At 67.5% G+C, this 48,340-nt stretch carries 42 protein-coding genes (1 of these 42 running past the window's edge); 19 read left to right on the forward strand and 23 right to left on the reverse strand.

Annotated features, from left to right (window positions below; translation table 11 throughout):
* The 5 genes from NS4_RS21950 to NS4_RS21970 all read right to left on the reverse strand — a co-directional run.
* Nucleotides 1-60: the 5' portion of an acyl-CoA dehydrogenase family protein gene (locus NS4_RS21950; RefSeq protein ID WP_063061438.1), read on the reverse strand. 1,110 nt of this gene lie to the left of the window's left edge; the window shows 60 of its 1,170 coding nt (coding positions 1-60); it begins with the start codon at nucleotides 58-60; its stop codon lies off the left edge, out of view.
* 67 nt (nucleotides 61-127) lie between these two features.
* Nucleotides 128-1,750, reverse strand: a complete 1,623-nt coding sequence (gene mbtM, locus NS4_RS21955) for a long-chain-fatty acid--ACP ligase MbtM (RefSeq protein WP_439955802.1) — start codon at nucleotides 1,748-1,750, stop codon at nucleotides 128-130.
* Nucleotide 1,751: 1 nt separating this feature from the next.
* On the reverse strand, nucleotides 1,752-2,999 hold the full coding sequence (locus tag NS4_RS21960) for a wax ester/triacylglycerol synthase domain-containing protein (RefSeq protein ID WP_063061400.1): 1,248 nt from the start codon (nucleotides 2,997-2,999) through the stop codon (nucleotides 1,752-1,754).
* Nucleotides 3,000-3,035: 36 nt separating this feature from the next.
* The gene (locus tag NS4_RS21965) at nucleotides 3,036-3,302 is read right to left on the reverse strand and encodes an acyl carrier protein (RefSeq protein WP_063061401.1); all 267 of its coding nucleotides are present in this window, start codon (nucleotides 3,300-3,302) and stop codon (nucleotides 3,036-3,038) included.
* 75 nt (nucleotides 3,303-3,377) lie between these two features.
* On the reverse strand, nucleotides 3,378-10,043 hold the full coding sequence (locus NS4_RS21970; protein WP_063061402.1) for a type I polyketide synthase: 6,666 nt from the start codon (nucleotides 10,041-10,043) through the stop codon (nucleotides 3,378-3,380).
* Between the two features lie 128 nt (nucleotides 10,044-10,171).
* Between NS4_RS21970 and NS4_RS21975 the strand changes: the two genes are divergently transcribed.
* Genes NS4_RS21975 through NS4_RS21985 form a run of 3 tightly spaced genes read left to right on the forward strand, consistent with a single transcriptional unit; the run spans nucleotide 10,172 to nucleotide 13,660 of the window.
* Nucleotides 10,172-11,272: an AMP-binding protein gene (locus tag NS4_RS21975; protein WP_063061403.1), complete on the forward strand. Its 1,101-nt coding sequence runs from the start codon at nucleotides 10,172-10,174 to the stop codon at nucleotides 11,270-11,272.
* Nucleotides 11,272-12,642, forward strand: a complete 1,371-nt coding sequence (locus NS4_RS21980; RefSeq protein ID WP_063061404.1) for an aldehyde dehydrogenase family protein — start codon at nucleotides 11,272-11,274, stop codon at nucleotides 12,640-12,642. The genes NS4_RS21975 and NS4_RS21980 overlap by 1 nt, the downstream gene beginning before the upstream one ends.
* 4 nt (nucleotides 12,643-12,646) lie before the next feature.
* A complete protein-coding gene (locus NS4_RS21985; RefSeq protein ID WP_439955803.1) occupies nucleotides 12,647-13,660 on the forward strand; it encodes an aldo/keto reductase in 1,014 nt (337 codons plus the stop codon).
* 38 nt (nucleotides 13,661-13,698) lie between these two features.
* On the opposite strand, the gene NS4_RS21990 is transcribed toward NS4_RS21985, so the two are convergent.
* From NS4_RS21990 to NS4_RS22000, 3 genes are all read right to left on the reverse strand, one after another.
* Nucleotides 13,699-14,901, reverse strand: a complete 1,203-nt coding sequence (locus NS4_RS21990) for a cytochrome P450 (RefSeq protein WP_063061406.1) — start codon at nucleotides 14,899-14,901, stop codon at nucleotides 13,699-13,701.
* Entirely contained in the window at nucleotides 14,867-16,177 is a 1,311-nt protein-coding gene (locus tag NS4_RS21995) for an SDR family oxidoreductase (protein ID WP_218020382.1), read from the reverse strand. Before NS4_RS21995 ends, NS4_RS21990 begins: the two co-directional genes overlap by 35 nt.
* A 119-nt stretch (nucleotides 16,178-16,296) precedes the next feature.
* Nucleotides 16,297-17,565 carry a wax ester/triacylglycerol synthase domain-containing protein gene (locus NS4_RS22000; protein ID WP_084487586.1) on the reverse strand — a complete coding sequence of 423 codons (1,269 nt, stop codon included), beginning with the start codon at nucleotides 17,563-17,565 and terminating at the stop codon, nucleotides 16,297-16,299.
* A gap of 689 nt (nucleotides 17,566-18,254) precedes the next feature.
* Here NS4_RS22000 and NS4_RS22005 point away from each other — a divergent pair.
* From NS4_RS22005 to NS4_RS22015, 3 genes are all read left to right on the forward strand, one after another.
* On the forward strand, nucleotides 18,255-18,662 hold the full coding sequence (locus NS4_RS22005; protein WP_063061409.1) for a 3-oxoacyl-[acyl-carrier-protein] synthase III C-terminal domain-containing protein: 408 nt from the start codon (nucleotides 18,255-18,257) through the stop codon (nucleotides 18,660-18,662).
* 71 nt (nucleotides 18,663-18,733) lie between these two features.
* Entirely contained in the window at nucleotides 18,734-19,678 is a 945-nt protein-coding gene (locus tag NS4_RS22010; RefSeq protein WP_245665617.1) for an aminotransferase class I/II-fold pyridoxal phosphate-dependent enzyme, read from the forward strand.
* A gap of 179 nt (nucleotides 19,679-19,857) precedes the next feature.
* Nucleotides 19,858-20,724, forward strand: a complete 867-nt coding sequence (locus NS4_RS22015) for a class II glutamine amidotransferase (protein WP_063061411.1) — start codon at nucleotides 19,858-19,860, stop codon at nucleotides 20,722-20,724.
* A 439-nt stretch (nucleotides 20,725-21,163) separates the two neighbouring features.
* Here the strand turns inward: NS4_RS22015 and NS4_RS22020 are convergent, their stop codons facing one another.
* Both NS4_RS22020 and NS4_RS22025 read right to left on the reverse strand, forming a co-directional pair.
* The gene (locus NS4_RS22020; protein ID WP_063061412.1) at nucleotides 21,164-22,390 is read right to left on the reverse strand and encodes an amidohydrolase family protein; all 1,227 of its coding nucleotides are present in this window, start codon (nucleotides 22,388-22,390) and stop codon (nucleotides 21,164-21,166) included.
* Complete coding sequence (locus NS4_RS22025) at nucleotides 22,387-23,616, reverse strand: CoA transferase (protein ID WP_084487587.1); 1,230 nt, start codon at nucleotides 23,614-23,616, stop codon at nucleotides 22,387-22,389. The genes NS4_RS22020 and NS4_RS22025 overlap by 4 nt, the downstream gene beginning before the upstream one ends.
* Before the next feature lie 204 nt (nucleotides 23,617-23,820).
* Between NS4_RS22025 and NS4_RS22030 the strand changes: the two genes are divergently transcribed.
* A complete protein-coding gene (locus tag NS4_RS22030; RefSeq protein WP_063061441.1) occupies nucleotides 23,821-24,909 on the forward strand; it encodes an enoyl-CoA hydratase/isomerase family protein in 1,089 nt (362 codons plus the stop codon).
* A gap of 81 nt (nucleotides 24,910-24,990) precedes the next feature.
* On the opposite strand, the gene catC is transcribed toward NS4_RS22030, so the two are convergent.
* The 3 genes from catC to catA are packed head-to-tail and all read right to left on the reverse strand — an operon-like array spanning nucleotide 24,991 to nucleotide 27,287.
* On the reverse strand, nucleotides 24,991-25,278 hold the full coding sequence (gene catC, locus NS4_RS22035; RefSeq protein ID WP_063061413.1) for a muconolactone Delta-isomerase: 288 nt from the start codon (nucleotides 25,276-25,278) through the stop codon (nucleotides 24,991-24,993).
* 11 nt (nucleotides 25,279-25,289) lie between these two features.
* Nucleotides 25,290-26,411: a muconate/chloromuconate family cycloisomerase gene (locus NS4_RS22040; protein WP_063061414.1), complete on the reverse strand. Its 1,122-nt coding sequence runs from the start codon at nucleotides 26,409-26,411 to the stop codon at nucleotides 25,290-25,292.
* Between the two features lie 27 nt (nucleotides 26,412-26,438).
* A complete protein-coding gene (catA, locus tag NS4_RS22045) occupies nucleotides 26,439-27,287 on the reverse strand; it encodes a catechol 1,2-dioxygenase (RefSeq protein ID WP_063061415.1) in 849 nt (282 codons plus the stop codon).
* A 127-nt stretch (nucleotides 27,288-27,414) separates the two neighbouring features.
* On the opposite strand from catA, the gene NS4_RS22050 reads away from it, so the two are divergent.
* The gene (locus NS4_RS22050) at nucleotides 27,415-28,185 is read left to right on the forward strand and encodes an IclR family transcriptional regulator domain-containing protein (RefSeq protein ID WP_063061416.1); all 771 of its coding nucleotides are present in this window, start codon (nucleotides 27,415-27,417) and stop codon (nucleotides 28,183-28,185) included.
* Nucleotides 28,186-28,191: 6 nt separating this feature from the next.
* Here the strand turns inward: NS4_RS22050 and NS4_RS22055 are convergent, their stop codons facing one another.
* From NS4_RS22055 to NS4_RS22080, 6 genes are all read right to left on the reverse strand, one after another.
* Entirely contained in the window at nucleotides 28,192-28,803 is a 612-nt protein-coding gene (locus tag NS4_RS22055; protein ID WP_063061442.1) for a response regulator transcription factor, read from the reverse strand.
* A gap of 161 nt (nucleotides 28,804-28,964) precedes the next feature.
* Nucleotides 28,965-29,522 (reverse strand): nuclear transport factor 2 family protein, encoded by a 558-nt coding sequence (locus NS4_RS22060; protein ID WP_063061417.1) that lies wholly within the window; start codon nucleotides 29,520-29,522, stop codon nucleotides 28,965-28,967.
* Between the two features lie 210 nt (nucleotides 29,523-29,732).
* Nucleotides 29,733-31,010, reverse strand: coding sequence for an amidase family protein (locus NS4_RS22065; protein WP_063061418.1), 1,278 nt, complete (start codon nucleotides 31,008-31,010; stop codon nucleotides 29,733-29,735).
* A complete protein-coding gene (locus NS4_RS22070) occupies nucleotides 31,007-31,276 on the reverse strand; it encodes a hypothetical protein (RefSeq protein WP_063061419.1) in 270 nt (89 codons plus the stop codon). The genes NS4_RS22065 and NS4_RS22070 overlap by 4 nt, the downstream gene beginning before the upstream one ends.
* A complete protein-coding gene (locus NS4_RS22075; RefSeq protein WP_063061420.1) occupies nucleotides 31,252-31,809 on the reverse strand; it encodes a flavin reductase in 558 nt (185 codons plus the stop codon). The genes NS4_RS22070 and NS4_RS22075 overlap by 25 nt, the downstream gene beginning before the upstream one ends.
* Before the next feature lie 66 nt (nucleotides 31,810-31,875).
* Nucleotides 31,876-33,369: a PAS domain-containing sensor histidine kinase gene (locus NS4_RS22080; RefSeq protein WP_063061421.1), complete on the reverse strand. Its 1,494-nt coding sequence runs from the start codon at nucleotides 33,367-33,369 to the stop codon at nucleotides 31,876-31,878.
* Between the two features lie 169 nt (nucleotides 33,370-33,538).
* Between NS4_RS22080 and NS4_RS22085 the strand changes: the two genes are divergently transcribed.
* From NS4_RS22085 to NS4_RS22120, 8 genes are all read left to right on the forward strand, one after another.
* On the forward strand, nucleotides 33,539-34,699 hold the full coding sequence (locus NS4_RS22085; protein ID WP_084487588.1) for an acyl-CoA dehydrogenase family protein: 1,161 nt from the start codon (nucleotides 33,539-33,541) through the stop codon (nucleotides 34,697-34,699).
* 31 nt (nucleotides 34,700-34,730) lie between these two features.
* Nucleotides 34,731-35,096 (forward strand): hypothetical protein, encoded by a 366-nt coding sequence (locus tag NS4_RS22090; protein ID WP_063061422.1) that lies wholly within the window; start codon nucleotides 34,731-34,733, stop codon nucleotides 35,094-35,096.
* Between the two features lie 20 nt (nucleotides 35,097-35,116).
* Nucleotides 35,117-36,409, forward strand: a complete 1,293-nt coding sequence (locus tag NS4_RS22095) for an aromatic ring-hydroxylating oxygenase subunit alpha (protein WP_063061423.1) — start codon at nucleotides 35,117-35,119, stop codon at nucleotides 36,407-36,409.
* A complete protein-coding gene (locus NS4_RS22100) occupies nucleotides 36,402-36,914 on the forward strand; it encodes an aromatic-ring-hydroxylating dioxygenase subunit beta (RefSeq protein WP_063061424.1) in 513 nt (170 codons plus the stop codon). The genes NS4_RS22095 and NS4_RS22100 overlap by 8 nt, the downstream gene beginning before the upstream one ends.
* Entirely contained in the window at nucleotides 36,911-37,651 is a 741-nt protein-coding gene (locus NS4_RS22105; protein ID WP_063061425.1) for an SDR family NAD(P)-dependent oxidoreductase, read from the forward strand. The genes NS4_RS22100 and NS4_RS22105 overlap by 4 nt, the downstream gene beginning before the upstream one ends.
* Before the next feature lie 9 nt (nucleotides 37,652-37,660).
* Nucleotides 37,661-38,617, forward strand: coding sequence for a PDR/VanB family oxidoreductase (locus NS4_RS22110; protein ID WP_063061426.1), 957 nt, complete (start codon nucleotides 37,661-37,663; stop codon nucleotides 38,615-38,617).
* Between the two features lie 117 nt (nucleotides 38,618-38,734).
* Nucleotides 38,735-39,034 carry a DUF485 domain-containing protein gene (locus NS4_RS22115; RefSeq protein WP_063061427.1) on the forward strand — a complete coding sequence of 100 codons (300 nt, stop codon included), beginning with the start codon at nucleotides 38,735-38,737 and terminating at the stop codon, nucleotides 39,032-39,034.
* Nucleotides 39,031-40,578 (forward strand): solute symporter family protein, encoded by a 1,548-nt coding sequence (locus tag NS4_RS22120; RefSeq protein WP_063061428.1) that lies wholly within the window; start codon nucleotides 39,031-39,033, stop codon nucleotides 40,576-40,578. The genes NS4_RS22115 and NS4_RS22120 overlap by 4 nt, the downstream gene beginning before the upstream one ends.
* Nucleotides 40,579-40,648: 70 nt before the next feature.
* Here the strand turns inward: NS4_RS22120 and NS4_RS22125 are convergent, their stop codons facing one another.
* The 3 genes from NS4_RS22125 to NS4_RS22135 are packed head-to-tail and all read right to left on the reverse strand — an operon-like array spanning nucleotide 40,649 to nucleotide 44,212.
* Nucleotides 40,649-42,061: an MFS transporter gene (locus tag NS4_RS22125; protein ID WP_063061429.1), complete on the reverse strand. Its 1,413-nt coding sequence runs from the start codon at nucleotides 42,059-42,061 to the stop codon at nucleotides 40,649-40,651.
* A 13-nt stretch (nucleotides 42,062-42,074) separates the two neighbouring features.
* Nucleotides 42,075-43,115, reverse strand: a complete 1,041-nt coding sequence (locus tag NS4_RS22130) for a 3-hydroxybutyryl-CoA dehydrogenase (protein WP_063061430.1) — start codon at nucleotides 43,113-43,115, stop codon at nucleotides 42,075-42,077.
* Complete coding sequence (locus tag NS4_RS22135) at nucleotides 43,112-44,212, reverse strand: NAD/NADP-dependent octopine/nopaline dehydrogenase family protein (RefSeq protein WP_063061431.1); 1,101 nt, start codon at nucleotides 44,210-44,212, stop codon at nucleotides 43,112-43,114. The genes NS4_RS22130 and NS4_RS22135 overlap by 4 nt, the downstream gene beginning before the upstream one ends.
* 134 nt (nucleotides 44,213-44,346) lie before the next feature.
* Here NS4_RS22135 and NS4_RS22140 point away from each other — a divergent pair, with 134 nt between their 5' ends.
* Nucleotides 44,347-45,360, forward strand: coding sequence for an Lrp/AsnC family transcriptional regulator (locus NS4_RS22140; protein ID WP_063061444.1), 1,014 nt, complete (start codon nucleotides 44,347-44,349; stop codon nucleotides 45,358-45,360).
* Nucleotides 45,361-45,599: 239 nt separating this feature from the next.
* Here the strand turns inward: NS4_RS22140 and NS4_RS22145 are convergent, their stop codons facing one another.
* Complete coding sequence (locus NS4_RS22145) at nucleotides 45,600-45,839, reverse strand: alpha/beta hydrolase fold domain-containing protein (protein ID WP_063061432.1); 240 nt, start codon at nucleotides 45,837-45,839, stop codon at nucleotides 45,600-45,602.
* Between the two features lie 2 nt (nucleotides 45,840-45,841).
* Between NS4_RS22145 and NS4_RS22150 the strand changes: the two genes are divergently transcribed.
* Complete coding sequence (locus tag NS4_RS22150) at nucleotides 45,842-46,456, forward strand: carbamoyltransferase C-terminal domain-containing protein (protein ID WP_439955804.1); 615 nt, start codon at nucleotides 45,842-45,844, stop codon at nucleotides 46,454-46,456.
* Between the two features lie 48 nt (nucleotides 46,457-46,504).
* Nucleotides 46,505-48,223, forward strand: a complete 1,719-nt coding sequence (locus NS4_RS22155) for an ABC transporter transmembrane domain-containing protein (RefSeq protein WP_063061434.1) — start codon at nucleotides 46,505-46,507, stop codon at nucleotides 48,221-48,223.
* Nucleotides 48,224-48,340: the final 117 nt, after the last annotated feature.

Raw genomic sequence — 48,340 nt, forward strand, 5'->3', positions numbered from 1 at the left:
GTCGTCGAGCACGGCCTCTACCGCGGCACAGAAATTCTCGGCCGAAGTACCGTTCGTCACCGCATTATTCGCCACGCCGAGGCCTCCTGCGCTTGTCCGACGCAATCCACTGTGTTTCGTGGCGACATCACGAGAACCATGTCGCCACCTCCTGCCTCCGCAACTTCCCGGAGGTCGTGCGAGGTAGTTCACCTGGTTTCACCAGCACCACTCTTCCAGGTACAACACCGCATTCGGCCATTACCGCGGCGATGATCCGATCTTCGGTGCCGGTGACCCGCTTACCACTGAACTCGGCAACCACCAACAGGCGTTCGGTATGTACCTCGGTGCGCTGTGCGGACATTGTCGCGACCACACCCCCGGGTCGGACGCCCGGAATCAGCGCGGCGACCCGCTCGACGTCCTGGGGAAAGACATTGTGCCCCGCGACGGTGATGACTTCTTTGGACCGCCCGCAGACCACCAGCTCCTCGCCCGACAAGTAGCCGATATCCCCGGTCGGGGTCCAGTCCGCGGTGCCGACCGTAGCAACATCATCCGCATACCCGCTGAATACCGAATGGCCACGTATCTCCACCAGACCGATATCGCGACCGGTGACCACGGGCACCTTCATGGGCGACTCGGCAATGCGTACCTCCATGCCCTTGAGAGGCCTACCGAGCAGTGCATGTCGGTGGATCGTCGTGGTGGCGCCGTTCTCGGCTATCGCGGCTTCATCGATGCGGACGCCCAGCCCTGGGTCCGGTGCGGTCACCGCGCACGTTGCTTCGGCCAACCCGTAGGCGGGTGCCGACGCATCCGGTGCCAGACCGAATCGCTGCAGCCGGCCGGCGAAGCGCATCATGCCGTCGCAATCGACCGGCTCACCACCGTTGATCATGTAGCGCAGCGCTCCGAGTTCGACATTTTCCGTTCGCCGGGCATATCTTCCGATCAGGTTGTATGCGAAGTTCGGGGCAGCGGTCACCGTCGCCGAACTCGCACTGAGCCAGTTCAACCACTCGAAGGGCATCCTGGCGAACGCGCTGGTCGGTGCGAGCCACGTCGCGAGGCCTGCGGCCATGCCGGAGACGGTGAGCATCAGCCCCATGTCGTGATACATCGGAAGCCAGGAACACAACACATCGTCGCTGCCGGCGCGGGTCCGGTCATATAGACCCCAGAAGTGGTTGAGCACGGCGTTATGCGAGAGAACCGCCGTTCGAGGAGTCCCCGTGGAGCCGGCCGTACCCTGTAACACCGCCGGACTGTCCGACGGGACCCGAACCAGGGATGCCTCGGAGTCCCACCGCCAGCCGGCGACCTGGGCGAGATCGTGCACCGGCACATGACCGGCGGTACCACGGAGTAATTCGAGCACCGGTCCGTGGGCGAGAACGGTACCGCAATCGAGTGCGCGCAACCGCCGCATCGTCGATTCCGACCATAACCGTCGATCACTGCCCCGCACCGGCATCGGCATGATCGATATCGGTCTGCCCGCTGCCCAGCAACCGAAGACCGCGGCAACAACCTCCACCGTTGTCTCGCCCACGATACCGACCGGTTGTCGCGGACCGGAACCGTCGTCGAGCACTCGAGTGGCGATCCTGAGACCCAAGTCTCGGACATAAGTCCAAGGCCGCTGCTGCCATTGCCGGGATTCGGGGTCCAACACCATCAGTGGACCTCGTCCCGATCGCATGGCCCGATCGATCGTCTCGACCAGATCGAGATCGGGATCTCGGGTCGGCGCCGCGCCCACGTCACACCTGTCCCGTCATGAGTTCGCGCAGATGCTTGGCGAACAGACCGACATCGGGCAACGCGGCGGGGTCCGCCATCATCCCGATCGTGACCCGATCGCGCAGTATCAGGGCGGTCACCGCGAGCTCACGACCCAGCATCGGATGGAAGCCGACGACATTCGTCACCTCTCGACCCAGCAGCCGGTCCTCCGGACTGAAAGCAGGATTGACGCCTACCGCCACATCCCAGCTGTCGGCTGCCATCAGCTGGGTCATCAGCACCTGGGCGGCCCATGGCAGATAGCTCAATCCGTGTGAGGTCTTGGGGGCGTCCATGGCTTGGCGCAACGGATCCGATCCGTGCAGCGCGGCCTGGACATCGTGGACTCGCTTCGGCAATGAGTCCGCCGCGTCGGGTAGTTCGATGATCGCCAGCGACGCGGCATTCCCCGTATGCGCCAGCGTATGATCCAGCGTTACCGGGAACATTATGCGTAGCGGACGATCGGCGTGCTCCGGAAAGGCCCGCGCGAAGGCGAGGCCGGCCACCGCATACACATACTCTTGTGTCGAGGCGCCCAGCTTCAGTCGGTTCTGCCGCACCGTCTCGGTGGAGACCGTGACCTCGGCTACCCGACGCTCGGCCCGATCCCCCACCGGGCGCACGTGTCCCCGGCGCCGGCCCTTACGCCTGAGCAGTCGAGAACTCCGTGTCCCGGCCGCCAGGGCCGTGACCGGACCGACCGGATCGACCTTGAATCGCGGCGTGCCGACAAAACGCCGGTACTCGGCGGTGCTTCCGGAGACGGTATCGATGAGCATGGCGATGAAGCCGGCCGCGCCGAACCCGTCCGACAGCGCGTGATGCACGCGCAACAGCAACGTCTGAGCTTTGGTGTCCTGCTGGTGGACCAGAGTGAAGTCCCACGGCGGAGCATCGCGCCGCATCGGACTGCCCAGGAGTTCTTCCACCTGCCGGAGCATCCCGAATCGGTCCGCGACATGATGCTCTTTCGCATGCTCGGTCGGGTCTATCGACGCTGCGAGGGTGAAACGGGGTTTGCGTCGTGGCCGTGTGGGCAGCACCAACCGGTACAGATCGCTCTCGTCGACCCGCTGTGCGATTCGCGCTCGTACATCGTCGATCCGGATGGGGTCGCCGTCGGGGGACAGTTCAAGCACAAGAACCCAATTCATCGGATGTGCGGGAACATCCAGACGCAAGTGGTGGCTGTCGAGGCTGCTCAATTCGATCTCGACGGGCATGGCAATCGCACTCCTCTCTGGTCCGGGTGGAGACTGCTATGCATCCGCCGACAGGCCCGGATCGCCCGCAAGCGCGACCCGGAACAAAGTATCGACTTCGCCTACCGTGCGGCACTCCATCAGTTGTTGGCCGGACAGCTGCAGTCCCGTATGGTCCTCGATGGCGACCAGCGCGATCGCGAATGCCACCGAGTCCATTCCCAGATCTTCGATCAAGCGATCGTCGGGACCGATGTTCTCCACATCGAGGGCGAGATCTCTCTGGAGGACACTGCGTAGCTTGTCGTTCAACCAGCTCGACATGCTGTTGAACTCCCTTCGACAATCGATGGCGGAGTCTGAAATGTGTTCGTCCGTCGGCTCCCCGCAGCAGACCGGTCACCGGTCGGCCGACTGCGAGGAATCGGCAGCCGGGCTTCGCAGGAGTTCCTTGCTCACTCGGCGTGCGAGGGCGGTGGGATCGGGATTGTCGAAGAGCGCCTCGGTGCGCAGATGCAGCCCGGTCAGCCGATTCAGCCGGTTACGGAGCTCCACGGTGGTGAGTGAGTCGAATCCGAGGTCCCGGAAAGTCTCGTCGGCGGCGATCGAGTGGCCCGCGGGGTAGCCGAGGACGTCGGCTGCCTGCGTGAGAACCAGTTCGAGTACGAGACGGTCCCGCTCTGGTTCGGTGGCTCCGACGAGCTTGTCGGTCCACGAGCCGCTGTCGTGTCGGGGCGGTTCGGTGGTGGCGTCGGCCCTGCTTTCACGCCGGGGAACGAGGTCGCGGAGTATCGGCGGCTGTTCGGCTCGGGAAGCGCGCAGGGCCGGCAGATCCCACCGTGTCGCGATCGTCATCGGTGCGGTGCTGCGGCGGGCCGCATCGAATATCTCGAGGCCATCGGCGGTCGACAGCGGGATCATTCCGCCACGGGTGACGCGTCGGTGGCCGATCGGGTCCAGTCCGCGGCTGATCGGCGACGGTGAAGCCCACAGGCCCCACGCGACCGCGCAGGCGGGCAGCCCCGCGACCCGGCGGTGGTAGGCCAGGGCGTCCAGAAATGTGTTGGCCGCGGCGTAATTCGCCTGGCCGGCATTGCCGAAAACACCTGCGGCCGAGGAGAACAGCACGAACTCGGCCAGATCCAGGTCGCGGGTCAGTTCATGCAGGTGAACAGCGGCGTCCAGTTTCGGACGCAGGACGCGGTCCAGGCGGTCGGTGTCGAGAGATTCGAGGGTACCGTCGGCCACGATGCCTGCCGCGTGCACGACAGACCCCAGGGAGGGAATCGAGGCCAGGAGTGCGGCGACCTCGTCGCGCACCGAGACATCGCAGGACACGATGCGAACATCGGCTCCCCGTGCGGCCAGTTCGGTTGTGAGTTCCGAAGCCGACTCGGCGGTCGGTGCGTTGCGGCCGGCCAGCACCAGGTGCCGCGCACCGTGTCGGGTTACCAGGTGTCGTGCGATCTGGGCGCCCAGAGTGCCGGTGCCCCCGGTGATGAGCACAGTGCGTTCCGGATCCGGCCGGGCCGGCACGGTGAGTACGACTTTGCCGGTGTGTCGCGCGTTGCTGACGTAGCGGAGTGCGTCTGCGGCCTGCCGGATGTCCCAGGCGCGGACCGGTAGTGGGCCGATGGCCCCGTCATCGATCAGCGCCTGCAACGCCCGGAACAGGTCGGCGACTCGGTCGAGCTCGAGATCGGCGAGGTCGAACGGCCGGTAGATGACGCCGGGATGCTCGCCTGTGACGGTGTCGGGGTCACGGAGGTCGGTCTTGCCCATTTCCAGGAATCGCCCGCCCCGTGGCAGCAGGCGCAGCGAGGCATCGGTGAACTCCCTGGACAAGGCGTTGAGCACCACGTCGACTCCGCGTTCGTCCGTGGCCTGCCGGACAAGTTCTTCGAAGTCGAGCGTGCGCGAGGACGCGATATGCCGATCGTCGAGGCCCTGGCGGCGTAGGGCCTCCCATTTGCCTGGGCTCGCGGTGGCGAACGCTTCGGCTCCGAGATGACGGGCCAACCGCACGGCCGCCATGCCGACACCGCCCGCGGCCGAATGGATCAGGATCGACTCGCCCGCTGTGAGATGTGCCAGATCGACCAGGGCGTGATATGCGGTGAGGAACGCGATGGGGAATCCGGCCGCCTGGGCAAACGACCACCCGGTCGGAATGTGTACCAGGCAGCGGTGATCGGCGTCGGCCTCAGCGGCGAATGCGTCGTCGAACACGCCCATCACCCGATCGCCGAGGGCGAAAGCGGTGACGTCCGAGCCCACTTCCGTCACCACTCCGGCGGCCTCCCGCCCCATGCTCGACACGCCTGGATAGATGTCCAGGGCGACCAACACATCGCGGAAGTTGATACCCGCTGCGCGCACGGCGATCCGCACGTGCCCCGGCGGCAGCGGTGCCAGCGGGCGAGATACGAGAGTCAGCCGGTCGAGGTCGCCCGGCTCCTCGAGGTGCAGGTGCCACGATGGGCCGCCGGTGGGCGGCTCTAATTCCGCGGTCCGGGTATTCGCGCGCGCCAGGCGCGGCACGTAGAGGATGCCGGACCGCGACGCCGACTGCGTCTGCCCGGCCGCGAGCGCCGCGCTCAGCGCCGCCGGCAGGCCGGCGCCCCGGTCCACATCCAGCAACAGGATGCGGTCGGGATTCTCGGTCTGTGCGACACGGACCAGCCCCCAGATCGGCGCGCGGGCGAGATCCGCGACGTGATCGCCCGCGGTGACCGCTACCGCTTCGTGGGTTACCACCGCCAGGCGCGAGTCGGCGAAACTCTCGTCGGCGAGCCAGGAACGAAGCAGATCCAGGACGCGGGCGGTCTCGGCGTGTCCCGCCTGGATCACGCCTGTGCCATGCCCGTCCGGTCCGGCGCAGGGGACCAGCACCACCTCTGGAGCCGGCGCTCCGGCGCCCACCGCGAGGGCGAGTGCGTTCCAGTCGGGCACGGCCAGGACCGAGTGCCCGCTCGTTGCGAGAGCGGCGGTCACGCCGATCCGGTCGGTGCCCAGCACAACGACGCTGCGTTTCGCGGCACGTGGTGATGCGTCCGGTACCGGGGCCGGGACCCAGTCGACCCGGAACAGGGCCTCCGTCGTGGATTGCGCGGCCGAGAGCCGGTACTCCACACCGGCGCCGACCTCCGGAGGCGGGCACACCGTGGCCTCGGACACCCGCACGGGCCGCAACATGAGCGAGGCGACGTCGAGGACCGGCCGGCCGGACTCGTCGGACACGGTGAGCGACAACTTCATCGAATCGCTCGCATCGGGACCATCGACCCGGATCCGGGCCCGAAGCGTGCCGGGACGCAGGGCGTACCGAGTGACGCCACTCCACGAGAACGGCAGCCACAATCCGCTCGACACCGTGAATTGCGTGGCGTCCACGAGTGTGTCGAGGGTGGCGTGCAGAAGGGTATCGAGGAGAGCGGGATGGATGCCGAATCCGCCGACGGAAACCCCCTCGGGCAGACTTGCTTCCACGTATACGTCGGAATCCGAGCGCCAGGCGGCTCGCAGGCCACGGAATGCGGGACCGTAGACCATTCCCCGCGCGGCGAGCTGCCGATACAGGTCGTCCACGGGTAGCGGGACCGTGTCGGGTGGGAGCCACCGCACATCGCCGGCCGGTGGCTCGGCGCCGGAACACAGGACTCCGGTCGCATGCCGAGTCCACGGTGGGGGCTCGCCGGCGTCCACTCCTGTTTCCGGCCGGGCGTAGATGGTCAGCGATCGGTCACCGTCGCGACCCGGCGCACCGACCTCGACCTGAAGCCGGATATCGGTGTCGTCGGGCAGCAGCAGCGGTTCCTGCAGGGTCAGCTCGTCGAGCCGATCACAGCCGAGGTGGCTACCGGCGTGCAATGCCAACTCCAGCAGAGCCGTTCCCGGGAGTACCGGATTGCCGCGGATGGTGTGGTCGTCGAGCCAGGAGGCGCTGCGGCGGGAAAGCTTGCCGTCGAAGACGTGTCCGGCGGTGCCGGCGAGCTCCACGGGTGCGGAAAGCCACGGGTGGCCGTCGGAGCCGGTCCGGGTGCCGGCCCGGCCCGCGGGCCAGTAGCGTTGCCGTTGGAAAGCGTAGGTCGGCAGGTCGATCTTTCTCGGCCGGAGTGCGGCGAAGAGAGTCTCCCAGTGCAGTGGTACGCCGTGGACGTGGGCTCTGGCCAGGGTTGTCGCCGCAGTGCGGGCCTCGGGCCGGCCGGGACGCAGGATCGGACCTAGTTGCCGGGCCTCGGGCAGGCAGTCGCGGGCGAGTGCGGTGAGCACTCCGTCCGGGCCGATCTCCAGATACCCGGTGACGCCGCCGGTGTCCATCCGGAGCAGCGCGTCGTAGCAGCGCACGGTGTCCCGCGCCTGCCGGACCCAGTATTCCGGGGAGCAGGCCTGCGCTGCCGTGAGGGGAGCGCCGGTAACGCCCGAGATGATCGGGATCTGCGGTGCGGTGAGTGTGACACTCTCGGCCACTTGTCGAAATCGTTCGAGCATGCCGTCCATATGCGGTGAGTGGAAGGCATGGCCGACCCGCAGCAGCCGGGTTCGGCGCCCCGACGACTCCCAATAGGCGGCCTGGTCGGCTATGGCCGTGGCATCGCCGGAGAGTACGACCGACCGTGGCCCGTTGACCGCCGCGATGGCCAGGTCGAGGTGGTGCACGGCCAGTGACTCGGCGGCTTCGTGTTCACCGGCCGCGACCGCCAGCATCGCTCCGCCCGAAGGCATCTCCTGCATCAGCCGGCCGCGCGCGGCGACCAGGGTGCACGCATCCGTCAACGACAACACGCCCCCGACATGTGCGGCGACGAGTTCGCCGATCGAGTGGCCGAACAGCACGCCCGGTCGTACCCCGGCCACTTCCAGGAGGCGCACGAGTGCCAGTTCACACGCGAACAGTGCCGGTTGGGTGAACTCGGTCCGATCGAGGAGTTCGGCGTCCGGGGATCCCGGTTGGGCGAAGATGATCTCCAGCAGCGGCCGGTCCAGCATCGGGTCCAGATGGGCGCAGGCCGTGTCCAGTGCGTCCGCGAACACGGGGGAGTGGTCGTACAGTTCACGCCCCATGCCCACACGCTGGGCCCCTTGACCGGTGAACATGAACGCGATCTCGGGGTCCGGTGTCGCTGTCCCCCGAACCACGCCCGGCAGCTCCTGGCCCGCCGCGATCGCTTCGAGACCACCGAGGTAACCGTCCCGGTCGTCCGCGAGCACGACGGCGCGGTGTGAGAACCCCGTGCGGGTAGTGGCCAGTGCGTACGCGATATCGACCATCTGGAGATCCGGGTGACAGCGCAGGTGATCGGCGAGCCGGGCTGCCTGCGCGCGCAGTGCGGGACCGCCGCGGCCGGACACCACCCAAGGTATGGTGCCGGGCTCGGGTGACGGGCTCGGTCCGGAGCGGACCGTGCCGTCGGGCGTGGACTCCTCTTCCAGGATCACGTGTGCGTTCGTCCCACTGATTCCGAATGAGGACACCCCGGCGCGGCGAGGACGTGCGACGGGTGGCCACGGCCGTGACTCGGTCAGCAGCGATACCCCACCGGCCGACCAGTCCAACTCCGCCGGCCGGTCGATGTGCAGCGTGCTGGGCAGCACGCCGTGGCGCATGGCCTGCACGGCCTTGATGACGCCGGCGATCCCGGCAGCGGCCAGAGTATGGGTGAGGTTCGATTTCACCGAGCCCAGCCACAGCGGCCGCTCGGGTGGACGCTCGTGACCGTAGGTCGCCATCAGCGCCCGGGCTTCGATCGGGTCGCCCAGTTGGGTACCGGTGCCGTGGGCCTCGACCATGTCGACATCGTGCGGCCCCAGGCCGGCGTCGGCCAGTGCCTGCCGGATCACCCGGCGCTGCGCGGGGCCGTGCGGCGCGGTCAGACCGTTGCTGCGGCCGTCCTGGTTGATCGCCGATCCGCGGATGACCGCGAGCACCCGATGGCCGTTCCTGCGTGCATCGGCCAGTCGTTCCACCAGCAGTACCGCCACCCCTTCGCCCCAGGCGGTTCCGTCGGCCGTCGCGGCGAACGCCTTGCACCGGGCGTCGGGCGCCAAGCCGCGTTGTTTGCTGAACTGCACGAAGGGCTTCGGAGTGCAGATCACCGACACGCCGCCCGCCACGGCCAGCGAACAGTCACCCGCGCGCAGCGCCTGACCCGCCAAGTGCAGTGCCACCAGGGACGACGAGCAGGCGGTGTCCACCGTCAACGCGGGGCCCTCGAATCCGAGGGCATACGCCACCCGCCCCGAGGTGACCGCGAACGAATCGGCGGCGCCCAGATACGCGCCGTCCTGGCCGGGTTCATGGGACAGGTTCTCGTACCCGTGGGTGGTCATACCGAGGTAAACGCCGGTCTGTGTCGTACGCAGGCCGGTCGGGTCGATCCGGGCGTGCTCGATCGCTTCCCATGTCGTTTCCAGCACCAGGCGCTGCTGTGGGTCCATCGCCAGTGCCTCGCGGGGCGAGATGCCGAAGAACGCCGCGTCGAAGCAGTCGGCATCGGCGAGGAACCCGCCGTGGCGCACGTAGGAGGTGCCCGGGTGGTCCGGGTCCGGGTCGAAGAGTCTGTCCAGGTCCCAGCCCCGGTCGCCGGGGAACGGGGACAGGGCCGAGCGTTCTTCGGCGATCAGGCGCCACAGATCGTCGGCGGATGCCACCCCGCCGGGCAGGCGGCAACTCATCCCGACGATGGCGAGTGGCTCGTCGGAGGTGACGCGGTCCGGTGCGGTCGTGGTCGGTCGCGTCGGGCGCGTAGCGGGGGCCAGGACGCTCCGAAGGTAGCCGGCGAGTGCCCGCGGGGTCGGGTACTCGAAGACGACACTCGCTTCGATGGGCACGTCGAGTGCGTCGGACAGGAGGTTGGCCAGCTGGACGCCGGCGATCGACCCGAGGCCCGAGTCCCAGAACGCCCGGTCGATCGCGATGGTGTCGGCCGAGTGGTTTCCGTGCGCCCGGGCGGCTGCTTCGCGAATGAGTTCGGTGAGGCGCCGTTCGTCGTCGGCGACGCCGAACCCACCGTCTCCCCGAGGCCCACGATCCGGAGCAATGATCGACTCTTCGTCAGAGTTCACAGCGCACTTCCTTTGCGGGGCTGTACATTACAGGTGACGGCATTCGCCAGAGAGCAATCGAGTTGAGCGCCGAGGCATCATCGTATCCCGCCTCGAAGCGAAAACAGTTGGTATCGAAAGGAATCCGCATGCCGGCTTTCCCGGACCCGGTTCTGGAACCGCCTATCGGCGAAACGCTCGACGCCGAGGACTTCCTTGCCGCTGCCATCCGCTGGCACTTCTCCCCGGAGACCGGCTCGACCTTCTGGCTCGACCGCGCCGCGACACTCGATTTCGACCCGGTACACGATGTCCGGTCCTTCGCCGATCTCCGGCGGTTTCCCAACGTTGTCGACGAACTACGCACGGTGCCGGTCCAGGACCTGATTCCGCGCGGGTACGGCCGCAACACACCGGTGGCCGGCGTCTACGAAAGCGGCGGTACGACGGGCAGTCCCAAACGCCTTGTCTTCCTGGCCGATTGGTGGGATCGCGTTATCGACTGGGCGATGCGGGATATGGACGCCCGCGGCCACCCGTACGGTGTCAACTGGCTGACCCTGGTCCCGAGCGGGCCGCAACTGTTCGGTGACTGGACCGCCGAGCTGGTCCGGCGCCGGGGAGGTGTCCGTTTCTGTATCAATATGGATCCACGCTGGGTGAAGCGGATGATCGGTGCGGGAGAGTCCGCCGTCACCGATCGCTATGTCGACCATCTCGTGGCGCAGAGCGCGCACATCCTGCGCAGTCAAGACGTCGGAGTGCTGGTGTGCACTCCTCCCTTGCTGGAGCGGCTGTGCCGGGAGGACGAGCTGGTCGAGCTGATCAACGCCAAGGTCCGGCTGATCGTGTGGGGAGGAGCGCGAATGGATCCGGATACCCGCCGGTTCCTGCGCACCGATGTGTTCCCGGGTATCGAGCTGTACGGCTACTACGGCAACGTCACGATGCTGGGCACGACGATCGAGCGTCCCGGTCTGTCCGATGACGACCGATGCGTCTATGACACCTTCTCTCCGCACATCACCCTCGAGGTCGTCGATCCGGAGACCCGGATACCCGTCGCGTACGGCGAGCGCGGTCAGGTGATCGTGCACCACGTCAGCCGATCGATGTTGCTGCCCAACAACTCCGAACGCGATCTCGCCGTCCGGGTCGAGCCGCCGCCGGGGCGGCTCGGTGATTCGGTCGCGGACATCACCTCGATGACCGCCTTCGCCGGGACAACGGTCATCGAAGGCGTGTATTGATGCCCGACCCTGTGCAGCTCGACGTGCTCGGCCCGCGCGGTGCGTTCCGCGCTGTAACCCGCCGACGCGTCGACGACGTCGCCGGGAGCTCGATTGCCGAGCTCAGTCTGGCGCCGCAGGTATTCGTGAGTCGCGCACTGTCCGCCCTGCGACAAGCGTCGGTGCCGCCGGCGGCGGAGCGTATCGCCATGCTGGCGCAGGCGGGCCACCTGTTCGCCACGAGCACGCTGTGCGGGCTGTCGCCTGCCGAGTATCAGTGGCTGACCTGCCGGGCCAGTGGTGTACCGATCACCGCGGTGCGCCGGGCGACGCACTGGATACAGACCTGCGCGGAACAGGTCGAACGCGCGGTAACCGACGCCTGTCCGCGAGGGGCGGCGGACGACGATGTCCGCCCCGGTGCCGAACTCGGCAACCGCCGCGTCACCTGGGTTCGCCGTGGGAATGTGCTCGCCGTCGGCGCGGCGGGTAACCACCCCGCCGTGCAATCGCAGTGGCTGGAGGCGGTGGCCCTCGGCTATCGCGTCGCGGTGCGCCCCTCTCGGCAGGACCCGTTCACCCCGCACCGGCTGGTCGCCGCGCTGCGTACAGCCGGCTTCGGGGCGGATCAGGTGAACTTGCTGCCGACCGACTCGGAGGGCGTCGACGCGCTGATCCGCGGCGCGGACCTGGCGGTGGTGTACGGAGCGGATCTGGCCGGTCGGTACGCGACCGACCGTACCGTTGCCACGCACGGTGCCGGAAGGTCGAAGGTCCTGTTCGCCGGTGCCGATTGGCGTGACCATCTGGACATGGTCGTGCGCTCGGTGGCCCACGACGGTGGTACCACCTGTGTGAATGCGACAACCGTGCTGGTCGACGGGGATCCGGGGCCACTCGCCGAGGCATTGGCCGCGCGGCTGGCCGAGTTACCGAGCCTGCCGCCGCAGGACGACCGTGCGGTACTGCCCGTGCGCTCATCGGAGAGCGCACGGGTGATCGAGCAGTACCTGCTGCGGCACGGGCGGCGGGCGCGGGTCCGGCTGGGTGGCGAGGGAGTCGTGGACGAGCTGGGCGACGGCAGCGCGGTGCTGCGGCCGGCGGTGCTGCAGGTGGACCGGGTGGGAACTGCGGACATAGGTGTCGAGCTGCCCTTCCCCTGCGTATGGGTCGCTCCGTGGTCGCGGGCCGACGGGCCGGAGCCGCTGCGGGATACGCTCGTGCTGACAGTGGTGACCGACGACGAGGAACTGATCGACCGGCTGGTCACCGAGCCGTCGATCGGCAATGTGCACATCGGCAGCCATCCGACCTGCGTTATGGAGGCGGGTAGTCCACCGGACGGATATCTGGCCGATTTCCTGATGCGCGACAAAGTGGTGTTGCGATGACAACGTGGATGGAACGTGGAGGAGGTTTCCGGTGCGAACACGCCGAGTCGGCGATCTGACCGTAGGGGCACAGGGCCTCGGATGCGCCGGGATGAGCGAATTCTACGGTCCTACCGATGATGACGAGTCGATCGCCACCATCCACCGGGCTCTGGATCTGGGTGTCACGCTCTTCGATACGGCCGATATCTACGGCCGGGGCGAGAACGAGAAGCTGCTCGGGCACGCGCTCGCCGAGCGTCGGGCCGAGGCGGTTATCGCCACCAAATTCGGTCTGGTCCGTGCCGCGGACGGATACACCAGAACCGTACGTGGTGATGCTGGCTATGTGCGGCGCGCGTGCGAGGAGTCACTGCGGCGTCTGGGCGTGGACCATATCGACCTGTACTACCAGCATCGCGTCGATCCGACGGTTCCGATCGAGGAAACCGTCACGGCGATGGCTGAGCTGGTCGCCGCGGGCAAGGTCCGGGAGCTGGGGCTTTCCGAAGCGGGTGCCGCGACGATCCGGCGGGCGCACGCCGTGTACCCGCTCGCGGCCGTCCAATGCGAATGGTCGCTGTGGACCCGCGACCTGGAACAGGACGGCGTTCTGAGTACATGCCGGGAACTCGGCGTGACTCCGGTGGCGGCCTCACCGCTGGGCCGTGGCTTCCTGACCGGACGGTTCACCGCGGCAGCCGATTTCGAACCACAGGACTTCCGCAGGGCTACGCAACCGCGGTTCGCCGAAGGGAACCTGGAACGCAATCTCCCCCTCGTCGGCCGGCTACAGGCGCTCGCGCACCGCCGTGGTGTAACAGCAGCACAGCTGGCACTGGCCTGGGTGCATCACCGGGGTGAGGAGGTAGTCGCCATTCCCGGTACCAAGCGCCGGAAGTATCTGGAGGAGAATGTGCTCGCGGCCGACCTCATCCTGTCCGAATCCGAACTCGATGACCTCTCGGCCGCGATTGCGGCGACCGCCGTCGCCGGGGAACGCTGCGATCCCGCGATGGCCCGACAATTGGGCCTGTGACGGTCGCCCATCGGTGATCCGAGGCCGGGCCGCCGCGATCAAACGAAGGCCACCGGTAAGGATTCGAGCGAGCGAACGGACAGGTTCATCCGCCATCGAAGCGGCTCACCGGTGAGCCGGACAGTGGGTGCGAGGCGGCACAACTCGTCGAGCACGATCTCCGCTTCGGCCTGGGCCAGCGTCGAACCAGGGCATGTGTGCACCGAATAACCGAAAGCGAGGTGCCGGTCGCTACCGCGGCGGATATCGAACAGATCCGGGTCCGGGAAGACCGCGGGATCGCGATTGGCCGCGCCCGCATGGAAGTACACGAGGCTGCCCTTTTCGATCCGGATGTCGCGCAGGGTGATATCGGCCGTCGTCAGGCGGGAGATTCGTTGTACGGGGCTTTCGTAACGGAGTGTTTCCTTCACGGCGCCCCGGATCAGCTCGCGATCCCGGCGCACCGCGGCGAGTTGTTCCGGGTGCCGGAGCAGCAGCAGGATCCCGTTGCCGATCAGATTGCTCGTGGTCTCGAAACCGGCGAAGACCATCATCAGACAGACCGCGACGATATCGTCATCGCTCATCGCCGGATCACCCGCCAGGGCGCTCAGCAGATCGTGCCGCGGATGCTCACGCCGGGCGCGCACCATCGGACGTAGCAGGTCGCTTGTCTGGAGAACGGTTTCCATCGCGGTCTCCGCGCGGGGCAGGTAGGCCTGTGGCTCCGCGCCGAAGAAGTCGACGATGTCCACAGCGCAGCGCTTCAGCAAATCCACCGCGTCATCGGGGACACCGAGGAGCCGCGAGGTCACGTATAGCGGGAGCGGCAAGGCCAGCTCCGTTATTATGTCCATGCCACCACGTTCGACTCCCTCGCGCAGCATCGACCGGACCGTATCACGGATCAGTTGCCGGAAACCCGCCACGATCGCCGGGGTCATCGCTCGCGTGATCGGCATCCGCAATCGAGCATGCTCACCATGATCGAGCATCAACGGCCATCGCCTCAATACCTCGTGTAATGGTACGAACCCGGCCCGTTCGCTTTCGGGAAACTGGGCCAGGCGCGGACTGATTCGGTCGGCGGAGATCGCCGGGTCGGCCAGCCCGGAGCGAACGTCCGCGTAGTTGGTGACGATCCAGGCCCGCAACTGTTCGCTGAAGGCTACCGACCGATCCCTGCGCAGCCGGTCCAGGACAGGATAGGGATCGTTTCTCGCTTCAGCGGTGAGCAGATCGTATGCGGCGTGTGCCATATTCAGCTCCTGTTTCCGAGGCGGGGGCCGGCGGAGCTACCGGCACGGCACCGATACCCGCCGACAGATAGTCGAAGTCGACGCGGATCGGTGACGTGGGCGGACCGAGTAGGGACACTGTCCGGGTGTCGTCGTAGCGGCGGCGATGACTCAACATCGCCGCGGTAGGCGACCTGTCGAGGAACGCTTCCAATGCGGTCTGTTCCGCAGGCGCTGCGGACTGCATCGTCATCTGCAAAGGGGCCAGAGTTTCCATGAGGTCCATCAACACTCGCACCGAAACGTCATGTCCCTGCACGACGTGGTAGGTCGACACCCGGCGCGGGTGCTCTGCCTCGGTCAGCCGGGCAAGGACCTGCGCCGCGCGTTCCACCGGAAGGAAGTTCAGGTGCCCTTGCGGATGCCCGACCACGCGTACCGCAGTCCGCGATGTCCCGCACAGGCGGGTGGCGGCATCCCGCATTATCTGTCCGAGGGCCAACAAGGTATGCCTCGGCAGATCCGCATGCGGCGGTCGGTTGGTCACCAAGATACTGGGACGCGCCACGACCACAGTCCGGTCGTATCGACGGGACCAGTCCCGTACCAGCGTCTCCGCCTCGAATTTGGTTTCCTCGTAGGCGTTTTCGAACCCTGCCGAGCGGTCCAGTTCCGACTCGTACACCACTCCTTCGCGACGGGCTCCCGCCACGAAAGCGGTACTGACATGACACAGCAGCGGTCTACGTTGCCCCGCTGATACCAGCTCGAGTATGTGGCGTGTTCCGTCCACGTTGATCGGTCGCAGCGATTCCAGATCGCCGTGAAGTTCGGTGCTGGCGGCACTGTGCCAGACGACGTCCACGTCGGCGGCCAATCGCTGAAAGGCCCTGGGGGACAGTCCGAGCATCGGCATCGACACATCCGATTCGACGATGCGGATCCGCCGGGGCAGCGCGTCCAGCAACCGAGACGACTCGCCCACGAGTTCGAGAAATCTCGCGATCCGATCCAGCGCTCCTGGATCACGGACCAGGGCGATGAGATCGTGATTGCGAACGAGTAACTCACGAACGAGGTGAAGACCGAGAAAACCGGTCGCACCAGTAATTGCAACAGAAGACATACGGACCTTTGCTGACCGCCGGGCGAACCTCAGACTACCGGTTCTTCGCTGCGGCCTCGGCCGGATCGGTGCGAAAGCCACCACCTGATGCCGGCCTGAGGACATCGATGGCTTCGATAGCGGGTGGGAAGGCCACCAGCCCGCGAGCGTCGGCAAACCGCGCACGATCATCGCCGATCTCGGTAAGAACCGAGCGCCGAGTTGTGTGCCAACCCCGTGGATCCGATGGCCGTTCTGGAGTCGGGATGAGCGTGATGGTGGTTCCGATCGCTGCTCCCGGCATCGCACAGTCAGCTTCGGAGCGGGCTCGCGTTCCAGGTTCGGATTGTTTCCCGCCACGTGTGGTGTATCCGGTCGAGGCCGGGAAAGCCCGTATCCGCCCTGAAACATACTGTGGTGTAACCCTCGTAGGTGAACGCGAGTACCGAGAGCGGGGTCCCCGCCGGGGCGCACATCACCGGATATACCGCAGTGACGGGGCTGCCCCGAAAGGTCAGGCGATGACGAAGGGCGATGAATGATGCGCCGACCGGGCCACGTCTACGACCTGCGATCGTGTTCACCGTGGCACGCGCAAGCCACATGGGCACGTGATCGACGCCGGCGCGTAGCGCTGCTCGGACACGCGAAGATTTCAATGGGATGGTCGCGCGGGTCGTGCTGACCATCCGTTGCGCCGGATCGAGAGGCGTTGCGGGCAGTCTGATGTGGGTGAGAGCGGTCCGATTGCCAGGCAGGTTCACCTCCTCCGGCCCACGGATATTGGCAGGCACCGCGAAAGCCAGGTCGGGTCGGGCGGGGATATCGCTCATCGTATCCAGCCACTGTGCCAGGCTCTGGGCGATAGCCGCGATGTATACATCGTTACGGGTTCCGCCGAAAGTCGCGGCGATCGATCCGAGTGCGTCGGTGGGTACACGGCTCCAGTGGAGCGTACGATCGGGCGTCGTTCGGCAGTGCGGCACACTCCACTTTCTCGCCTGCCGAACGTTGCGGACGGACATCATGAGACAACGCCCATAGCCCGAGGCTCTGGGAAGACGCCGGGCGAAGCCGTGATACACCGCTGAGGACGCCTCCGCGGGGATTTCCGGGCCGAACAGCGACTCCACTGTGTGCAGGACGCCTCCGGCGTCCTGCAGGTAGTGGTGGGCCAGATACAGCAGGGCATACTGCCGTGGGGTATGGCCGTGGAGCAGCCACAGTCGCCAAGGCGGGGCATCGTCGGGCAATTCGGTCCTGGTCAGCTCGGCTACGACGCTTTCCAGATTTTCGTGCGAGCCGCGCGCCACACGCTCTGCCACGTGTACCGCGAGATCCGGGTAACAGGAAGTGGTCCAGCGCGTGGCACCGAGGTGCAGATACGAAGACAGGGCAGGCAGTGCGGGTAGCCGGGCCGCGATGTGGTCCCGAAGCATGCCCAGTTCTGGAGGCCGACCGTCCACGTGGAGGACCGCACCGACAAGCATTTGCGTATCGGGGGAGCGAGGCGAAAGCGCCCGGAACGCCCGGTCTACCGCTGCGGCGGACGCCCCACGGGCACTACGAACCGCGACCATCGTTGTCCTGCCGCCCCGTTCATCAGCCCGAGCTACCTCCGCAAAGTATACAGTCGTCGCCCTTCTCTGTGCCTGTGCCGTTTTCGTCGAAGCGATGGTCGTCTGTCCCAGGCTCCTGTAATGCGCCAGGTTGGAAGTCCCGAGAGCTTCCACAACTGGCGACGCCGACACTCCGGCCTCGGCCGGATCACCCGCAGAGCTCGGAAAACGGATCGGCGCCGGCGAACTCGGTATCTGGTCCTCGCGACCAGGCGGACAGATACACAGGACAGCCCAGTCATCGAGTACTACGAAAGCAGCCCGAGCAGTGCTTCGAGTGTGGTCTCGAACCGAACAAGAGAACTACCCGATCACTGCGCACCCTGCTCCGAAGGCGAGTGGACCGCGCAGCGAATCCCGACACGGCCGGACCACACCGAGCGAGCTGCATCGCTTCGCCCAAATTTCAATCCGATCACCCGCTACTGGGTCCGTATCGACCATGTCGACGACGTACCCGACGGACTGGCACGCGAGATCACGGCCCCCGGGTGTGGCGGTCCCGTAGCTCTGTTGTGGCCCGACGCTATCCAGCTCGCGATTCGCCTGCAGCCGCCGACTCGGCCTTTGTACTATGAAATCTGTTGGACTGTTCGCGATTTCAGAAAGACCCAGGCGCTTCTGGTCAACGCCCACCGCACCAGAAAGATATGGAACTCTCCACCTATGGCGACCGCGAGTACTGGGTACCCGGCGACGGGCACTGTGCGTTCACCGAGTTCGTGTTCACCCGTGGCATCCGGTTGGTCCCGGAGGTCACTCAGGTGGTGTGCGAGCGGATCGGCATGAACAACCGCGAGATCGACAACCTTGTCACCAACCGGCCCAACCAGCTGTTCCTCCGCAGCTCGCGCGAGGCGCTGGATCTGCCCGAGCAGCGTCCTCCCGGCCACTCCGACCGATGCGGTGATCTTTTCGCCGCCGTCCTCCCCACCGCGCTCGACGAGGAGAACCGAGCAGGCCGACTCCGCAACGGCTCCGTCGCGCTGCTGTCGGTATTCGCGCACGCGGGCGACTTCGCCGCTGCGGCCGCAATATGTTGGGGAGCCGCCCGGTGAGAAATCCCCTGCCGGAGGAATCCCACCCCACCTCCCGCTCTGCCCACTCTCCTCCGCGCTTCGATCTCAGCTTGAGCGAGAACCCGTTTCCGCCGCTTCCCTCCGTGGTCGGGGCAGTCAACGCCGCACTCACGCGGGCGAACCGTTACCCGGAGTTTCTTCCGCGGCAGCTTCCGGAACTGATCGCCGGGCACCTCGGGATACATCCCGAGCAGGTGGTCGTCGGCTCCGGTGCCACCGGAGTGGCCATGCAGATCTTCCGTGCACTGGCCGCCCCCGGTTCGGAGCTCGTGACCGCCGTCCCGACCTTCGACGGCTATCCGATCATGGCCGACATGGCGAGACTCACCCTTGTACCCGTGTCCCTCGATGAGGGAGGCGGGTGCGACCTACGGGCAACGCGCCGGGCACTCACCGCCCACACGGCACTGGTAGTGCTGTGCAGACCCCACAACCCGACCGGCACCGTGGTCCCGGCAGCCGAGCTGATCGCGTTACTCGACCTCATCCCGAGCCACACGACAGTTGTCCTCGATGAGGCATATGGTGAATTCCTCGACCCGGCGGATCATCTCGATCACATCGCACTCCTGCGACACCACCCGAACCTGCTGTTCCTCCGTACTTTCTCCAAGGCGTACAGCCTGGCCGGACTCCGCATCGGCTACGCTGTCGGCCACCCCGACCGGATCGCTCGTATCCATAGGCTCCAACTCCCCTTCGGCGTCTCGGCGACCGCGACCGCTGCCGTCGCGGCCTCATACGCCGCCACCATCGAATTGGAAGCCAGAATTCGCCATATCGGCGCCGAACGCGATCGCTTGCATACCGCGCTGCGCGCCTTCGGTATCGCGGTACCCCGCAGTCACGCCAACTTCCTCTATCTCCCCGGGGCCGGGATGGCGACAGCACTGCGTCGAGCCGGTATCGCCGCGAAGTGCTATCCCGACGGCAGTGCTCGGATCGCGGTTGGCGACCCCGCGGCCGGGCGAGCTGTTCTCGCGGCCATTATCTGAACGCCGGACCGTGTGACAGATACGCCGGCAGGTGTGGCCGCGGCTGCCGACGAGTGCCGGGACCAAACCGTTGCGCAGGTCTTGCCCGGCGCCGGCGGGTGATCGGCCCGATGCCGTGCCGGCGGCGTAAGCTGACCGGCGACCTGCCACACTCGGACGACGCCCGATCAGGGAGTGCCATGTGTCGTTTGTTCGGATTGTCGGCCGCACCGCGGCGGGTGCGGGCCACATTCTGGTTGCTGGACGCGCCGGACAGCCTGTCGGAGCAGAGTCGGCGCATGCCCGATGGTGTCGGTCTGGGCACCTTCACCGCGCACGGGTCCACGCGGGTGGAGAAGCAAACGATCGCCGCGTATGAGGATGCGCAGTTCGCCCGTGAGGCGCGGGAACGGGAATCGGCGACCTTCGTGGCGCATATCCGCTACGCGTCCACCGGCGGTCTGGAACTACGCAACACCCATCCCTTCGAACAACACGGCCGGCTGTTCGCCCACAACGGTGTGCTGCAGGGCCTCGACGAACTGGATGCCGAACTCGGTGAGTATGGCGGTCTTGTGCACGGCGACACCGACTCCGAACGGCTCTTCGCGCTCATCACACAGCGCACCGATCGGCACGACGGCGACGTTACCGCGGGCATCGCCGATGCCGTCCGCTGGCTCGCGGACCGGGTGCCCGTCTATGCCCTGAATCTGGTGTTGACCACCGACTCCGGTCTGTGGGCGCTGCGCTATCCGGACACCCACGACCTGTTCGTGCTGGAGCGCGCGGCAGGCGGACCGCACGGTGGACGCCATCTCGATCACGCGGGCCGAGCAGGAATCCGTACCCGAAGCGCCGAGCTGGCCGGTTTTCCCGCGGTGGTCGTGGCCAGCGAACGCACGGACGAGGACCCCGGCTGGCGATCGTTGGCGCCCGGGGAGTTACTGCACGTCGACGGCCGCAACCGCATCCAGGTAACGACGATTTCGGACGACCCGCCACGCCATCTGCTGACCCTCGCACAGCTCGATCGAACGGCGGCCGCTTCGCAACGGGGACGGTGAACCGTCCTCGACTGTCTGCCGCCCGCCAGGGGTAGGGACAACGCAGACGGACGACGCGAGGACCGAAGTCCGTGTTCCGACGGCGCTCCTCGGCATCCTCGAACACAGGTAGCAAAGCGGATTGTCGCGGCGGTTCGTCCGCACGTAGCGGTCGCTGAGGCCGCCACCCGATGTCGCGAACCCGGCCATCGGCACCTCCGTACCCGCCGGTTCGCCACGCGGGGTGCCATCCGGGCCGCGGCTCGCGGCGGTAGGGGGCAGCGAGATCGAATTCGCGGCTCACATCGGTAGTTCTTATTGCGGGACGCGACGGTGCCGCCCTCGGCAATGCGCTGCTCGACCACCATCTGGACGCCTTGTCAGGTCTCGGCGAGCCGGCTCCATTTCCGGGGAAGCCCTCGTGGGCTGGATGCACGCCCCCGGCAGGTAGTCGCAGAACTCAGCAAACCCGTTGTCCGCCGATCCAGACGTGTCGGACCAGCGACGGGTCGGGGGCGTCGAGGGCCTCACCCAGCGGTGCCCCGAGCAGAAGGAGATCGGCGGGTGCGCCGGCCGACACGGTGCGGGGCTGCAGGGAGCCGTCGTGCAGGTAGCCCTCGAACACCGTGCGTACGGAAACCCGTTCGTGTGGGCCCAGTTCGCGAGTCGAGGCGGCACGCATGATCGCCCAGGGGTCGAGCGGGCCGTAGGGTGCGTCGCTGCTCGGCAGCGTATGGACACCCGCGGCCAGCAGGCTCGCGTATGGATAGAGGTGCGGCAGGTCCTCGGGATCGACCTCGGTTACGTATCGTTCGCGGTTCACCGCGACGAAGCCGGGTTGGGTCACCACGGTGAGCCCGCGAAGCGCCACCGGGTCGGGGACGACGGCGCCGTGCTCGATTCGGTCGCCGGGCAGCGTGCCGATCTCGTCGAACACCGCCAGGGTGAGGAGTAGGGAAACTCGGGTCACGCAGTGCACGGCGACGGGCAGTCCGCGTCGATGCAGGGCATGAACACGGTGCAGGAGATCATGATAGGAGGGCAGGTCATGGTCGTGGAGCAGTAGTTTCCGCTCACCCAGCAGGGCGACCCGCTGCGGCAGGAGCCGGGGGGTCTCCGTGAGTCCGGGGGTGGCGTCGGTGACGCCGGTGATGCCGTATCCGGTCAACTCCTGCCCGAGCGCGCGCAGGTCGCCGCGGGCAGGCCAGGTTCCGCGCAGCAGTTCGTCCAGCCGCCACAGTCGCCCGGTGGGTGCCCCGTTGCTGTCACGTTCGACCCCCGGCAGGTGGGGAAGGGGTTCGAGTTCGGCGAGTGCGGCGGTGTTGAGCATCCACAGCGCGCCGGAACGGTGCTGTACGCGCACCGGCCGGTCGGGCACGATGTGGTCCAATATGTGACGGTCGACGGAGACCCCGGCTCCCACCGCGCGTATCCGGGCGGCCCGCGAACCACGTAATACCTCCAGGCCGCGCGTGCAGTCGACCGATTCCCGAGCCGCGGCCGCGCCGCGTAGGTGTATGTGGTGGTCGTGCAAACCGGGTACCAGTGCCGCACCGTGGCCGTCCACCTCGGTCTCACCGCGTGCGGGCAGCGCCGAACCCACCTCTGTGATCTTGTCGCCCTCGAGACGGATATCGACAGCCGTGGTGCTGTCGGCGAGCTCGACATCGCGGATCAGCCAGCTCACAGCAACTCTTCCAGTGAATGGGCCCCTAATTCTGGGGCGGGGCCGGTGGCGCACCTGGAAATGGGGTCGAGAACCGGGAAGGCTCCCGCCTCACAGTCGACCCACCAGCGTCCGGACCGCAACGAAACCGTATGCGGTGCGGGAGGGTCGGCGGCGGCCACGACGGCGAGATCGTGCATGGAGATATCGATCAGGCGGGCCCGGGTGTCCAAGAGCGCCTCGGCGGCCTCGGCCGCGGCGACCACCCCGGTGAGCGGGTCGGCGATGGCATCGCCGCAGGGCACCGGGATGCCGTCGCAATCGATGGCACTCAGCCCGGCCGAGGCGGCGATATCATCGCCGAAACCGACCCGGTCCGACTGCCGCCCCCGGGCGGTGATGGACAGCCACGACACTCCTGCGTCGACCAGTGTTTCGGCGTCCAGGCCGAGGCGATGCAGCGCCCGCGGTCGGGAGGCTTCCACCACGAGATCGGCGCTTTCCACCAACTGGGTCAGGCGGGCGCGGTCGGCGGCGTCGTCGAAATCCACAGCGACACTGCGCTGTTCGCTGTGTAGCAGGGAATAAAACGCAGCGGAGCCGTTGCGGGCGCCGTCCGGCCGGGCGGCGCTTTCGACCTTGATCACCTCGGCGCCGGTGCGGGTCAGCAGGTGGGTGCACAACGGACCTGCCCACAGCGCGCTGAAGTCGACGATGCGAGGCCGGGCGCCGACTCGGGCCCTGCGCCCGCCGGACCTGCGAGACACAGGGGCTCGCTGGGTGGAAGTGCCCGGGGCCGGTAGCCCGCCCCCCGGCAGGCTCAGCAAGGCGATGCGTTCGTCGGCCTCACGGACCGTGATCGCGCGGGCCCAGTCCTCCACCATCGCCCACACGTCACCCACCCCGTCGGCTTCCACGAGTGCGGGAACGAGAGCGATATCGACGGTCCGCGCCAGGGACAGGCCCACGAAACCATCCCGCGCGCGCACGGCCCTGAACCGTCCCCCACACGACCATGGCGCGTTACGGGTGAACCCGGCGCAGGCGGCACGCTCGGCCAGCAGGGTGACGTCCGGCAGCTGCGGCACTTCGCCGGTGCGCACCGCCGCGGACGCGGCGACCCGGCCCAGAGCCTCCTCGACAGCAAGGGCCGGCCGGCCGGGCGCGGCCAGAGGCGGTCCGCCGGGCCGTCCGGTCAACGCCATGGCTCCTGAGCGTGCCCAGGCGACCAGTGCCTGCGTGGTCATCATCCTCCCTCTCGGTGCGCGCCCCGGGGGTGCCGCCGGCCCGCGCAGTCCTGGCGGTTGCTTTGCGAGCTCGGCCGCTGTCTCGATGATGCCGGTTGCGGCTCTACGGACCAGGCTCATCCGCCCGGTACCGCGCTTCTGCTCGGAGACCCGGCCTGGACCGATGCGCCGCACGGCCGTCCCGCCCCGTGGCAGGATATGCCGATGGACGAGGCCACGACCAGCTGGGCTCCGGAGATCCTGGAACTCGGGCTCGCCGCAGACGGCTCGCCGGACAACCCCGTCGTGGTCGTTCCGCTCGATCAATGGGAAAAAGAGACCGAGCAGCGCATCGAGCGGTTCGCCGGGGCGGTCGCCGCTTCACTCCGGCTCACCATCGGAGTCGCGCGGGGCCCGATTCCCGCTGCGGTGGCTCCACTGGTGCGCGCGAGTACTCTCACCCTGGTCGAGATGGACGAGCCGCCCGGTGTCGAGATGCCCGAGGTCGTCGGCTGCACGGATATTGCCGTCGCGGTCGACCGCCTCGCGGCGGCGATCGGCCACAGCCCACGCGCGAGCGCGGCATTGGGGCGATTGTTACGTCAGACCGCTGTGCTGGACACCGCTTCGGGGCTGTCGGCCGAAGCGGCGGTCTACTCGATGTTGCTGGGTGGCGTCGAATTCCGGCGATGGCTGGCCGACCGGGGCCCGTCCCGCACCGCGCCCTCTCCGGAAGGCGATGTCGTGCGCCTGCAGCGCTCCGGTGATCAACTGACCGTGACGCTGGATAACGTTGCCCGCCGCAACGCGCTGAGCTTCCGGCTGCGTGAAGAGCTGCTGGAGGCCGTACGGCTTGCGGAGTTCGACCCGAGTATCGAACACGTGTCGCTACGTGGGGCGGGACCGGTGTTCTGCAGCGGGGGCGATCTGGACGAATTCGGGACCGCGAGCGACCTGATCGCTGCCTATCTCATCCGGCAGGAGCGAGCGCCGTGGCGGATAATCGACCGTCTACGCGACCGGGTGTCGGCGCATGTGCACGGGGCGTGTATCGGGGCCGGGATCGAGATGGCCGCTTTCGCGGGGCGGCTGGTGGCAGCGCCGGATACGGTGTTCCGGCTGCCCGAGGTAGGAATGGGCCTGGTGCCCGGCGCGGGCGGCACCGTCGGCGTCACCCGGCGGATCGGGCGTTGGCGCGCCGCCTGGATGATGCTGACCGGCGAAAGCCTCGACACGGAAACCGCGCTGCGCTGGAACCTGATCGACGCCGTGGCCCCGATACCGTCCCTCGAAGCCGAAACCAGGGCTGAGTGAAGCGCAAGCGAGCGTGCCGCAAGCCAGGCCGGACCGCCCCGAGTGTTTCGGCGGCGGTCCGGCGGATGGGTTGTGTTCGATTCAGGCGGGCTCGATGGCGGAGGGGTGGGTGGTGAGCGGCATGATGTCGATCGTCATATAGGGGAAGAGCGGGAGGTTCCAGAGGATTTCGTGGAGTTCGGCGGGGGAGTCGACGGCGAAGACGCTGATATTGCTGTACTGGCCGACGATGCGCCAGATGTGCACCCATTTCCCGGCCCGCTGGAGCTCCTGGGAGTACTCCTTCTCGCGAGCGACGATATCGGCGCGGACGGCGTCGTCGAGGTCGCGGGGGATGGCGACGTCCATCCGGACGTGGTAGAGCTGCATTCGTCTCGTTCCTAGTTCCGGGACCACCGTTTGACGGCGTCCATGTTCAATTCCACCCCGAGCCCGGGGCCGGTCGGCAGATGTACCTGGCCGTCGCTGTAGCGCAGCGGTTCCTGCAGTAGTTCCTCGCTGAACAGCAGCGGGCCGAAAAGTTCGGTACCGAAATCGATTCCGGGTTCGGCGCAGGCGAAATGGATCGAGGCGGCGGTGCCGATGGGGCCCTCGATGGAAGTGGCGCCGTGGCAGGCCAGGCCCGCGGCGCGGGCGACGGCGACGACTTCGCGGCTGCGGCGCAGGCCGCCGCATTTGGTGGTTTTGACCGCGATCACGTCGGCGGCGCCGCGACGGGCGACTTCCAGGGCGTCGTGCGGGGTGTGCACGCTTTCGTCGGCCATCACCGGAATCGGCAGCAGGGTGTTCAGTTCCGCCAGGACCTCCAGTTGCTCACCGGGAGTGGGTTGTTCGATGAGCTGGACTCCGCCGTCGGCCAGCCACGGGAGATGGCGCAGGGCGGTGAGCCGGTCCCAGCGGGCGTTGATATCGACCCGGACGCCGGCTTGTCCGGCAAGGGCCTCGGTCACCCGCAGGACGCGTTCGGTATCGGTGACCGGGTCGAGTGCGCCCATCTTGAGTTTGAAGCTGAAATGCCTGCGGGCCTCGATCTTCTCCTGGGCCTCGGCGATGATCTCCTCGACCGGAGCCGACCCCAGCGCCCAGGTGACGTCCACGCTGGAGCGGAAGGCCCCGCCCAGCAGAGTGTGGACGGGGACGTCCAGGCAGCGGGCCCAGGCGTCGTGCAGGGCGACGTCGACGCCGGCCTTGGCGAAGCGGGCGCCGGCCACCACCCGTTCGATATCGGCCATGATTGCCGTGATCTCGTCGACGCGGCGCCCGAGCAGCACCGGCACCAGATACCGCTCGACGACAGCCTGCATCGTCTCGACCGATTCACCGCCCCACCACGGGCCGCCGGGTACCACGCCTTCGCCATAGCCGGTGACGCCACCGCCGGTGGTGATTGCGACCAGCAGGATGGGCTGCGCGTTCATCGAGGTGGTGGCGAACTTGTGCGGCCGTACCAGCGGCACGTCCAGGACGGTGGTCTCGACCGAGACGATCGACAGGTCTGACATCGAAACTCTTTCTCGCGGCGGAGCGGTTCAGGCGGGGTCGAGCGCGAAGTTGTAGGTGACGCGGTTGACGCCGTCCTCACCGGTGACCGGGTCGAGGATCAGTTCGGGTTTGGTGGCCGAGGCGACATCGCTGTCCAGCCAGTCGCCGCCCCGGAAATACAGCTGGGTGGTCACCGATTCCCGGCCCGGGGCCGAGACGATCAGGTGCAGGTGAGCCGGGCGCCACGGGTGGCCGTTCTGCGCGGTGATGAACGCGCCGGTGGGGCCGTCGGTGGGGATCTGGTACGGCGCCGGCTGGAGGGTGCGGATCGAGTAGCGGCCCTCGGCGTCGGCGATGATGGTGCCACGCAGGTTCCATTCCGGCAGGTGCGGGGCGAACTGCGAGTAGTAGCCGTCGGCATCGGCGTGCCACAGTTCGACCTTCGCGCCGCCGAGGCCGTTGCCGTCGAGATCGGTGACCTGGCCGGAGAAGATCAGCGGTGTCTGCTCGCGGTCCTGTGCGCGCATCGGCAGCTCGCATTCGGCCGGCAGTTCGGGTGCGTCCGGGACGTAGTAGGGGCCCTCGATGCTGCCCTTGGTGCCCTTGCGGCTGCGGGCCAGCACCTCCTCCACCGCGTGTTCGATGAACACGTCGAGGAACAGCGGCCACTCGCCGCCTTCGCCCACGTCGATCAGCCACTGCTTGAACACTCGATACTCGGGATAGGTGACGCCGTGCTCGAGGATCACCTTGTGCAGGGCGCCCAGGGCGTCGCGGGCGATGGCGGCCAGACGCTCCGGGGAGGTATCGGCGGTGACCCGCTCGCCCTTGAACTTGTCGGTGGCCGCGGTGCCCGAGCCGAGTGCGGTGGGCGAGACGGATTCGGTGGTGGTCATTTCGAGCTCCTCGGAGAGAACCGGGATAGAGAGAAGGTACGCTATGCGTACTAAGCTGACGCTGTGCGTACCGATTACTGTGCGTGTGGTCACTTGTTTTGTCAAGAAGGGAACGGGATCGGGCCGTATGAGCGAGAACGAGCGCGACTACATTCAGAGCATCGAGCGGGGTTTCGCTGTGCTCACCGCGTTCGACAGCGACCGGCCGAATCCCACTTTGGCCGAGCTCGCGCAGGTCACCGGCCTGGCCAAGCCGGTGGTCCGCCGAATCCTGCTGACCTTGCAGCGGCTCGGCTACGTGGCCGGCTCCGGCCCGCGCTGGATGCTGACACCCCGCGTCCTGAGCATCGGACAGCATTACTCGGCCACCCACACGCTGCTGGAACAAGCCATGCCGCATCTGCTCGCGGTAGCCGACGAGCTGCACGAATCCGCCTCGCTCGGCGTGCTCGACGGTGCCGAAGTGGTGTACGCCGCGCGCGTTCCGGTGCGGCGCATCATGAGCATCAATGTCTCGGTCGGCACCCGCGTCCCGGCCTATGCGACCTCCATGGGCCGCGCGTTGCTGGCGTGGGCGCCGCGGTCGACCCTCGACGAGGTGATCGCCCGCACCGAGTTCCGTCCGCTGACCGCAACAACGATCACCGACGCCGGACAACTCGAGCGCGAGCTCATCCGCGTCCGGGAGAAAGGTTATGCACTCACCTCCGAAGAACTGGAGAAAGGACTGATCTCGATCGCCGTTCCGGTACGGGACCAGTCCGGCGCGGTCGTCGCGGTCATCGCGTGCTCGACGTCCACCGGCCGGATGACAGCCGAGGATTTCGAGCGCACCGCAAGCGCTTGCGTGTCGGCGGCGGCCGGAGAACTCAGCCGCGGCCTGGGGTGGACACTCTGACCCGGATCAGACCGTGACCCGGTAGGCGAGGATGTCGCGGACCAGCGTGCCCAGGCTCTCGGCGTCGGTCTTCGCCTTGATCCGAGCCCGGTGCACATCGACGGTCTTCACGCTGGTCCCCAACCGGCTGGCGATCTGCTGACTGGACCTGCCCTCGATCACCAGGTGCAGCACTTCCCGTTCGCGGGGCGTCAGGTCGGCCAGCCGCCGCTCGACCTGCAGACGTTCGGCGCGCTCCGCGAACGCCCGGCCCGCGGCCAGCAATTGCTCCTGCACCACCTCGAGCATGCGCTGCGGCTCGTAGGGTTTTTCCAGGAAATCCACCGCGCCGGCGCGCAATGCGCGTACCGACATCGGAATATCGCCGTGCGCGGAGCAGAAGATGACCGGTGCCGGATAGTCGCGCCGGTTGAGCTCCTCCTGCAGCTGAAAACCGCTCAAGCCGGGCATGCGGACATCGACGATGACGACACCGGCCTCGTCCAGATCGGCCTCCTCCAGGAAGGAGGCCGCCGTGGCGTAGGTCAGCGCGTCGATCCCGACGCTCTGCAGCAGGAACGCCAGCGATTGGCGCAGGTCCTCGTCGTCGTCGACAATATGGACGACGGGGGCGGACATATCGCTCGGGTTCTGTGCTCGGGGCATGGACCATGGCCCCGTGCGATGACGGTTCGCTGCCGCCTCCGGGCCCGACCCGCTCATACCCGTCGATTGTACGGCGAAGCAGCCCGGTGGGACACTCGCGTAATCACTCGGCGCATACCTCGTGGGCACCTCCATCACGGCCTCATCAGTACCGAACGAGCGGGGAAGCTGTCCGCGAAATTGTGCGGCAGCGGGGCGACGAAGACGTTCTCGGTCCGGGTCCGCGTGATCTTCCACGATCCGTCCATCCGGCGGAAGGCATTGTTGAGCCGGCTCGAACGCAGGAGCCCGGTGCCGTCGGAATACAGCCACGGTTGCATGTGGATCCACTGGCCGGTGGCCGAATCGCCGTCCACCCGGATCTGTTCGGAGGTGAGGTAGTGCGCGTTGAGTACCAGGGCGGGATCGCTGTCCGGGTCCCAGAACCGTTCGAAATGGGCGCGAATGGCTTCGCTCCCGGCGAGCCGGCCGAACTGATCGTCGTAGTACTCGCCGACGCCCTCCCAGACCGCGTCCTCGGCGTAGAGCTCCATGATGAGGTCGATCCGCTGCGCGTCGTCGGTGACCCCGAACTCGGGGCAGGGGGTATCGCACAGGAACATATAGCGCGCCTGCACCCGCCGTATCTCGGCCTCGGCTTCCAGCGTCTCGATCCGGCGGGTCAACCGCTCGATTGTTTCGCTCTCGGTCACGATCTTTGCCTCCTGAACTCACAACACGACAGTGACTGCCTTGGTCTCGGTGCCGGCGAGGATGCCCTCGTACCCGTGCCACCACGGGTCCACGATCCCGCGATATAGAGGTCGGTGATGAGCTCGGGAAGTGCGGTCATCGAGTCTCCCGGGGCGGGAATACGCGGCCGTCCGGGCAGCGTACGAGCGAGGGGGCCGGGCGGTACGAGGTCATGGCGTTGGGACGGGCACGGTGCGGGCCTGCACCCACGTCGCGGTACGCAACAGCGCCGCCTCCGAATGCGGTGGTCCGATGACCTGGACACCGAGCGGCAGGCCGTCCGCTGTGCGGAGGCCGGGAACCGTGACCACGGGCAAACCGAGGGCCTGCCAGGCGCGGCTGAGCACCGGATCGCCGGTGGCGGCCAGACCGGCCGGAGCGGGGCCGGGGGCGGCGGGTCCGACGACGGCGTCGTAGCCGGCGAACAGGTCCAGCACCGCGCGCCGGGTCCGATCGACGATGGCGCATGCGTCCTCGTAGTCGCGCGGGTCCGTGGCGGCGCCGGTGCGCAGCAGTTCGGCCAGCGGCGCACTCAGCGCGTCGGCGTGGGCGAGTTCGGTGGTCCGGGTGCGCGCGGCCTCGTAGGCCATGATCACCTTGTGTGCGGCGGTGGTGTCGGCGATGGTCTGCTCGGCGGCGAAATCGGTGACGGTGGCACCGTCCGCGCGCAGTCGCTCCCGCAGGGTCGCGACGGCCTCGGCCATCACCGGTTGCACTGCGCCGAGCGGTGCCGCGGTCCAGAAGGCCACCCGTGGCGGCCGCGCGGGTCCGGCCGACGGATCGGGGACTCCGCGCAATGCCGCCCACGCGCAGGCCAGGTCGCGCACCTGCGCGGCATAGTAGCCGTGGCTGTCCAGGCTGTGCGCGAGCCCGGTGACGCCGGTGGTGGGCAGCAGGCCCCGGGTCAGGACCAGGGCCGCGACACCGCAGTAGGCGGCGGGACGGGTCACCGAGGCCGCGGTCTGCGAGCCGAGGGCCAGCGGCACCTGCCCGGCGGCGACCGCCGCGGCCGACCCGCTCGACGAACCACCGGGCGTATGGCCGGGTGCCGCCGGGTTATCTGTGGGACCCGGGGCGAAGTAGGCGAATTCCGTGGTGACGGTCTTGCCGGCGGGCAGTGCCCCCGCGGCCCGCCACAGCCCGACGATCTCCGCGTCCCGGTCCACCGGTTCGCTGTCCGCGCGCAGCACCGAACCGCATCGGGTGGGATATCCGGCGACGTCGATGATGTCCTTCACACCGACCGGGATACCGCTCAGCGGTCCGCTCTGCGCGGGGAATTCGGGCCGGGGACCATGGGCAACCCACGCGGCGAGAGTGGTCTCGGTGGCGGAGATGCGGGCGGCCGACCGCTCCCACGCCGCCGCGGCATCGGTGCGTCCGGCAGTGATGTCGTCGACCAGGTCGCGTAACGACCACGGGGCGTACAAGGATTCGACGGAGGTCATGATTGCACCCACATCGCGTCGGCCGACCAGTAGTCCATACCCCCGGCACTCACCCCGTGCCGCCACTCGGAGGTGCGGCGCAGGCCGGGTTCGGCGACCGCGGTGATCCGGTCGGCGGCGTCCGGGCCGTCCTCGGCGACCTGCCAGTGCACCCAGTTGAGTTCGCGACCCTCCGCATCGTGCAAGAACAAGTCGACGTGGCGCCAGCCGTAACCGTGGGTGTCGTTGTAGCACATCAGCGTCATGCGGTGGTCCGTGTCGTCCATCCGGTGTTCTCCTGCTCGGGGTGCGATCGTCGGTCGGAGCCGATGCTGTGGAAGCGCCGCTGGAAATAGACCAGCGCGCCGGTGTCCTCCCGGACATCGACGCGCTGCACACTCACCAGGAAGATCGAATGCGAACCCTGCGTGTGATCGCTGATGATCCGGCCCACCACCCGCGCCGCCGCGGTGCGCAGCATCGGGATGTCCTCGGAGTCGTGGTCCCAGATGGGCCACTCGAACCGTTCGGCCATCGGTATGCCCGTGGCGCCGGCGAAATGCCCGGCGAGTTCCTCGTCGGCCGAACTCAAAATATTCACGCAGATCCGCTGGTTACGCTGGAAAATCGCGTGCGCGTAGCTGGACTGGTTGACGCATACGATCATCGTGGGCGGTGCGTCGGTCACCGAGCACACAGCGCTGACCGTGATACCTGCGCGACCACGCGGTCCATTGGTGGTGACGACGTTGACTGCGGCCGAAAGATTCGACATCGCAGCCCGGAAGTCACGCTGCTCGGCGGTCAATTGCTTGGTCATGGCATCGACGCTACGAGTGATCTACGCCTCGAGGTATCGAGATTTCCTCCGGGTGCGCTGAAGGTTTTACTTATTCGGCCCGGGCCCCGGCAGGGCGAAACCGAACACCGATCCGTCGCCGTCCGCGGGCCTGCACCAGATGTTTCCGTGCTGCCGGGTGATGATTCGATAGCTCAACGCCAGTCCGATTCCGCTGCCGTGTGATTTCGAGGTGAACGAATCCGAGAACGGATCGCGGGGCACCCCGCGGCCGTAATCGCGGACAGTGAAGCATCCGCCCCCATCGCAGACTCCGGTGCGGAGCACGATGCGCCGGGATTCGGGTGGGCACAGCGCCATCTCGTCGATGGCGTTGAAGCACAGATTGACGATTACCTGCCCGGTGAGCACCCGCTCGCAGCGAATCTCGATAGGAGCGCCGGAAAGCTCCAGTTCTACCCGGACACCGGCCTCCTGCGCCCGTAACCGGACGAAATACAGGCACTCGGTGACGATATCGTTCAGATCGGCTACCTGCTCGACCTGCTCCAGATGGCCGACGAAGGCGCGTAGGGTGGCGACGATGGTCGCGGCCCGGTCGATCTGTTTGCGGGCCGCGTCCAGGCCGAAGGTGACGCGGTGGTCGAGGACCTCACCGCCGGGCAGATGCGAACGGATCCCCGCCACATAGTTGCCGGCGGCGGCCAGCGGCTGGCCGAGTTCGTGGGCGATGGCCATCGCCATATCGCCCATGGCGTTGTAGCGGGCCAGATAGTTCTCCCGCTGGAGTTCCAGTCCGCGTTTCTCCTCGTCGCGGATCCGGTCCGAGACGTCGTGGACCAGCATGAGGTATGCGGGTACTCCGGCTTCGTCCAGTCGTTCCAGGCTGCCGTCGAGCCAGGAGGTGGATCCGTCCGGCCGGTTGATCTCGAGTCGCACCGAGGTGACCGGGTCGGCCTCCGCGGCCACCGCCTCCCAGTCGGTTCGCCGGTTGTCGCGATGGAGTTGGGCGTAGTGGATGAGCCGTGGCCCGGCCGGTAGCTCGGCGGCCGGGTCCAGCCCCAGACGAGTGAGCGCGGTATCGGTGGCGAAACGGATCTCGCCGCCTTCGTCGAGGACGAAGGCCATGGTGGAGGTGTGCCGGGCCAGGGCGTCCACATAGGTGGTGGTCAGCCGGAGCGCGCGCTCGGTGCGCTGCTCGCGTTCGATATCGCGGAACTGCACCATCACCGCGGGGCCCTGCGCGAGCTCGACCCGGGTGGCCACCGCGTCGGTCGGGATGATCCGCCCCGATTTGGATCGGTAGTGCCATTCGATCCGGCTGGCGCCGTGCTCGACGGCGTCCTGGAGCCAGGCGCGCCCGATCACACGGTCGTACTGCTGGGCGGAACTGCTCATATCGTGTGCTTTCAGCGGCCGGATCTCGGTGAGATCGAAGCCGAGCATGGCGCACGCCGCCGGGTTCGCCCAGAGAATGCTCTTGGTCGCGGCGTCGTGCACCAGGACGCACACCTCGGTGGCGTTCATCATGGTGACGAAATCCGAGACGACCAGTTCGGGGGCTCGCGGATCGACGGACATCGCGCCAGCGTAGCTTTTCCGAACTGCAGGTTCGCGATCGTCCGGGGGCAGCTGAAGGTTTCCCCTACGAGGGTGGTGGTTCACACCCGTCCGGGCGCGGGCTTTACCGATGTTCGTGTGACCGCGATCTCCTTACCGTCGAATAACAGCCCATAGACGACAGGAGCAGGTGATCGTGACCACCTCGCAAGCCACGGTCCGGTCCGGGACCGGCGCGGCGAATCTCGACGACGTCCTCGCCGAGCTCGCCACGCGGCGGCAGGAGTTCGGCGAGCAGAGATATGTACCGCGGGATTTCGTCGCACGGCTCAAGGAAACCGGCGTCTACCGCGCCGCGACCCCGCGGCGCTTCGGCGGCGAACCCTTGCCGCCCGCCGAATTCCTGCGCATCGTCGAACGCATCTCCGTCGTCGACGGTTCGACCGGCTGGGTGGCCAGCTTCGGTTCGGCACTGGTCTATCTCGCGGCCCTGCCGCTGGACACCCAGGCCGTCCTGTACGCCGACGGCCCCGATGTGGTGTTCGCCGGTGGCTTGTTTCCTATCCAACCGGCCCCCGAGGTCGACGGCGGTTTCCGGATCGACGGACGGTGGAAGTTCGCCAGCGGATGTATGGGCGCGGACGTCCTGGGCGTCGGTATACCCGGTGACGCGAGCACCGAAGGCAAGCCCCGCACCGCCGTGCTGCGACCCGAGCAGGTGGAGATCGTCCAGGACTGGGACGTGGTCGGCATGCGCGGCACCGGCTCGTTCGATCTGGTGGTGCGCGATGTGGTGGTGCCGCGGGAGTGGACCTTCATCCGCGGCGGCGAACCGACCGTGGACGAGCCGCTGTACCGGTACCCTGCCATCGCCTACGCCGCCCAGGTGCTGGCGGTGGTCGGTGCCGGAGTGGCACGGGCCGCCCTCGATCATGCGGTCGAGACCGGTGCGGGCCGGTCGGGTATCACCGGAGCGCCCAAGCTTGCCGACCGCGCCTACTACCGGACCGCGGTCGCGCAGGCCGAAGCCGATCTGCGCTCCGCCCGCGCCTACTTCTACGAGGTCACCGAGGAGGTGTGGGAGACGGTGTCGCGCGGCGATCCCGCGACCGCCGAGCAGAACGCCCATCTGCGGCTCGCGGCGTCCCATATCGCCGCCACCTCCGCTTCGGTGGTGAACCGGCTGGTGGAGATCTCGGGTACCGCCGCCATCTTCCACGGCCACCCGCTACAGCAGTGGGCCGGCGATGCGCTGGTACCGCAGCAGCACGCCTTCCTGGGGCCGGGCCTGGTCGACGCCGCCGGCGCCGTCCTGATGGGACAGCCCCCCACCGTGCCCGGTTTCCGCTGACCAACAGCTCATTTCGACGACAGGACCTTTCGTGACCGACAGCCCGTTGCGCGTTCTCTTCTGTATCGGCATCAACCAGAACTTCTTCGACCTTCCGGAGGGCGGTGTCACCACCGGCGACGTGTGGACCGCCTTCGTCGGCCTGATGGACGGCATCAAAGCCCTCGACGGTATCGACTTCATCGGCGATATCGACGACGACTCCACCATGGTCGGGCCGTCCGACAGCTGGCCGTGGACCTGCTATCTCCTCGCCGACGCCGACAGCCACGACACCGTGAAGGCGGCCTGCAACCTGGTGCGCACCATCCCGGTCGGTACCAGCGACTGGAAGCTCTGGAAGTTCCTGAAGATCGAGGCCCGCATCGGCCGCGCGCTCACCCCGCGCCAGTACTGACCAACCCGCCAGGAGGCATCATGACCGCGCACAGCGCTGCGCTCCCACACCGCGCACCCGCCGATCTGGTCCATGAGGATCGGGTCGCGGCCCGGATGTACACCGACCCGGAGATCTTCGAGCAGGAGATGACCCGGATCTTCGAGAGCACCTGGATCTGGGTCGCCCACGAATCCGAACTCCCCAAACCCGGCAGCTTCAAATCCACCCATGTGGGCCGGCAACCGGTGATCGTGACCCGCGACCGTAAGGGACAGATCAATACCTTGCTCAACCGCTGCCGACATCGCGGCGCGAGTATCTGCGAGCAGAAGACGGGTGTCGCCAACGGCTTCACCTGCCCATACCACGCCTGGTCCTACAGCCTGGACGGACAGTTACGCGGGATCCCGTACCCCGACGGTTACGAGGGCGTGGTCGAGAAGGGCGACCTGTCGCTGAAGAAGCTGCGCACGGAATCCTACGGCGGCATGGTGTTCGCCACGTTCAACGTCGATATCGAACCGCTCACCGACTTCCTGGGCGATGCGAAGCTCTGGATCGACCGCTTCATGAAGCAGGGTGGCGGTTACCCGATCAAGGTGCTCGGCACCCACCGGTTCAGCTTCCACGGGAACTGGAAGATCCAGCTGGAGAACACCACCGACGGCTACCACTTCCCGATCGTGCACCGGTCCTGGATGGCCTCGGTCGACGCCGAGACAGCCGACATGATGTCGTTCATGACCGACCCGGCCGCGGTCACCCATGATCTGGGCAACGGGCACAGCGTCATGCAGATGGTGCCCGAACACTCCGATCTCGACGCCGACGACGGCAGCGAACCCCTGCAGGCCCGTTTCGACGATCTGGTCGCCGAACTGAAAACCACCGGCCTCGACGATGCCGCCATCCGGAAACTGGTGCGGGCCATGCACGGCACCGGGTTCAACCTCAACCTGTTCCCGAACGTGTCCATGTCCGCGGCCTTCTTCCGCGTGCTGCGCCCGATCTCGGCCGACGAGACCACGATCGAGCACGTGGCCATCGGCCCCGACGGTCCCGCCGAGATCGTGAACCCGGTCAACCGGGCCCGGCTGCGGGTGCACGAACACTTCCAGGGGCCCTTCGGATTCGGCACCCCCGATGACGCCGAAGGCTGGGACCGCGTCCAGCGTGGCGCGCAGGCCGGCCCCGATATGCCGATCCTGGTCAACCGCGGACTCGCCCGCGAGAAGCCGAGTCCGGAGGGCTGGCCCACCTCCCATGTCACCGACGAGACCGGTATGCGCGCCGCGTATCAGCAGTGGAAGCAGATGATGAGCGATGACTGACACCCGCACCGCGACGGCGGTGTTCACCGACAGCCGGGTCGCGCGGGCGATCGAGCTGATCTGGCACGAAGCCGACCTGCTCGATCGCAAGGAGTATCACACCTGGCAGGAGCTCTACACCGCCGACGCCCACTACGTGGTGCCGATCGATCGCGGCACCGATGATTTCGACAACACGCTGAACATGATCTACGACGATGCCCGTATGCGCGGTATGCGCGTCGTCCGCATGACCGAGGGCTACGCCATCGCCGCCGTCGACGCCGCGGTCACCACCCGGACCATTTCCCGCTTCGTCGCCGAGCATGTCACCGACGACGAGGTACACCTGCGGGCCGCCCAGATCCTCGTCGCCTACAAACGCGGCCGGCATGATATCTGGGCCGGCGACGTCGAATACCGGATCCGGCTCGGTGCGGCATCCGCCGACGACCGGATCGCGCGTAAGGTGATCCGGCTGGTCGACAGCGAGGACGCTGTGCCCGCCGCGGGGTTCCTGCTGTGACCGCGCCGGTCGCCGTCGTCACCGGCGGCGCGGGCGGTCTCGGGGCGCATATCGTGCGCCGGCTGCACGCCGGTGGGCACAGTGTCGCCGTCGCCGATCTGGACGGAACCGCCGCCGCCGCGCTGGCCGCCGAACTCGACGGCGCGGTCGGCGCCCGGGGGTACGCGGTGGACGTCGCGGACAAGGGGTCGCTGGAGAAGCTGCTCGCCACCGTGGTCGCCGATTTCGGCGGGGTCCAGGTGCTGGTGAACAATGCCGCGCGCACCCAGGCCCGGCCGCTGCTCGAGATCACCCCGGAAGATCTCGACGGTGTCATGGCCGTCGGGTTCCGCGGCACGTTCCAGGCCTGTCAGCTGTTCGGCGCGCATATGGCCGCCCAGGGGTACGGCCGGATCGTGAACATGGCCTCGCTCGCCGGGCAGAACGGTGGCACCGCCACCGGCGGCCACTACGCCTCCGCCAAGGGCGCGGTGATCTCGCTGACCAAGGTGTTCGCCCGGGAGCTGGCCGCGTCCGGGGTCACGGTGAACGCGGTATCGCCCGGCCCGCAGGATTCGCCGGTGGTGCACGACATCGTCGGCGTGGACAACCTCGAAACCTTCGCCCGATCCATTCCCGTCGGGCGTCTCGGTGATCCGGCGTTCATCGCCGAGATGGTCGCCCTGCTCGCGTCACCGGCCGCCGCGTCGGTCACCGGGGCATGCTGGGACGCCAACGGCGGTCTCTACATGCGTTAGGAGTGCGCCGTGACCGATATCAAAGTGGTGGTCGCCGAGATCGTCGCCGAGACACCGGAGATCCGCTCGCTGCGCCTGGTCCGGGAAGACGGGGCCCCGCTGGGGCCCTACCGGGCCGGCGCGCATATAGATGTCACCGGACCGACCGGTGTCCTCCGGCAATATTCGCTGTGCGGGCCACCCGCGGAGACCACGTCGCTGACCATCGCGGTGAAGCGAGAACCGGAGTCCCGCGGCGGTTCGGCGGCGCTGCACGAGGTGCGCGAGGGCGACATGATCGAAATCGGCCGGCCGCGTAATATCCTCACCGTCGCGCCGGATGCCGACAGGCATGTGCTGATCGCCGCCGGTATCGGCATCACCCCGTTGCTGAGCATGGCCTACGAACTGCATTCCACCGGGGTCGAGTTCACACTGCTCTATTTCGGCCGCAGCCGCGCGGAGACCGCCTTCCTGGATCTCCTCGAGAACCGGGCGGAGTTCCGCGACCGCGTGCGCCTGCACCTGGGCTGCACGCGCGCGGAGCAACGCACCGCGCTGGCGGCGGTCGCCCACGGACTCACGCCCGAGAGCGTGGTATACACCTGCGGCCCGGCCGGGTTCATGGACACCGTCGCCGAGTTGATGACACCGGTGATCGGCATCGGCAATGTGCACATCGAGCATTTCGAGGCGGCCGAGGCCGACACTTCGGGCGATACCGCGTTCACTGTCGAACTCGATACCGGGGAAAGTTTCGAAATCCCGGCCGACCGCTCGATTCTGTCGGTGCTCGAGGAAAACGGTATCGAGGTCTTCAAATCGTGCGAGGAAGGAATCTGCGGTTCCTGTGTCTCGAACATCCTCGAAGGCGAGCCGGACCATCGCGACAACTGTTTGTCCGCAGCGGACAAGGCCGGCGGTGAACAGATGGCGCTCTGCGTTTCCCGGGCGAAGACACCCAAACTGGTCATCGAATTGATCTGATCCTCGCCGGGCCCGAATAAAGGAATTCCGTATTCGCAGCGGGAATTCTCCCGATGTTCCTCCTCACATCGTCGCCTTAGCGTGTAGTGAATCACACAGCTCGAAAGACGATGCCTCATGAATAAATTGCAGTCCGATCCTTCTGTGCCCGGCGGGAATTCAGCTCTCGACGACCTCGCCAGGGACCGCGCCCGCCTGGTGTTCCGGCTCGCCGCGGTGGTGCTCGTCCTGTTCTTCCCCCTGCCCGTGCTGGGCGGTTTCACCTCCGTCCTGGACACGGTGGTGGCGGGTGGCGTCACCGTCGCCTGGCTCTTCGCCTTCTTCCAGTTCGCCGTGGCCATCGTGGTGGCCCGCTACTACATGACCCGGGCCGCCGCGCTCGAGGCTCGCGTCGCACAGGAAGGCGCCGGCGCATGAACGTCGTCTCCGCCTCGCTGTTCGCCGCCCTGGTTGTGGTGACCCTGCTGATCACCGCCTGGGCCGCACGGCAGAACAAATCCGCCGCCGACCACTACGTCGCCGGCGGCGCGCTCACCGGCCGGCAGAACGGTGTCGCCATCGCGGGGGATTTCATCTCCGCCGCGTCGTTCCTCGGGGTCACCGGGGCCATCGCGCTCACCGGGTTCAACGGTTTCTATCTCGCGGTGTTCGTCCCGGTCGCGTTCGTGCTGGCGCTGCTGCTCATCGCCGAGCCGCTGCGCAATCTCGGCCGTTTCACCTTGGCCGATGTCCTGGCCACTCGGTTCCCGGGTAAGGACGTCCGGTCGCTGATGGCGGTCAGCACCGTGGTGATCAGCGTGGTCTACCTGGTCTCGCAGCTGGTCGGTGCCGCGCTGCTGGTCTCGCTGCTGTTCGACCTGGACTACGCGGTCGCGGTGCTGATCATCGGCGCGCTCACCACCGCCTACACCCTGGTCGGCGGCATGTTGGCGACCAGCTGGATCCAGATCATCAAAACCGGACTACTGCTCGTCTGCGCGGTGATCCTGTTCGTCCTGGTTCTGGTGCGCTTCGATTTCAACCCGTTCGGGCCGTTCAGTTCCGCGCTTGCCGAGTTCGGACAGCAGTTCGTCGCCCCGCAGCGCTCCGGTGGCGCGGCCTCCTTCGATCAGCTGTCGCAGACGGTCGGGCTGGTGCTCGGCGTCCTCGGACTCCCGCATGTGATGGTCCGGTTCCTCACGGTGCCGAACGCGCAGCAGGCCCGCACCTCCGCCTACACCTCCATCTGGATCTTCTTCGGTTTCTACCTGATGATCCCGGTCCTCGGGTACGGCGCCGCCGTCCTGGTCGGGCCCGAGGCCATCGCCGCGGAGAACAAGGGCGGTAACCTCGCCGTCGCGCAGCTCGCCGAAACCCTCGGCGGCGGAATACTGCTCGCGTTCGTCGCCGCGGTCGCGTTCGTGACCATCCTGGCCGCGCTGTCGGGGCTGGTCATCGCGACCTCCGGCGCCATCGCCCACGACCTGTACGGCCAGGTGCTGCGCAACGGGAAGGTCTCACCCACCGCACAGCATCGCGCGGCCCGGATCGCCACCGTCGCCACCTGTCTGGTCGGCGTCGCCATCGCGTTCGCCGCGCAACGCCAGAACGTGGCGTTCCTGGCCTCGCTCGGTATGTCCATCGCCGCCTGCGCCAACCTCCCGGCTCTGCTGCTGACTTTGTACTGGCGCCGGATGACCGCGCGGGCCGTGCTCTCGGGCATCGTGACCGGCCTGGTCCTCTCCATCGCGGTGATCGTGCTCAGTCCCGCTGTGCAGGGAGCGGATTCGCTGCTGCCGTTCTCCAATCCGGCGCTGGCGGTAGCGCCGATCTCCTTCCTGGTCTCCATCCTGGTGGCGCTCGCCACCGCACCGAAAGATGCCGAGGCAGCGGCCGCCGCCACCGTTTTCCGCTCGCTGCGCATCCGCGCACTGACCGGTCGTACGGCGGAACCGCCTGCGCTGGAAACCGTGTCCTCCTGACACCGGTTCGTCGATGCCGGCCACATCGTGATGAGGGGTGGCCGGCATCGACATGCCCGATTCGTGTCCACTAGCCGGACTGCTCCAGCGGTTTCGCGTCGGCCGGGAACCCGCCGCGTCCTGCATGATCACCGGTGCCCACGGGCGCGGCGAGCCGGGACCGGAACGATTTCCCGACCGCCAGCGGCGCGGTCTCCTTGCCCTTCAGCAGTGCGAACAGGCTGATCAGCATGAGCGCTGCGGCGTAGAACCCGACCGGGACCACGCTGCCGGTACCGCTCACGATCCGGTTCGCGACCATCGGCGCGATACCGCCGCCGACCACCGCCCCGACCTGGTAGCCGATACCCACGCCGCTGTAGCGCTGGGTCACCGGAAACTGTTCGGCGAACATGGTGAACATCGGCCCGTATACGAACCCGGTCAAGGTGAATCCGATACAGATCACCGCGATACAGGCCAGGAACGAGCCGTGCGCGGTGACCCAGAACAGCACTGGAGCGAAGACCGCAGCCGAAGTCATACCGAAGCCGATCACCGTTTTGCGGCCCAGCCGGTCGGACAGATGGCTGCCGAGTACCACAGTCGCGGCGTGGCAGGCGAGGGCGGCGGTGATTCCCCAGACCACTTGTGAACGGGAGAATCCCCGGCCCGGGTCGGGTTCGGTCAGGAAGGACAACATGAAGGTGAACAGCAGGAACGCGTAGCAGTTCTGGCCGATGTTCACGCCCGCGGCGCGGAGCACCCCACGCCAATCCTGGCGCAGGACCGCCAGGCCACGCGGCGCCGGCCGGTCCGTACCGGAACCCGCGCCGGCGAAATCCGGTGTCTCGGAGATCCGCGTCCGCGTCCAGATACCGATGATCAGCACGACGCCACCTACCAGGAACGGAATCCGCCAACCCCACGCAATCACCTGATCCATCGGAAGCAACAGCACGAGCGCGAAGGCGGTATTCGCCAGGATCGCGCCGACCGGCGATCCGAGCGTGACGAAACATCCGTAGAGCCCGCGGCGGGACGCGGGCGCGTGCTCGGCCGCCAGCAGCACCGCTCCGCCGATCTCGCCGCCCCGCGATATACCGTGCAGCATCCGCAGGAAGATGAGGATCAACGGCGCGGCGATCCCGATCGCCCGCGAGTCGGGCACCAGGCCCATGACCAGAGTGGCCGATCCCATCAGGATGAACGCGGTGGTGAGCGCCGCGCGCCGACCGAACCGGTCCCCGTAGTGCCCGAAGATCACCGCGCCGACCGGCGCCATGACAAAGCCGATGGCGAAGGTGGCGAAACCGAGGAAGGTGCCGAACCACGGATCGTCGGTGTCGAAATACACCTTGTTGAACACCAGCGCCGTGGCGGTGCCGTAGATCGCGAAATCGTAGAACTCGAGGATGGTGCCGACCCCGGACGCGATCGCCAGTTTCATCGGGCGCTCGCGTGTTCTCGCGGACGCGAGTTCGGGTGAATTCAAAGCTGTCACAGCCGTCTCCTCATCAGTTCTGCGACCCGCCGGTGGGGCGTGCCGAGAGAATTCCCGCGGCGGCTCGGCCGTTGTGCCGCGGGAGGTCGTCGTACCTGTGTAGTTGTCCCGTCGCGTCGAGGACCTGCGCGAAATCCGCGATGCGCTGGGCCCGGTAGTCGTCGCGCGCGGTATCGGCGATGTCGTAGAAACCGCCGCCGTCGGTGGTGCCGCGGCGGCCGTCGGCCATGTTCTGCTCGACCAGGGAGGCGGGTGCGAAACGCTCACCGAGTTCGCCACGCAGATAGTTGGAGGCGTGGAACAGGGTGTCGCACCCGCCCCAGTCGATGAACTCGAGCAGGCCGAGTACAGCGAATCGCGACCCGAATCCGATCCGGACGGCGCGGTCGATCTCCGCGGCACTGGCCACGCCCTCCTCGACCATCCGGACGGCTTCGTTCATCACCAGCGCCTGCAGCCGCGGCACGATGTAGCCCGGCGACGCGGCACAGACCACCGGTGTCTTGCCGACCGCCGACAACAGCGCGCAGGTCGCCTCGACCACTGCGGGTGCCGTCGCGGCACTCGGGCTCACCTCCACCAGCGGCATCAGGTCGGCGGGGTTGAGCCAGTGGGCGTTGAGCAGTCGCTGCGGCCGCGCGACGAATTCGGCGAGGCGGCTCACGAGGAAACTGGAGGTGGTCGAGGCGATGGGCGTATCCGGGCCGACTGTGGATTCGATCCACGACAGGGCCGTGCGCTTGACCTCGAGGACTTCGGGCACCGCTTCGAAGACGAGGCCGGCCTCCGCCATGGCACCGGCCGCGACGTCCCGGCTCACCATCCGGATCCGGCCGAGCACCTCCGGCAGATCGGATTCGGCCAGCAGCCCGAGCCGCACCTTCCGCTCCAGCGACGCCCGGATCTCGGCCCGGGCCGCCGCGAGATACGCCTCGCCGGCGGCGCCGCGATCCCTAAGGTCGACGACGGTCACCTCGACCTTCCCGAAACCGAGGGCCGCCGCGATGCCCTGCCCCATGCGGCCCGCGCCGGCCACCGCGACCGCGGCCGTCACCGCGAGAACCCTTCGTGCAGAAGCTGCTTCATTCCGTCGCTGTCCAGCCCGTCCAGCCCCAGGGCGGCCAGTGTCCGGCCGCCGCTGTCCGCGGACCGGCCGGTGATCGCCCCGGCGATGGCCAGGAGGCCGCTTGCCACCGGTGTCGGTACGCCCGCCCAGCGGCCCACCGAGGTGAGCAGCGCGAGCCCGATCTCGACATCCTCGGTCATGTACCGGTGGGTGTGCAGGTCGATGTTCTCGCGCCAGTCGCCGCTGTCGGTCAGCTTGTCGTGCGCGGCGTTGCCGTACATCCATTCGTCGCCGTCCGCGGTGTAGTGGTCCGCGAGGGGAAAATGCGGTGCGGCGTATCCCAGCGCGGTGCGGATGGCGATACGTTCGGCGTCGAGGGCGGTGGTGACCCGGCGTATGGCATCCTGGGTGCCCTCGTTGTGAATGTCCCAGGCCGCGAAGTGCTGCAGCGGACCGGCGTTCATGAGGATCAACGGCGGGTGGATGATCGGGCCCGCGTTCATCAAGGCCCCGCTCAGCGCGTCCTCGACCGGCTCGACCGGATAGATCTGCGCGAGCACCGCCAGCGCGCGCTCGCTGTCGCGGGCCGGGAGTACCCCGGTGGGTAGCCGCGTGGCGTAGCCGCTCACCACGACCCGGTCGTCGCCGTGCTTGCGTGCGAGGTAGGGGAGGGTTCCGGTCTCGGCGAAGGCGACCTCGGCCGGGTTGCCGGCGGCGGCCACCGCCCGCGCGAAGACCACCGAACCGAAGCTGCCCGGCGGCAGATACACCACCTGCCCGTCGGTCAGATGCGGCGCTATGCGCTCGGCGAGGTCAGGATGGGAAAAGGCAGGGATCGGCACGAGGACGATCTCCGCGCCGGCCACCGCACGCCCGAGATCGGCTTCGAGGGTGATGCGACCCGCGGAACCGATCGGCAGCCTGTGGTGCCCGCGGTGGTCGTCGACCCGAATTTCGCCCGCGTCGAGCAGCGGTGCGAAAGCGTTGTGATCACGCCGCCACCAGATGACGTCGTGGCCTTTCTCGCGCATATCGGCCACTGCCGCATATGAGCCGTGTCCGCCGCCGATGACCGTGATTCTCATTCCGATAACCTCCTCGATCGGCGACCGACCGAAAGTCGCCGAAATCTGGATTCGAACGTTAAAGATGCGTTCGCCGACATTTCTCGGCATGTTGAGAACTGCAGACAGAAGGCCACCCGGTGAAGGATTCTTACGTGCCAGACGATATTGATTTCCGGATCGTTCACGCGCTCCAGTCCGCGCCGCGCGCTCCGTGGGGCGCTGTCGGCGATGTCGCGGGCGTCAGCGCGCCGACCGCCGCCCGCCGCTGGGAGCGGTTGGTCGACAGCGGCCTCGCGTGGATCGTCACCTACCCGGGCCCGGCGTATCTCAATACGCAGTGTGCGGCCTTCGTGGAGGTCCAGGTGGCCGAGCGTGGCCCGGATCTGATGCAGGAGCTCTCCCGGGACGGCAAGGTCGCGACCATCCAGCGCACCGCCGGTGATGGGGACCTGCTTCTGACTGTCATGACCTTCGATCTCGACACCCTCGGTGACTGGGTGCAGCAGTTGTCGGGATCTCCCATGGTCTCGCGCACGCGTACGCGCGTGGTTATGCAGGTGTTCGGGGAGAGCGAACGCTGGCGGGTGCGCGCTCTCGACGTCGGCGAGGAGTCCACGCTGTCCCGATACCGCCCGCCTCCCCGTCCTCTGGTCCATCAACCGGACGCGGTGGATCTGGCGTTGATCGCCGCGCTCGCGGCCGATGGCCGCCGGTCGGCCGTCGAACTCGCCGAGGTCTGTGGGATCAGCCCAGCTGCCGTCCGGCGCCGGCTGACCTACCTTGTCGCCGAGCGGATCCTCTCCATTCGCTGCGAGGTCGCCCACGTACTCGGCGGATGGCCGGTGACCGCCAATATCTGGGCCCGTGCCACGCCACGCACACTCGGCACGCTCATCGACGCGCTCGACTCGTTCCCCCAGATACGCGTCTGCTGTGAGGTGACAGGAACCGCCAACGTACTGATGACGGTGTGGTTGCGGCAGATCAGTGAGCTGTCGCGCCTCGAGCACGAGCTCGAGGCGCAGGTGCCCGGCCTCGTGATCACGGACCGCAGTATCACCCTCGAAACGCCCAAGCGGCTGGGCTCTCTACTCGATCGCGCGGGCCGCTGCATCGTTTTCCATCCGCTGGAACTGCTGACCACCTGCCGCCCTGCGACAGTATGACGCCGTGCCGGGGCCACACTGTCAACCGCGCCGGGCCACCGCCCCGTGCTCGAGTCCATCGGTCGGCTCGCCGTCGAGGACTCTGGGTGCTCTGGGCCACCACGGGCGCCGCCTTTGGTCTGGTCCTCAGCGGCGCCCAGCGCGATCACCCGTCGTGGGGGCGATGGTCTTCCTCGACGTACCGATTGCGGTCGGCGTCCTCGACGGATCCGCTCGGTCGTCGAGAGCTGATCGCGTCGTTACGGAGATGCGAGATCGCGCAGGTACCGGCACACCTCGCCGATCGCCTGCTCGGTCTGCGTGAACACGCCGACCTCGGTGAAGAAGCCATGGAAGACCCCGGTGTACCTGGTCGACGACACCGCGACGCCCTCGTCCCGCAGCCGCCGCGCATACGCCTCGGCATCGTCGCGGATCGGATCGACCTCGGCGGTGATGACCAGCGCGGGCGGTAGACCGTGCAACGACTCCGCGCGCATCGGTGCCGCGAACGGGTCGCCACCGGCGTGTCCGGCACTTCGACGAGATGATCTCCGGCTTTCCCGAGATCGATCGGGAGAGCGCCCGCACACTGGGCGCGAAAATCGCCTCGAACCGGGACGAGTTGCTGCCCGGGCTGACCGACGCCGACATCATCGCCACCTTTCAGGACTACCTCGGGCAGTGGCTGCTCGACCGGCTCGGCGCGGTGGTCCGGCGCCAGTTTCCCGGAGAGCGGCCCAACCGGGCCGACTACCGGCCGGTCGCCCCGATCTGCCTCGAGGAACGCGCGTCCGAGGTGTTCACTCCCGGCACCGCGGACCCCTACATGCTCTTCGAGCACCGATTGCGGCCCGGCTGGGCCGAGCGCGTTCCGGCAGTTGTCCACCTCGATGGCACCGCCCGACTGCAGACCATCGGCGAAAACGACCACTCCGCCGCCGCGCGAGTGCTGGCGGCCTACGCCGAGATCAGCGGGGTGCCTGTGATATGCAACACCAGCGCCAATCTCGGGGGACGTGGCTTTTTCCCCGACCTCGCCTCTGCCGCCCGCTGGGGTGGTACGCGATATATCTGGTCGGAAGGCGTGCTGTACACGAACCCGAACACACGGTGACGGACACGCTCGAGACGCGGTGGAATCGAAAGGCGGAGTGGAAACCACATGGTCGGTGATCTGGCGGACGCGCCTCCCGGTTCGGCTCGGGGGCTGCTCGTGGACGTGTTGCGGCGCAACATCGGGGCGGTGGCAGCCTGCTTCGCGCTGCTTTCGGCCTGGCAGCTGGCCGAGGCCATGGTCCCTGTCGTGGTGGGCGAGTTCATCGACCACGCCGTCGTCCCTGGCGACGTCCATGCCTTGATCGGCTGGGGCGCGCTGCTGGCCATCGTGTTCGCCGCGCTGATGTTCTTCTACCGGTACGGCGCGCTCATCGCATACCGGACCGACCAACTCGAGGCGCACCGCCTCCGGGTCGATATCGCCAGGCATGTGCTGCGCCCGCTCGGCCCGCGCACCGGCCGGCTTCCCGGCGCGACCGTGTCCCTGGCCACGATCGATGCTGACGGCGTCGGCACGCTCACCCGGTCGGCGGGCGACACCTTCGCCTCGGCGGTGGCCGTGACGGTCAGCGCCGTGGTTCTGATCAGGACCGACCTGGTCATCGGTCTGAAGGTGCTACTCGGCGTGCCGCTCGTGCTCCTCGCCACTCAGTTGATCACCCCGGTCATCGCCCGCCGCAGCCGCGAGCAGCGTGGACAGGTGGCGGACACTGCGGCGGCGGCCGCGGACCTCGTGCGCGGCCTGCGCGCGGTCAAGGGTATCGGAGCCGAGAACGAGGCCACTGCGCGCTATCGGCAGCGCAGCAGGGTCGCCCAGGACGCGGGCATCCGGATGGCCGGATCCCAGGCGCTGATGCAGGCGGTAACTACCGGATTGAGCGGGCTTTTCCTGGCCGTAGTGACACTGCTGGCCGGACAGCGGGCTCTCGAGCACGACATCACCGTGGGCCAGCTGATCGCGATCGTCGGTCTCACCCAGTTCCTCGCCGTGCCCGTACAGGCTCTGGGTCAGATCGGCGCCCTGGTGGCGGACGGCTACGCCTGCGCCGGCCGAATCGTCGAGTTCCTGCGCACCCCACCGCTGCTGACCGTGGGGTCCGCGCGGCCGGAGCGGACGGACCCGGAAATCGCATTGGAGAAGGTCACTGTCGGCGCGCTACGCGATTTCTCGCTGGTGTCGCGGCCCGGCGAACTGCTCTGCATGGCGGTCGACGATCCGGCCACCACCAGAACTCTTATGCAGCTGCTGGCCGGCGAGATTCCTACCGCGGATGTCTCCGGTGAGGTGCGTCTCGACGGGGACGCGCTCAGTTCCCTGAGCATTCCGGCGCGCGGCGAGCGCCTGCTGGTCAATCCGCACCAGACAGATCTGCTGCGCGGAACGCTGCGCGGCAACCTTGACCCGAACGGTCGGCACGAGGATTCCGACCTCGCGCCGTTCCTTACCGCAGCGGCCGCCCACGACATCGTGCGGCTTCAGGAGAGTGGCCTCGACCAGCCGGTGGCAGCGAAGGGCAGCACCTACTCCGGCGGCCAGCGGCAGCGGATCGCGCTCGCCCGGGCGCTGGCGTCCGAATCCTCGATCCTCGTGCTGGACAACCCTACGACTTCGGTGGACGCGGTGACCGAGCAACGCATCGCCATCGGCATCAGAGAGCTGCGACACCGCGCCGATTCGCGCATCACCTGGATCATCACCACCAGCCCCGCAGTGCTTGCCCAGGCTGACCGGGTGGTGTATGTGGCAGACGGTCGGGTGGCCGACAGCGGAACGCACCGCGAGCTTCTCGATCGGCCGGAGTATAAGGACCTGGTGCTTCGATGAGCCTCAATTCCGAGTTGTTGCCGATCGCCACCTCGCGGCAGACATTCCGTTTCGTGTGGCGCGCGCTGGCCGCCGACCGCTCAGCGAGCGTGGTCACCGTCCTGATGTTCCTGTTGG

The sequence above is a fragment of the Nocardia sienata NBRC 100364 genome (assembly GCF_001613205.1).
GTDB classification, from domain to species: domain Bacteria; phylum Actinomycetota; class Actinomycetes; order Mycobacteriales; family Mycobacteriaceae; genus Nocardia; species Nocardia sienata.

Coding starts and splice junctions, on each gene's coding strand:
- NS4_RS21990 (WP_063061406.1), bottom strand. CDS start 14,901: ATGGCACACGCCGCATACGATCTGCTCACCGCTGAAGCGAGAAACGAT.
- NS4_RS22030 (WP_063061441.1), top strand. CDS start 23,821: ATGGACGAGGCCACGACCAGCTGGGCTCCGGAGATCCTGGAACTCGGG.
- NS4_RS22135 (WP_063061431.1), bottom strand. CDS start 44,212: ATGAGAATCACGGTCATCGGCGGCGGACACGGCTCATATGCGGCAGTG.
- NS4_RS22070 (WP_063061419.1), bottom strand. CDS start 31,276: ATGGACGACACGGACCACCGCATGACGCTGATGTGCTACAACGACACC.
- NS4_RS22050 (WP_063061416.1), top strand. CDS start 27,415: ATGAGCGAGAACGAGCGCGACTACATTCAGAGCATCGAGCGGGGTTTC.
- NS4_RS22015 (WP_063061411.1), top strand. CDS start 19,858: ATGTGTCGTTTGTTCGGATTGTCGGCCGCACCGCGGCGGGTGCGGGCC.
- NS4_RS21960 (WP_063061400.1), bottom strand. CDS start 2,999: ATGCCCGTCGAGATCGAATTGAGCAGCCTCGACAGCCACCACTTGCGT.
- NS4_RS22155 (WP_063061434.1), top strand. CDS start 46,505: ATGGTCGGTGATCTGGCGGACGCGCCTCCCGGTTCGGCTCGGGGGCTG.
- NS4_RS22000 (WP_084487586.1), bottom strand. CDS start 17,565: ATGGTCGCGGTTCGTAGTGCCCGTGGGGCGTCCGCCGCAGCGGTAGAC.
- NS4_RS22115 (WP_063061427.1), top strand. CDS start 38,735: ATGAATAAATTGCAGTCCGATCCTTCTGTGCCCGGCGGGAATTCAGCT.
- NS4_RS22145 (WP_063061432.1), bottom strand. CDS start 45,839: ATGCGCGCGGAGTCGTTGCACGGTCTACCGCCCGCGCTGGTCATCACC.
- NS4_RS22095 (WP_063061423.1), top strand. CDS start 35,117: ATGACCGCGCACAGCGCTGCGCTCCCACACCGCGCACCCGCCGATCTG.
- NS4_RS22055 (WP_063061442.1), bottom strand. CDS start 28,803: ATGTCCGCCCCCGTCGTCCATATTGTCGACGACGACGAGGACCTGCGC.
- NS4_RS22025 (WP_084487587.1), bottom strand. CDS start 23,616: ATGACCACGCAGGCACTGGTCGCCTGGGCACGCTCAGGAGCCATGGCG.
- NS4_RS21995 (WP_218020382.1), bottom strand. CDS start 16,177: ATGATCGTGCGCGGTTTGCCGACGCTCGCGGGCTGGTGGCCTTCCCAC.
- catC (WP_063061413.1), bottom strand. CDS start 25,278: ATGCAGCTCTACCACGTCCGGATGGACGTCGCCATCCCCCGCGACCTC.
- NS4_RS22100 (WP_063061424.1), top strand. CDS start 36,402: ATGACTGACACCCGCACCGCGACGGCGGTGTTCACCGACAGCCGGGTC.
- NS4_RS22065 (WP_063061418.1), bottom strand. CDS start 31,010: ATGACCTCCGTCGAATCCTTGTACGCCCCGTGGTCGTTACGCGACCTG.
- catA (WP_063061415.1), bottom strand. CDS start 27,287: ATGACCACCACCGAATCCGTCTCGCCCACCGCACTCGGCTCGGGCACC.
- NS4_RS21980 (WP_063061404.1), top strand. CDS start 11,272: ATGCCCGACCCTGTGCAGCTCGACGTGCTCGGCCCGCGCGGTGCGTTC.
- NS4_RS21975 (WP_063061403.1), top strand. CDS start 10,172: ATGCCGGCTTTCCCGGACCCGGTTCTGGAACCGCCTATCGGCGAAACG.
- NS4_RS22080 (WP_063061421.1), bottom strand. CDS start 33,369: ATGTCCGTCGATCCGCGAGCCCCCGAACTGGTCGTCTCGGATTTCGTC.
- NS4_RS22005 (WP_063061409.1), top strand. CDS start 18,255: ATGGAACTCTCCACCTATGGCGACCGCGAGTACTGGGTACCCGGCGAC.
- NS4_RS22075 (WP_063061420.1), bottom strand. CDS start 31,809: ATGACCAAGCAATTGACCGCCGAGCAGCGTGACTTCCGGGCTGCGATG.
- NS4_RS22120 (WP_063061428.1), top strand. CDS start 39,031: ATGAACGTCGTCTCCGCCTCGCTGTTCGCCGCCCTGGTTGTGGTGACC.
- NS4_RS21965 (WP_063061401.1), bottom strand. CDS start 3,302: ATGTCGAGCTGGTTGAACGACAAGCTACGCAGTGTCCTCCAGAGAGAT.
- NS4_RS22040 (WP_063061414.1), bottom strand. CDS start 26,411: ATGTCAGACCTGTCGATCGTCTCGGTCGAGACCACCGTCCTGGACGTG.